This window comes from Streptomyces sp. NPDC059010, assembly GCF_042740355.1.
Taxonomy (GTDB): Bacteria; Actinomycetota; Actinomycetes; order Streptomycetales; family Streptomycetaceae; genus Streptomyces.
Genome location: NZ_JBHYJA010000064.1, coordinates 1 through 51299, shown reverse-complemented (window position 1 = coordinate 51299; position 51299 = coordinate 1). Strand labels below are relative to the sequence as shown.

Genomic DNA, 51299 nt, shown 5'->3' with positions numbered 1-51299 from the left:
ACCTACTGAGACCCAAGCGCTCCCGGCCGGCACGGTCAGCGTGCTGGATCTGTCGGGGCGAGACCTGAGCGAAGTCCCGGCCTCCGTACGCGGCCGCACCTCGCTGCGCTGGCTGGACCTCAGCGGGAACCGGCTGACCGAACTGCCGCCCTGGCTGGGGGAACTCACCTCGCTGCAGCGGCTCGACCTGGACGACAACCGGCTCACCCGGCTCCCCGAGGAGATCGGCCGGCTGCAAGACCTGCGCCATCTCGGGCTGAGGGACAACGCTCTCGACGAGTTGCCGTCGCAACTCGGCCGGGCAGCGGGGCTGCTCCGCCTCGACCTGGCGGGCAACCGGCTCACCCGAGTGCCGGACGTCTGCGCGCGGCTCGGACAGCTGCGGCGGCTGACTCTGGCGCGCAACGCGCTGACCCGGCTGCCCGAGTGGCTGGCGGAGCTCGGCGGCCTGCGGATCCTGGATCTCCAGGGCAACGGCATCACCCGGCTGCCCTCGGCATGCGTACCGCCCGCAGGTCTTCATGTGCTGGGCCTCGGCGGCAACGGGCTGGCCGAGGTACCCGACTGGCTGGGCGGCGCGAGCCGGCTCGGCGTGCTGGACCTCAGCGGCAACCAGGTGCGACGGCTGCCGTCCGCCCTGTCCCGGCTGTCCTCGCTGCGCCGGCTGGACCTGTCGGACAACCGGCTGCCGGAACTGCCGCCCTGGCTGGGCCGGTTGACCGAGCTGACCTGCCTGGATGTCAGCGGCAACGAACTCACCACGCTGCCGGCCGAGTTGGCGGACCTGCGCAAGCTGACCCGGCTCAGCGCGGACCGCAACCGGCTGTCGGCCCTGCCCGACGGACTGGGACGGCTCACCGCCCTGACCTGGCTGAGCCTGACGGACAACCCCCTGTCCGGACCGCCCGCCTGGGTGGCCGGCCTGCCACAGCTGCGCTGGGGGGAGTTCCGCCACCCGCAATGGACACCGGTCCTGGCCTGACGCCGCCGGGGCACGGGACTGCTGCCGCACCGGCCCCACCGTGCCCCGTCGAGCCGGCGTGGGCTCTCGGCCGCCCCCGATCCCCCGCTTCCTCCACCACCGCCCTTCTCCCACTGCCCCGTTCCTTTCATTACCGCCTTTCCGCCACGCCTTTTGGAGACAGACCTTGCGCCTCATACCCCGGTCACCGTGGGCCGCCGCCCTCGCCGGAGCCCTGCTGCTCCCCCTCGGCCTCATGGCCTCCCCGCCCGGAACCGCGTCAGCCGACGGACCGGCCGACCAGACGCGCCGGGCGATCAGGGACACCCCGGCCCGCAACGTGATCCTGCTGATCGGCGACGGCATGGGTGACTCCGAGATCACCCTGGCCCGCGACTACACCGTCGGTGCCGACGGCCGGCTCACCATGGACGGCCTCCCCCTCACCGGCGCCTACACGACCCACTCCGTGACCGCCGACGGGTCGCCGACCTACGTCACGGACTCCGCGGCGGCCGCGTCCGGCTGGGCGACCGGTCGCAAGACGGTGAACGGGAGGGTCTCCCGGACCCCGGACACCAACCAGCCCCTCCCCACGATCCTGGAGCTGGCGAAGCGGGCCGGATACGGCACCGGCAGCGTGACCACCGACGAACTGACCGGCGCCACCCCGGCGGCCCTCGTCACCCATGTCACGGACCGCTCCTGCAAGGGCCCCGCCGACATGGCGCTGTGCCCCGCGGACACCGTCGCGGCGGGTGGCGCCGGCTCCATCGCCGAGCAGACCGCGGCGAGCGGGGCCGACATCCTGCTGGGCGGCGGACGGGGCAGGTTCGAGCAGACGGTCCCGGCCGGGCCGTACACCGGCCGGACGGTCCTGGACCAGGCACGCGGCGCCGGGTACCGCGTGGTGACCGACGCCCGCGGGCTGGCGGCCGCCGACGCTCGTACGCCCGTGCTCGGGCTGTTCTCCGACGGCAGCGCGGCCCCGGAGTGGACCGGCCTGCTCGCCGCGGACGGCGGGACCGAGCCGCAGCGCTGTGTCACGGCCAACCCGGAGCGGCCCGCCGACGCTCCCACGCTCGCGGAACTCACCACTAAGGCCGTCGAGTTCCTGGACCAGCGCCGGCAGGGCCGCAAGCGCGGCTTCTTCCTCCAGGTGGAGGGCGCGCAGATCGACCGGCAGAGCCATGGCGCCGACCCGTGCGGACAGATCGGCGAGACCCTCGGCTTCGACCGCGCCGTCGCGGTCGCCCGCGCCTATGCCCGCACCCACCCGGACACCCTCGTGGTGGTCACCGGCGACCACGGCCACGCCGCGCAGATCCTCCCGCTGGACAGCGAGCCGACCGGGCGGAACACCACGCTGGTCACCGACGAGGGCGCACAGCTGAAGGTCAGTTACTCCACCAATCCGTCCACGAAGGTCCAGGAGCACTCCGGCACCCAGGTCCGCGTCGCCGCGGAAGGGCCGCAGGCCTACCGGGTGCTCGGCACCACCGATCAGACGGACCTGTTCCGGACGATGCGGCTGGCCCTGGGGCTGGGGACGCCGTGAGGTCAGCGGATCCGCTTTCTCATAGAGCGTGTCGCCCAGGACCAGGAAGTCCAGGTCCATCTTCCGGAACGCGGCCATCGCGTCGTACGACGTGTTCACGATCGGTTCGCCCCGGTCGTTGAAGGAGGTGTGTCAGAAGGACTCCCGGCAGGCCCAGCGACGAGAGCCGGTCCAGTACCGCGCCGACCACCGGGGCCTCGTCGGTGGTGCGGGCCGCGCCAGCGGAATCGAAGGCCACCAGGCCGTCGCCCGTCAGCTCGACGCACTCGCCGACTTCATCGCCACCCCCGTCACCGACCGCACCCTGAAGGCATGGCTCGCCAGCGCCCGCAGCCCGACGAAGCAGAACCTCGTCGCGTGTCCCCCGGCAGCGAGTGGCATCGCCCCGGCCGACTGACCTCCCGCACGACATCGATGGCGAACCGGGACGCCGTCGCACTCGACGACCGGGCGGCAAGTCACTGCGCGCAGTCGCCGACATGTTCAACTGCCCGGCGAGGTCGCCGTCGGACTGCACCGCCCCTGGGCACGCGGTGAGGCCACACCCAGGAAACACGGTGCCCTCCAGTGTGAGCGCGTGCTGTCCAGCGCCCAGTCGACGGCACGCAACTCGGCCGCAGCCGGAAGTCCCAGAAAAGTCCCACGGGACTCCCACCACCCCCGGCGTTCATGCGTCCGCCCCCGGCAGTGATCCGACGAGTCGGCGCTCCAGGTCTGCCAGGAACCGGACTATCTGCTGCGACGGGAGGACGGCGGTGTCCATTCTCAAGGACACGACGAACTCGTTCGCCTCCTGGTGAGCGTTGAGGAAGAACTCCCAATCATCCTTCTCCGCGCCGTGCCCTTGGGAGAACCGGGTCTGCGGCATCAGCTTCTCCGCCTGCTCCCTGGTGGTCACTTCCGGGCCGTCGACGCCGCGTGTCATGGTTCCGAGATCGCGGAAGAACAAGTTGACGGCACACGAGAGGTCCGCTCCGTCACCTCCGTCGTCAAAGACGGCCCGCAGCATTGCCGCGATGTCGTCCGGGTTGCCCTCGCATGACAGAGCGGACTTCAGCGCGGCGAAGTGAGTGCGACGGACGCGCTCCTCCATTGAGCCGGTGGCCAGTTCGACGCACAGGGGGAAGCTCTGCACCAAGGTGCCGGAGTACGAGTCGGTTTCCTCCGCGAACCGGTTGTGGGCGAGCATGAGAAACCCGCAGCTCTGCTGACCGGACGCTTTCCCCAGGAGCTCCGCCGCGCACGCGAGGATCACGGAGTCGACGCTCGCCCGCCAGATCCTGGAGAGTCCGATCGCTGCGGCGCACACGGCCTTGGAACGCATGATGTGCTCGGCCAGGCGGGGCTTCTCCGGGGCGTGCACGGCAGGAGGCATGGTGCGTCGCGGGAACTTCCCGACCTCCTGCCGCCAGTGCTCCACCGCGCGCGCGGATCGCTTGAGCCCCTCCGGGCTGGTCTCGATGAGCACGCGTTCCGCGGGGTGGGAGACCGGAGGCAGGTCGGGGCCGGCCGTGCCTGCCGCGCGGGCCCGCATGGTTGCCTGTAGTTCCTCAGTGACCTGCCGCAGCCCCGACGCGTCCGTCGCCATGTGGAACACGCCCAGCACCAGGGACTCGGGGACACCTGCCGCGGTGACCACGGCGGCCCGGACGGATATCTCGGGAATCGTGAACGGCGTGCCGCTGAGTTCTCGCCCGAGTTGTTTCACGGTCTCCGGGACACCCCCGCTCCCGGCTTGCCGCACCTCGACTCTGAGCTCTCCGGCTGCGGGGACAACCTGGCGGGGGACTCCGTGTTCGTCCAGGAAATACCGTGTACGCAGTGTCTCGTGCCGTTCCAGGACGGTCGCCAGAGCCGCGAGAACGTCACCCAGAGAGCAGCCGGTCGGGACGTCGACGCTGACCGGCCAGCCGAGGTACTCGTAGCCCGGCGCGTGCCCGATGAGTCCTTGCCAGATCCAGCGCTGACCCCAGGTGAGGGGGTGAACGCCGGAACGGGTTCCGGCAAAGCTGACGGTGCGGAAGGTGGATGTGCTCATGGTCCGTCCTGGCACAGTGGTGAAATCGTCAGGGCTTCCTGGCTCTTCCACCAGGCTCTGCCGGCCGGCGGAAGAAGGTGGATCGGGTCGTAGTAGGGGAGGCCGGCCTCCCCCCAGGTGGACACCCCTCGCTCACGGTCGTACGACACGGCTTGGTGCACCCACCGCTTCCCCAGCCGTGGGACGTCGCAGACCAGCCGAGGAGTGGAGAAGCCGGGCAGCCAGCCCATGATGTCTTCCTGCAGTGATCGAGCTTCGGCAAGGGGCAGCCGCCAGTGTTCGGAATGCGGGACGATGTCGCACATGTAGAAGTAGTAGGGGGTGATCCCGGGGTCGTCCGCGAGTGCGAAACACAGGTCGAGAAGGGCCGCCGGGGTGTCGTTCACCCCGCGCAAGAGGACGCCCTGATTGCGTACGTCCCGAAGTCCGGCCTCCAGCACGGCGCGTGACGCCTCCGAGACGAGTGGTGTCACCGACTGCGCGGCGTTGATGTGGGTGTGCAGGGCGAGACTGCAGCCGTTGCGTCGGGCGAGCGCGGCAAGGCGCTCAAGACCGCGTCGGACCTCCGGCGACAGCCAGTGCTGTGGTAACCCCATCAGACTCTTGGCGGCCAGCCGGACGTCTCGTACGTGTGCGGTCGTGATCAGCGTGGCGATGAAGTCCTCCAGCTGGCGCCAGGGCACGTTGGCGACGTCCCCGCCGGAGACGACGACGTCACGGATCCGCGGGTTGGCCTGGATGTACTTGAGCATCGCCGACAGCCGCTCGGGGGCATGGGTGCCAAACCTGGCTTTGACGACCTGGGGCACGGACGGCCCGACGAGATCCATCCGCGTGCAGTGTCCGCAGTACTGAGGGCAGGTGGCCGTCAGTTCCGCCAGGACTTTGGTGGGATAGCGGTGCGTCAGGCCCTCGGTGGCCCACATCTCCTGCTCGTACAAGGGGTCACGCCGGGCCGTCGGATGGCTGGACCACTCGCGGAGCCGGTCGGATGCCAGCGGCAGCATGTACCTGCGGACGGGGTCGGCCCGGAAGGCGTCGGTGAGACTCCCCGCGCGTCCAGGGAGAGCCGACGGCGCCATGGTGTTGAGCAGCTGCGGGGTGAGCAGCACCGGCATGGTCGCGTAGCGCTCCTGGTCCTTCTGGAGATCCTCGTACACGCTGTCCGCCAGCCAGTCCCCGACGACGTCGCGCAGCCGGCGGGCGCTGCGCACCGCGTGCCTGCGCTGCCAGGACGCGTCGCGCCATTCGCGTACGGAGACATCACGCCAGCCGGGGAAACGGGTCCAGTCGGGTTCCACCGGCTCCCGCGGCTGGTAGGTGTAGGTCTTGTCGTCCATGACGTCAGCGCTCGCTGCCGTCCTGCGCCTGCCTGTACTTGGCCACCTCCGTGGCGATGCGCAGCGGGGTTCGCTGTTCGAAGACGTCGACGAAGGTCAGCTCGACGTCAAAAGCCTTGTAGATACGGGAGATGAGCCGTGTCGCGAGCAGTGAGTCACCGCCGCCGTCGAAGAAGTCGTCCGCAACATCGAGGGGCGCGTTGAGCAGTCGGCCGGCGATGGCCGCTATCTCCAGTGCGATGGCATCGGTCGGCGCATCCGCTTCGGCGGTGTTGTCCAGCATGGCGTAGTCCGTCTTTCCGTTGGGAAGCATGGGCAGGGCCTCGGTGAAGGTGATCCGGGCCGGACGCATGTGGGCCGGGAGGTGCTGGGTGAGCCATGCGCTCAGCTCGGGCTCGGTCACCCGGGAACCGGCCGCGCGTACGACGGTGGCGACCAGGCGCGTGCCGCCGACGGGCGAGGCGACGCCCCGGACCGCCGCGAGACGCAGGTCCGGGTGACCGAGCAGAGCGCGCTCCACCTCCTCGGGCTCGATCCGGAAGCCCCTGATCTTCAGCTGGCGGTCAGCGCGCCCCACGTACGCGAGCTCTCCGTCGGGGCCGCTCGCGACGAGGTCCCCGGTCCGGTACAGCCGCCCGGCGTCGGCGCCGGCGAAGGTGCCGAACCGCTCCGCGGTCTCGGCCGGGCGCCCCTGGTACCGCAGGGCCAGCGACGGCCCGCCGACATACAACTCGGTGACGACCCGGTCCCCGGCCCCTGGCTCCGGGCTCCCCGCAGGCAGCGCCGTGGGCAGCAGTACCTGACGGATGTGCGGCAGCGGGGCGCCGATGGGCACCGGATCGTCCCCGGTCAGTGAACGCCCCCGGCTGCCGCCGATGTCGGCCGCGTGGGTGACCAGCACGGTCTCCGTCTGGCCGTACGTGTTGACCAACCGGACGTGTTCCGGCACGAGTTCGCACCAGCGGCGGACGGTGCCCGCCCGGACCTCCTCGCCCCCGATGACCACCAGGCGGAGCGAGTCGGGCAGCGCCCGGCCGGTGAGGTCCAGGAAGTCGACGACCTCCGCCCAGAAAGAGGTCGGCAGGTCGACCACCGTGACGGAGTGCGCCTCCAGAGCCGTGAAGACCCCCATGACCGAGCCGTTCGTGGCCCGGTGGTCGATCACCAGCGTTCCGCCGGCCAGCAGGAGGGGGTAGATTTCCTCGCCGCTGGTGTCCCAGTTCATCGACGCGAAGCTGAGCACCCGGTCCTCGGACGAGACGCCGAACACGCCGGTCAGGGACCGTACTGACGCCGCAAGGGCTCCGTGGGACACCACCACTCCCTTGGGCACTCCGGTCGAGCCCGAGGTGTGGAGGATGTAGGCGGGGTTTGCGGCGGCGGGTTCGCGGAAGGCAGGCGGCGTACCGGGCATCGGGGCTGTCCCGTCCGCGGTGTCCGAGTCGATGCGAGAGAGCGCCAGATCGGCGGGTAGGGACCGCAGCGCCGCGGCCGTGCCCACCACGCTCCGGATGCCGCAGACATCGACCATGGCAGCGAGGCGACTGGCGGGATGCCCGCCGTCGAGCGGTACGTACGCCGCGCCGGCCCGCAGAATCGCGAGCAAGCCGACGATTCCGCGGTACGAGCGTTCCACGGCCGCGCCGACGTGATCGCCGGCCCGCACTCCCCGCGCCATGAGCAGGGCGGCCAGGCGGTCGATGTCCGAGGAGAGCGAGGCGTAGTCATGGGCTTCGCCCGCATCGACGACGGCGGTGGCTCGCGGGGTGAGGGCCGCGGTGCGCATGAGGGACGAGATGACAGATCCGGACTTGGTTTCCTTCCTGAGCAAACGTTCCTCCAAGAACTGTCACAAAGAATTCCCGTGCGGCGCATTCCATTGAAGCTTTCGAAATCTCTCGAAAGTTTTTCGCGTCCTGCAAATTGCGGGGCACAACATTTGCATGGCCCCTACGGGATGTCAAGGAAAGAACTTGGAAGGTAAAGCCGACGGACCTGAAAGCCGGAGGAATGGAATCGGCCACCGCGTGATTCCGGGGGAATTGACGATGGCGGGGTCAATAATTTCGTACACATGGGCACCAGTCGGGACGACTCGCTGGCCCGCAGGACGGCTGAAAATGGATGGTGCGACCGCACGCCGGCTGGGGAGGATCTTGAGCGAGTATCGGAATGCGACACCGCATTCCTGTGCGAAAAATTGGGCGGCATTTTCACAAGGGCGGCTACCTATTCGATGAGCACCAGCAAATCAATGCAGCCGGTCATACTGTCGCGCGTGGACGACCATGGACTTCCTGGCGAGGCGTATACGAGTCACTCGGTCTTCGCCTGGGAAAGACACAGACTGTGGCGAGCCGGCTGGGTATGTGTCGGCAGGGAAAGCCGGCTGGCCGAGCCGGGCTCCCAGCGCACCGAGCAGGTGGGCGGCGTCGGAGTCCTGTTGGTGAGGGACGCCACCGGAGAGCCACGGGCCTTCCTCAACTCGTGCCGTCACCGCGGGCACGAGCTCGTCCAACCCGGGTGCGAGGTCCGCAGGAGCACCATCTGGTGCGCCTACCACGCGTGGGTCTACCGTCTCGACGGATCACTGCGCAACGCACCTCGCTTCGGCTCCGCCGACCCGGACGACCTCGGCCTCGTCCCGGTGCGCTGCGCCCGCTGGGGCGGCTGGCTGTTCGTTGACCTCTCAGGCACCGTGCCGGATCTCAAGGACACCGTCGGCAATCTCGACCAGACCCTCGCCCCGTACGAGACCGGCACCCTGCGTACGGTGGCGGCCCGGGAGTACGACGTCGCCGCCAACTGGAAGCTGATCGTCGAGAACTACCTGGAGTGCTACCACTGCCCCAGCACACACCCCGAACTGAGCCGGGTGCAGCGGACGGAGGGCGGCGAGGACTTCCCCTCCACGGGGTTGTGGCTCGGCGGCCTCCTCGACCTGCGCAACTCGGCGACGTCCATGTCGCTGGACGGATCGGGGGCGGACTGGGACTTCCCCCTGCTCGACGCGGACCGGGCCCGTCAGGTCTGCTACCACGCGCTGCTCCCCAGCCTGTTCATCACCGCCCACCACGACTACCTGGTGACCCATCGGCTCGCACCGCTCGATGCCGGCCGGACCCGCGTGGTCTGCGAATGGCTGTTTCCGCCCGCGCTGGTCACCGCCGGAACCGACACCTCCTACGCGGTGGAGTTCTGGGACCACACCAACGCGCAGGACTGGGCCGCGTGCGAGTCGGTGCAACGCGGTGTGTCCGTACCGGGCTACGTTCCCGGCCCTCTCGCACCCGAGGAGAGCGCGCTGCGCGCGTTCCTGCGCCTCTACTGCGATGCCTGTCGCGACGACCGGCCCTTGGGGGCCGGCCCCCAAACCGGCGGCGGGATACGGCCATGACGTTCCGTCCGCCGGTAGTGCAGGCCGATGTCGTGGTCGTAGGGGCGGGGCTCGCCGGTCTCACAGCCGCAGCCGAACTGCAGGCGCGGGGCAGGCGTCCCCTCGTCGTGGAGGCCGGCGACCGGGTCGGGGGGCGAACCGCCGGTCGCCTCGTCGCGGGCCAACTCCTCGACCTCGGCGGCGCCTACACGGGCGGCCTGCACAGCGAGGTGCGGGCACTGGCGGATCGGCTCGGCATCGGCCTGCAGCCCACCGAGGCTCCCGGCAGCGCCCTGTTCGATCTGCGGGGACGCCTGACCCGCGCCGACAGCGGGCATGCGGCGTACAGCGCACTCGCGGTGGGGGACCTGCTCGAACTGCTGGAGGAACTGTCCGCGGACGTGGACCCGGCAGCTCCGGGGGCCCATCCGAACGCGGCGGAACTCGACCGCCTGACGGTCGCCGACTGGGCCGACCAGCGGCTCACCCACCCCGACGCGCGGCTGTTCACCGATCTGCTGGTGGGCGAGATGCTGGCCACCGACACGAGCGAACTCTCCTTGCTCCACCTGCTCTTCTACCTCAGGTCAGGTGGCGGGGCCCATTACCTGACAGCTTTCTCGGGCGGCGCCCAGCATGACCGCTTCGCCGGCGGTGCCCACGCGCTGTGCGAGCGGCTTGCGGCCTCCCTCGCCGAGCCGCCTCGCCTGCGGACGCCCGTCACGCGGATCCGCACGCATCTGCGGGGACGCCTGCTGGTCCAGGGGCCTGGTATCGCCGCGGAGTGCGCACAAGCCGTCATCGCCGTACCGCCCGGCCCCGCGGCCCGGATCGTCATAGGGCCGGCCGGAGCCGGTCCGGACGCGTCCCGCCCGTCGCGGTCCCGGTCGAGTGGGGGCGCCATCAAGCTCCATGTCGTCTACGACCGGCCGTTCTGGGCGGACGCCGGTCTGTCGGGGTGGGTGACCGCGGACGGGGGCCCGGTCAGATACGTGACCGACGATTCGGCGGGCCGTGACGGTCTGGGAGTTCTCGTCGCCTTCCTCACCGGTTCCTGCGCGGCGGCCTACGCCGCACAACCGCCCGCACAGCGCCGCGCAGACGTGCTCAGCAGCCTGAGCCGATGGTTCGGAGCAGCGGCTGACAGGCCCCTGGAGTATGTGGAGACGGACTGGCGGTCCCAGCCGTTCGTGGAGGGCTGCTACGCGGCCGTACCCCCACGCGGCTGGTGGGCTGAGACGGGCCCGATGGCGTTCACCGGCCGGCCCGCCGACGAACGGATCCGATGGGCCGGAACCGAGCGGAGCCCCGCCTTCTACGGCCATCTCGAAGGTGCGGTGCGATCCGGCCTCCACGCCGCCCGTTCACTGCTCGACAACCACCGAGGACACAGATGAGCGGCCACCCCCACGAGCATCCGTTGCGGTTCGGGCTCCTACTGCCGAACGCGGGTTACTACGCGGACGCCCGCCGTCTCGTCGACCTGGCCCGTGCCGCGGAGGAATCCGGCTGGGACGGGGTCTTCCTCTGGGACCACGTGATGCTCGACCGCCGGCTGAGGCTGCCGCTCGCCGACACCTGGACCACGGTGACGGCGATCCTCACCAGCACGCGGCGGATTCGGTGCGGCCCGCTCGTCACCCCCCTCGCGAGCCGTCACCCTTGGAAAGTGGCACGTGAGACGGTGACGCTGGACCATCTGTCGGACGGCAGGCTGGTGCTCGGCGCGGGGATCGGAGCCTCGGCGGACACCGACTTCCTTGCCTTCGGTGACACGGCGTCCGTGGCCGAACGCGCTTCCCGGGTCGATGAGGCGCTGGCGGTCATCCGGCGGTTGTGGACCGGGCAGGAGGTCTCGCACGCCGGGGAGTGGTTCCTCCTCGACCGGGTCACGTTTCTTCCCACTCCGCTGCGACAACCGGGCGTTCCCGTCTGGATCGCGGCCACCTGGCCCGTCCGCGGGCGTGGTGCTCTCGACCGAGCGGCTCGCGGGGACGGTGTGGTGCCCATGGTCCGGGATTCCGCGCGGGGACTGCGAGGACCGACCCCGCAGGAGCTGACCGAGATGCTGGCCGCCGTCGGTTCCACCCCGGCCGGTTGGACGGTCGCCGTCCCCGGACGGACGAGGGTCACGGATCTCGCCGCGGCCCGTGCCCTGATACGTGACCACCACTCCCGGGGAGCCACGTGGTGGCTGGAGTCGTTCGACCCCTGGTCACGAGATCCCCGCGAGGCACTCGACTGGGCGAACCACGGCCCGCCCCGTTGATCCGGAACGTCGGTGCCGCGTCCCAGGACCAGGCCGGTCAGGCCAACTGCCCCTGGTCCGGGTTCCGTTCGGTCGACGCGTGCTCACCGGTCCCGGGTGCCCGCGGGGGAGTTCCCGGCGCTTGTGGCACGGGTCGCAGTCGGCGGCGGCAGAGGAATGCGATGAGCAGTGCGAGGACCGCGGCGCCGCCAGGCAGCGCGAACGCGGTCCGCGCGCCGAAGGAGTCGACCAGCACACCCGCCGCGGAGGCGCCGATCGAGACGCCCAGCGTCAGGCCGGTACTGGTCCACGTCATGCCCTCCGTCAACTGACCGCGCGGCACGAACCGTTCGACGAGCGACATGGCTGTCACCAACGTCGGGGCCACGGCCAGGCTTGAGACGAACAGGGCCACGGCCAGAATCCAGAGGTTGTCGGCCGACAGCGGCAGGAGGGTGGTGACGGCCAGGAAGCCGACACCCAGCAGGAACCGCTGATGAGGAGGGCGCCCGGGGCGCAGTGTCCCGAACACGATGCCGGCCACGCAGGAACCGAGGGCGTACGCCGCCAGTACCAGGCTGGCTGCCGCTTTGTGGCCCCGCTCGTCGGCGAAGGCGACAGTGGTGACGTCCACTGCTCCGAAGACCACACCGATGGCCGCGAACGTGCTGATCAGCACCTTGAGCCCCGGGGAACGCAGGACACCGGGGCCGGACTTGCCCTCCTGCGGGTGCGGCGGCGGTTCGGTGGCGCGCTGAGCCACCAGCAGATATCCGCCGACGGTCAGGAAGACGACCGCGAGCAGCGGACCCGCCGCGGGGAACCAGACAGTGCACAGCCCGATGGACAGAATCGGTCCGACGATGAAGACGACCTCGTCGAAGACGGATTCCAGGGAGAACGCCGTGTGCATGAGCGGGGAATCCCGGTACAGCTCCGACCACCGGGCCCGCGTCATGTTGCCCAGGCTCGGTGTGACTCCGGCCGCGGCCATACAGACGAAGAGTGTCCAGTCCGGTGCGTCCAGGTGCACGAGAACCAGGAACGCGAGGACGGCGAGTACGGTCACGGCGACAGCGGGAGCGAGCACGCGACGTTGACCGTGGCGGTCCACCAGCCGGGATGTGTAGGGCGCCAGCACCGCGCCGGACAGCGCCAGCACGGCGGACAGTGCGCCGGCGATGTCGTACCGCCCGCTGACCTGCGACATCATGGTCACGACGCCGATGCCGAGCATGGACAACGGCATGCGGCCCACCACCCCGGCCAGGAAGAATCCCTTGGTGCCGGGTGCCTGGAATATCGAACGGTAGGGGCTGCTCAAGACGGATTCCGGGGGATGTGTGGGATGGATACGTGTGAGGAGATACGGGGCAATTGGCCTAGAGCAGACGCTCTCGCAGCAGGCGGGCGACAGTGGCGAGGTCCGTCGACAGGGTCGTGGTGCTGGGCCTGGCTGTGTGGATCCCACGCCACAGGGCGCGGCGGGGAGATTCGAAGCGAGGGCGGCCGGTGTGGATCCCCGTGGCGTCGAAGCGGGCGATGCTGACGGGGCGAGCGGAGTCGTGGGCCGGCATGTCAATGTGCCAGCGCTCCTTGGGAGACGCCGTGGTGAGGGTAAGGCCGGCCGGCCCGACGGTGCCGGAGAGGGAGAGGATCGCACCACTCGCCCCCTTTCCCGTGACGACGTAACCCCGTCCGCGAGCGACCGTCACAGGCTCCACGGCGACGTTGCCGAGCAGGGAGCGGGCCATGACGAGCTGGGTCAGAAGGCCGTCGGCGAGTTCGTCGGGATGCGACACGGCGACGATCGACTCGATCAGGGCCGCAGCACTGTCCAGGGAGTCCTGGATGCGAGGGAGAGTGGCGGCCCATGTCGGTGCGTCCGCGTATCCGGTGTCGGCATAGAGTTCGACGTCACTAGGGAGATCGTCGTCGTCAGGACGAGGACGGTCGACCAGGACCGCACGAGCCCCCGTACACGAGGCCGGCCAACCCGGGACCGTTCCGTCGACGACCAGGATCTCGGCGTCGGACCGCACCACACGGAAGTGGTCAGGCAGGCTTGCGAGGACAGGTGCGTGCCGTGCGGCAGTGACCGGGCCGTCGAAGGAGACGGAGACAGGGGTCATGACGCCGCCTTCAAGAGGGCTGTGGCGTCGTCAGCCATGTCAAGGGCGTACAGCATGTCATCGAGGACCGTGGGCACATCCATCATGAGTTCGGTCCTCCCCTCCACCACATCGGCGAGGTGCAACCATTCGGCCTGGTAACCGTTGCTGGGAAACTGCCAGCCGCAGGCGCTGCCCTTCGTGTCGGTGAGGGTCACCCTGGCGGATCCAGCCAAGACGTACGGCGGAGGGTAATCCACTCGGAGCCGGGTATCCGGAGCCCACGCCTCGAAGGTCCAGTCCTGCTCCCAGGCTCCAGGCAGCAGGGCGAACAGTTCGGCGGTACGACCGTACTGGTCTCCTTCTCCTGTGAGCACCAGCCGGTAGCCGAACGGCTCCAGTAGTTCGGCGGAGACCACTCGGGCGCGACCGGGCATGAAATGCCGCAACTGCGGAATGACATGTGTGGCCAGACCCAAGATGCAGCCCCGCAGTAGATCGACAGCGGACGGCTGCTGCTCTGAAGACGTGGGCGGATTCACGGGTGGAGGGCTTCCGGTGGCCAGGTCAGTGGCCAAGTCGACGAATTCTTCGTTGGGCGGGAGGTATACCCGTGAGCGCACCAAGTGGGTGCGGTCAGGCAGATCACCCCACGACTCCTTGGCAGCCGTCCACGCCGGGTCGTACGCGTGCATCGCGCCCACCACAAGAGGGACGCCGCTCGACGAAGCGGCCCTGGCGATCTGTTCAACCTCATCTCTGCTCGTGGCCAGCGGCTTCTCACACAGGACGCCCCTCTTCCCGGCCGACAGGGCCGCGACCACATGCTCTGCGTGGAGTGAGTTCGGGCTGCACACCGCCACTACGTCCACGCTCTCGTCGGCGAGCAACTCCTCTACAGTGCTGCTGTACCGTGCGCCCACCCGGGCTGCGACCGTGGCCACGACGTCAGGGGTGACTCCCATGACGTGCGTGACATGCAAACGCTCGGCCAGGGTGGCCAGCGTCGGCAGGTGCACAGCCTGGGTGACGGGACCGGAGGCCAGCAGACCAACGCCCAGTGGCCTGTTCGTCGACCTCATGCCGGCACCTCGTGTTCGGCAGCGTGCTTGGTGCCCGCAACGCCGGGCCCGTTGCGCTGAGCAGCGCACGGGGACGCCTCGGCAACAGCCGAAGGGGCGGCGGTGCGGAACCATTCGATCGTCCGGCGGAGCCCTTCCTCCAACGACACCGTCGGTGACCAGCCGAGCAGTTCGCCCGCCAGAGAGATGTCCGGCCTGCGCCGGACCGGGTCGTCCTGCATGGCTGGGCAGTAGGTCACTTCGGCGTTCACCCCTGTCAACTCCGCCACTGTGCGGGCGAGTTCCAGGATGGTGACCTCCGTCGGGTTCCCCAGGTTGATGGGGCCCGGGTGCTCCGATTCGAGCATGAGCACGAGGCCGGCGATCAGGTCGTCCACGTAGCAGAAGGACCGTGTCTGTCCGCCCGTGCCGTTGATCGTGAGGCGCTCCCCCCTCAGGGCCTGTGTGACAAAGGCCGGGACAGCTCGGCCGTCGTCCGCGCGCATCCGAGGGCCGTAGGTGTTGAAGATGCGGACGATCGACGTCGACACGCCAAAGTGACGAAGGTAGGTCATGGTGGCGGCTTCACCGAAGCGCTTTCCCTCGTCGTACACGGAGCGCGGGCCTGTTGGATTCACCCGGCCCCAGTATTCCTCCGACTGGGGATGAACCTCCGGATCCCCATACGTCTCGCTCGTCGAGGCATACAAGAGTCGCGCTCCCTTCTCCTGTGCGAGAGCGAGAGCGTTGAGGGTGCCGAGGGACCCCGCCTTCAGCGTTTCCAGCGGAATACGCAGGTAGTCCCGCGGACTTGCCGGACAGGCGAGGTGCGCCACCGCGGTGACCGGGCCTTCACACCAGACCTTCTCCGTGACGTCCATCTCAAGCAGCGTGAAACGCGGGTTCTCAAGGCACAGAGCCAGATTGGCCCGGGAGCCTGTGACGAAATTGTCGATACACGTCACGTGGTATCCGAGGTCCAGAAGCCGCTCGCAGAGGTGAGATCCGAGAAACCCCGCTCCGCCGGTCACCACGACGTGTCGGTTGTCTCCATCAAGTTCAGGCATCGACAAAGGCACAGGACCATCCCGTCCGATAGAAGAATGAGGCAAACGATGAATCACAGTGCAGGTGCGAGGTCTTCCAACCGCTGACCGGCCACCTGAGTCGGGGTGACGTCGAAAAGATTGCCCTCAACCTCCAGCTCGACCAGCCGCGTGAAGCCGTCCAACCATCCGGGCAGGCTGGTCAGGGACGCATGGGCGATCTTCAGCCACACAAGGTCGTTCAGCTCGCGTAGGCACTCGGGCAGCTTGTGCAGCGGATTGGAGCTGAGCCCGAGCCAGGTGAGCCCCCTCAGCTCGGAGAACTCCGGCGGGAGGGTATCCAGGTGGTTGCCGCGCAGGTCGAGTCGTGTGAGGCTGCGCAGTGTCGGCAAGGACCCGGGGATGTCCCGGAGCAGATTGTCGCTGACATCCAGGCAGGTGAGTGAGTGCAGTGAGCCCAGCCGTTCAGGAAGGACCGGGATCCGATTGCCTCCAAGGTCGAGGCGCCGTAGCCTGCTCAGGCCGCACAGCGCTTCCGGGAACGCACGCAATTCGTTTCCGCTGACGACCAATTTGGTCAGACCGTCGAGTTGACCGAGCCACTCCGGCAACTGACGCAGGCGGTTGTCTGCCAGCTGGACGACCGAGAGGCGCGACAGCTCGCGCAAGCTCTCCGGAACCTCGGACAAGCCGTTACCGCCGAAGTCGACAACCGTCAGCTCCACGGCTTCCGCCAGACCGCCGGCGATGCCACTGAGCCGGTTGCCGTGCAGATCGAGTGCGGTCAGACGAGGGAGGCGAAGGGAGTCCTCCGGAATGTCACCGATCTCGTTCGCCGCGAGCTTCAGCTGGAGCAGGGACGGTAGCTCGGTCAACTGCTTCGGAAATTCGGCCAGTTGATTGCCGCTCAGATCCACGAGGGTCAACCGCACCAGATGGCGGGCTGACTCAGGTAGCCGGGTCAGCTGGTTGCCGGCGACCTCCAGCCAGGTCAATGACCCCAACTCGCCCAACCAGTGAGGCAGTTCGGCGATGCGGTTGTCCGCGATGTCCAACCAGGACAGTTCACGCAGAGCGCGAACCTCTTCCGGAAGATCGCTCAGCCCCAGCCCGGACAGGTCGAGAACGCCCGAGTCCGCCGCGCGCTCGATCCGCTCATGGATCAGTACGTGAGAGTCCATGCCCACCCCTCCGCCTCGTCGGCTATCTCGTCCCAGAGCGAGTGATCGGTGTAGTCACGGCCGCATGGTGCGGTCCTCAGTCGCGGATCGTCGACGTCGATCCATCCGCCGTTCCCGTCCAGATGCGCCAGTGCGGCCTTCGCCTCTCTGATCAGGGCGTAGTGCTCCACCGGCCAGCGTCCCCGGCTCAGGGAATCCACCCGGTGCCGCATGCGCCGCACCACCGATTCGGTCCACTTGAAGTGATGGACCTGGATGAAGCCTTCCGCCCGGGGCAGCCCGCGTCCGCCCACCGTTCCGTGATGTCCGACCAACAGTTCGACCCGTCCTCGCACGACCCCCGTCTTGAGCGGGAGCGCCTTGGAGATGCCTGCGCTGACCGCGCCGGCGAGCGGATAGCGCTTCCAGAGCGGTGTCGCGTCCACCTCCAGGAGTTCGCCGCCGGCACCGACCCGGTCCAGGAAGCAGCCGTTCACATGGTCGGCTCCTGAGCGCTCACATTTTTCCAGGAGTTCATGGACGGGATGGCTGTAGACATGGAATTCGTCGACGTCCGCCACGACATACCAATCATCAGGCCGACGGCTCATGGCGTACGCCTTCAGCTTCTGGTTCAACCTGTCGCGCCAGGGCCCGAAATGCGAGTGCAGGGGCTCTACACCGACCGTTCGGCAGGCGTCGCGCAAATGAATGTAGCCTTCGTCCGAAGGGGTCTCGGCGTGGCAGATCAGACGAAAGGAATTCAAGCCGACACTTCGGTAGTGCTCGACGAAGTGCGGCAGGAGGGGCGCGTCCTGGGACCCTACAACACTGACCACGTGCACAGGTGATGTGCCAGCCACGAGAAATCCCCTCATTCTCATCAGTGATTGGGCGAGGACAGGAGTGGAGATAGATCGAGAATAAGTTGGCAGATCTGGCCTGATGTCAGATTCAGGAGGAAACGGCTTCACCAGGATGGCAGCCTGACCGGCCACGAACAGCGTTTAGGCGCCGTTGACCGAAAAAGGGACTGTCGAAGTATCGAAGCGCATCGAATACAGCACGGCGACAGTAGGTCACGAGACAGCTGACGTCAACGTCTCTCCCCGCTGGAGCCGCCGGCAATCATGACGGGCCTGACTGGTGCGCGATGGTGCCGTAAGTCAACTAGGGCGCAAATGCACCATTTACTGTCGGCCTGACATCGGTTCGATGCCCTCCGAGAGGCTCCGACCCTGTGGAACCAGCCATAGATGGCTGGAAAACAACCCTTGGCTCACTTGTGCTGCCTCCAGGTCACGGTCTAGCGTCGAGAAGTCGAAGCGCTTCGACTATGGATAGCAATGGCGACTGGATGCATCATCAATTCACCCGCATGCAGCTGGCGTTCACCGTCTGGTCCCGAGGCTCCTGGTACAGATCTCTTCCTCCAGCCTCCGACCTTCGATCGCCGAGCCCGTGTGCACGGCGCCGATGGGAGTGTGCAATACCTTGGCCAGCGAAATCCGGCGGGCTCTTGTCGTCCGTGGTGGTTGGAACGGGCATCAGGGCGTGACGATCAGCGATAGCTTCGTACCGTTCTCAAGGAGCAGCGCTTCACCGTCGAGCGCTCCGAAGACCTCGCGGTGTACGACGACGCGGAGCGGCTCGCTGCCACCGATCTGGTCGTGCAGTGCTGGACGATGGGGACGATCACCCCGCAGCAGCGCGACAGCCTGGCCACCGCCGTCCGCGGCGGCATCGTGGACTGCTTCCACGACCACGGCTATCACCTTCTGATCGGTGGCAAGTTTCGTGATGCACCCGCCCGGCTCCCTGGACCACACCTACCAACTGCCGCCCGAGCATGCGGATCATCCGATCATCGCGGGCCTGCACGACTTCGCGATGCACAGCGAGCAGTTCTGGGGCCTGACCGATGCGCACATCGACGTCCTGGCCACGACCACGTTCCCCGCTGACGACCTGCACGACCGACCCGCCGTCATGCCCGCGGTGTGGGCCCGGCCCGATGGCTCGGGACGCGTCTTCGTTTCGACCATCGGGCACAAGCCGGACGAGTTCGACGTGCTGCATGTGCGGACGCTGACCGAGAGGGGACTGCTGTGGGCAAGCTGGTGAAGCCTTTGAACATCGGGATCGTGGGCGCGGGCAAGATAAGTGGCGCCTATCTGTCGACCCTGGAGAAGCTGACGTCGGTGCGGCTGACCGCGGTCACCGACCTCGACCGGGCCCGTGCGCACGCCGTCGCCGACCAGGTCGGACCGCAGGTCACGGTGGCGGCCTCGGTCGCGGACCTCGTCGCCCGTGACGAGGTGGACGCGGTTCTGAATCTGACCGTCCCGGCCGCGCACGCCGAGGTGGCCTTGGCCGCACTCGCCGCCGGTAAGCACGTCTACGGCGAGAAGCCTCTCGCCATGAATCGCAAGGAGGCCGATGCCGTCCTGACCTCCGCCCGTGACGCGGGACTTCGGGTGGGCTGTGCCCCCGACACCGTGCTGGGCACCGGCACCCAGACCGCGCGCAAGGCGGTCGATGACGGACTGATAGGTCATCCGGTGGCGGCGACCGCCTTCATGACGACCGCAGGGCACGAGCAGTGGCACCCGGACCCGGAGTTCTACTACCAGCCCGGAGGAGGCCCACTGCTCGACATGGGCCCCTACTACCTATCCGCCCTGGTGCACCTGCTGGGCCCGGTGGTGAAGGTGACCGGTGCCTCCTCGCGGCCGCGTGCCGAGCGGGTCATCGGCAGCGGCCCGCGGGCCGGGCAGTCCTTCCCTGTCGAAGTCGACAGCCACATCACGGGTGTCCTGGAGCACGCGGACGGCTCCCTGTCGACGCTGGTGATGAGCTTCGACATCAAGGCCGCGAACCTGCCCCGCATCGAGGTGCACGGCACGGATGCCTCGCTCTCCGTACCCGACCCGAACAACTTCGACGGGCCCGTCGAGATCCACCGCGGCAACGGCTGGGACGTCCTGCCCGTGTCTGCCGGTCACGCGGACACGGGCCGTGGCGCGGGGCTTGCCGACCTCGCCGAGGCCCTGGACACCGGGCGCCCGCACCGCGCCTCGGCCGAACTCGCCGCGCACGTCCTGGACGTCATGCTCACCCTCATGGACGCCGCCGAACAGGGCCGCGCTTTGCCGGTGACCAGCACCTGCGAGCGGCCCGCCCCGGTCATCGGCCTCTAATACTCCGGTGGCAGTTCGCCATTTCCCCTGTTCAGTGGGGGTCTTTGGAGTGTAGCGAGCTGATGCCCAGTCGGGATGGTGGCGGTTCGTGACTCATCTGATCGGGGCGCGTGCGGTGCCGGTAGTGGCATTTCGGCGAGGGCTTGATGGCGTCGGGCGCGGACCAATTCGGCTTCACACCAGCGCCTTCCACTCATTGCCTCAGGTCAGCAAGGGCCGACCGTGTACCACCAGCAGACGAAGAACCTGCCAGTCACTCTCCGGCGCAGCACCTTTCGGATCGGACGCAAGCGGCGCTGCCGACAGACAGCGATGACATCGGAATCTTATGGAGTCTCCACAAGGCGCCGTGAGAGCGACGCCGTCCCACCGCAACGCCCGAGTCGACCGCCAGCCAGGTCAGCATCGGTCCGGACACCACCGAACCTGCCAACACCTACGCAAGCGCCGAAGCTTGGAAAGAGCCGCTCACCCGAGCCTGACGAGGCATCAGCAAAGTCAGCATTAGGTCAGCAAGACTCCTGCCACAGCCACCCACAGGCAGCCACACCGTGGAATCGCCAACCGCACCGGCCTGAGCCAGCCGGCTGTTCGGACGCCTTCCGGCAGCAAGTGGAAGACAGTGAGAATCACCCGACCACCTTCCACCCTGCGGCCACCAACACTGACGCGTTTCCGCAGCTCAGCGCACCCGTCCTCGCGGCTTCAGCGGCACCGCCGGAAGCACCGGGGCAGGCAACGGCTCCCCGTCATACCCCTTCACCTCACCGAACCGGGTGCCTTCCATCCAGTCCTCACGAGCCTGGACGATCTCCTCCTGGGTCCGCCCGATCCAGTTCCAGAACATGATCAGCTCCTCCTCGAACGGCTCGCCGCCGAGGAGCATCAGGCCCGCGTCCGACTCGGCGCGCAGCGGGAGTTCGGTCCGGCCGCAGCCGAGGTAGAGCATCGAGCCGGAGAGGACCGGTACGCCGTCGACGTTGGCCTCGCCGGACATGGCGAGGACGGCGTACTCGAAGTCCGGGTCCAGTGGGAGGCGTACGTCGGCACCGCGCGTCAGGGCGAGGTCGGCGCCGACGATCGGGGTGTACGTCGTGCCGGGCGAGGTCGCGCCGTCGAGGTCGCCGAGGATCAGCGTGGCCCGCAGGCCCGGTGCCGTGACGACCGGCAGTTCGGCGTGGTGTTCGAAGTGCGGGTCGGTGTGGCGGTGCCCGTCCGGGAGGGCGACCCAGAGCTGGGCGCCGTGCAGGAAACGGGCATGTGACCTGGGGCTCTCCTCCGAGTGGCTGATCGCCCGGCCCGAGGTCATCAGTCCCAGTTCGCGCGGGCGGATGGTCTGAAGGCTCCCCGTGGAGTCACGGTGCAGCACCTCGCCCTCGTGCAGCCAGCTCACCGTCTGCAGCCCCATGTGCGGGTGCGGCGGCACCTGCATGCCGGGCTCGTCGGCGATGTCGTCGGGGCCGTAGTGATCGATGAAGCACCAGGCACCGACCATGCGTCGGCCCAGGTTGGGCAGCAGACGACGGACTTCGGTGGACTCGCCGAGCTTGACGCGGCGAGGGCTGAGTAGTTCGCGTACGGGCTCGGCCACGACAAAACCGCGGCCGCCGCAGATGGCGGGCACCGCCTCGCGATCAAGATTGCTCATGGCGCCCAACCTAGCCCCGCCGGGGCCGCGCCGTCAGTCCGTCGCCCGGCGCTGTCTCGATGCGGTTCAGAAAATAGTAGCCATGGATATAGTAGCCATGTACTGTATCGACATGAGCAAGGGTTCCGAGAAGGCCACGCCCGGTTTCCTGGTGTGGCGCCTGTCCACGAAATGGCGGGTCGCGGTCGACCGGGCCATGACCCCGCTGGGGCTCACCCATGCGCAGTACGCACTGGTGGCCTCGCTGTACGGCATGCAGCACCAAGGGGAACGGCCCAGCCAGCGGCGCCTCGCCGACCACACCGGCCTCGAACCGCTCTACGTCTCCAAGTTGGCACGCTCCCTGGAATCCGCCGGCCTTCTCGAACGCACCCGGGATCCCCGCGATCCGCGCGCAGTGCAGCTGGCACTGACCGAACAGGGCCGGGAGCGGACCCGACAGGCGATCAAGGTCGTCCAGGGACTGCTGGAGCAGTTGCTGGCACCACTCGGCGGCCTGGACAGCGCGCGCACACGGGAGTTCACCCGCGAGCTCACGGCCCTGCTCGACTCACCGCTCGACCCGCTCGCCACGGACAGCGAGTCCGACAAGCCCGACGAGCCAGACGGACAGCCAGACGGACAGCCGGACAAAGAGTCAGACGAAGAGTCAGACAAGGAGCAGTCATGACCACCACCACTCCCCTGGTCAACCCCCGAGTCATAGCCCTGGCCCACTACGCCGGTCGCGCACTGCTGGAGAAGGTACTGGCCCGCCACGGCGCGACCTTCCAGCAGTCCGTCACCCTCCGCCTCGCCGCCGTCGCCGACGGGCCGGTCGACCGGGACGGCCTGGTCGGCGGTGTCGTAGACGCACTGAAGATCGACGCGGCGGAGGCCCACTCCGTCGTCGACGAGCTGGTCGCCGGGGAGCTGCTGACCCCCCAGGGCGCATCCGCAGTGCGGATCACGGACGCCGGTCGGGAGCTGTACGACAGCACGTCCGCCGCGACCGCCCCCATCACCGCCCGCGTCTACGCCGACATCCCGGAGGAGGATCTGGCCGCCGCCGGACGGGCGCTCACCCTCATCACCGAGCGCGCCAACGCCGAGCTCGCCACCATGACCGCCATGACCGACGCGACCCAGTAGTGGAATATTGAACGAACCTTCTTCGTTGACGGCCGCGAAGGAGGTCACGAGTGGACACGACGTACTACGACCACGGGACACCGGCCGAGCGCTGGGAGCGCGCGCAGCTGTTCTTCGACGCCAAGGACTACGCCGCCGCGGCGCGCGTCCTCGGCAAGCTGGTCGAGGAGGTGCCGGAGCAGACCGGACCGCGGCTGCTGCTGGCGCGCGCCTACTACCACTCGGCCCAACTGCGGCGTGCGGAGAGCGAGTTGCACGTCATCATCGAGCGCGACCCCGTCGAGCAGTACGCCCGGCTGCTGCTGGGCCGCACACTGCAGCGGCAGGGGCGGGACGAGGAGGCGGAGCCGCACATGCGCCTCGCGTCGGCGCTGGCGGGCGACTTCGAGCAGCTCTGAGTCACGCGTGGGGCCCGGTTCCCCCCGGAACCGGGCCCCAGCCCTGTGCGCCCCTACCTCACTTACTTCACTTACTTCACTTGCTCCGCCTACTTCGCTTCGGCGGGCGTCCGCCTCCCCCGGCGATGGGCGATCTCCCCGAAGACGACGTCCATGACGATGAACGCGGCCAGCGGGATGCCGAGCAGGGGTACGAAGTAGCCGACCAGGGCGACGACCGCCACCAGCGGGACCAGGATCTGCGGGGGCACCTGCTGCCAGGCGCCGCGCGGGATGGGCCGGCCGAAGGCGGAGCCGCGGCCGCGCTGCCACCACATGCGGTAGCCCCACACGATCAGCAGGATCAGCGAGAGCGCGAGCGCCATCAGGGCGATCTGGTTGACCAGGCCGAAGAGGATCCCGGTGTGCAGGTCGATGCCCCAGCGGGTCAGCTTGGCCAGCACCGGATAGTCGGCGAACCGCAGCACGTCGGTGACCTCGCCACTGGCCGGATCGATCGCCACCGAGTCCTGCTTCGTCGGCCAGCTGCGCTGCACCTGCTTCACCACGTACGCGGACGAGTCGTCGGCGGGCGGCACGATCTCCACGGGATCGCCGAGGCCCTCGGCCCGTGCGGACGCCAGCACCTTGTCGAGGCCGACGCCGTGCTCGCCGCTCCCGCCGGTGCCTGCGGCGGCGCCGTGGCCGCCGTGGTCGCCGCCCGCCGAGGCCGAGATGGACGGCGTGGCCTGGCGGAGCGAGGTGCGCAGTTCGTCGATGTTGGCTCCGGCGTACGTCGACCAGGTCAGGCCGGTCGCCGAGAGGAAGATGAACCCGACGGCCGCCCAGACACCGACGGTGCCATGCAGGCCGAGCGTGCGGCGGCGACCGCTGGTGCCCCGCACCTTGCGCAGGGCGCGGCGGCGGGAGAACCACAGCACCAGGCCGCCGGCCGCGATCACCCACAGCCAGCTGGCCGCAAGCTCGCTGTAGAGGCGGCCGGTCTCGCCGAGGTGGAGGTCGCGGTGGAACTTGTCGATCCAGGTGCGCAGGGGCAGCGCGCCGGTCGAGCCGTACTGTTCGAGGGCGCCGCGTATCTCGGCGGTGTACGGGTCGACGAATACGGCGAGCGTGTAGTCGGCGTCGACGCCCTCGACTCCGGACAGCAGCACCCGGGTGGACTCGTCGTCCGCCGGGGAGGGCCGTACCGCCGAGACCGCGCCCTCGGGGTGAGCCTTGCGTGCGGCGGCGACCTGCTGGGAGAGCGGCAGCTTCGTGTCACCGACCGGGACGGTCATCTCGTGGGAGTACACGAGCCGCTCCGCCTGGAACGCCCCCGCGTACAGGAAGCCGGTGGCGGCGGCGACGAGCAGGAACGGCGCGACGAGCACACCGGCGTAGAAGTGCAGACGCAGGATCAGCGGGCGCAGCGTCGCCCATCTGCGGGGCGGCGACGCCGGGGCGTCGGGCTGCGACGCCTCCTCGGTGGCGGTCGAGGGAGCGATGGACATCGGCGGCATCTCCGGGGAGTGGGGACGTTTCTCGGCAGTAGCGGTCCAGTAGTCGGAGAGAGGGGCCGCCGAGTTCCCGGCATTTCAAGTGACGTGCGCCACAAGGAGGCCCGTAGGTCGCGCCGGTGCCATGGCATGCTGGCGCGATGGCACTTCCGAACCATCGCGCACCCCTGGCCGAACAGGTCGAGCAACTCCTCGCCACCGAGGGCCCGTTGGCCATCGCGGCGGCCGGCGACCCGGTGCTGCGGCGTCCCACCGAGCGCTTCGACGGCCAGCTGGAGCCGGCTCTGCTGGCGCGCTTCATCGAGGCCCTGCGGATCACCATGTACGCGGCGCCGGGCGTCGGCCTCGCGGCGCCGCAGGTCGGTGTGCCGCTGCGGATCGCGGTGATCGAGGACCCGGCGCCGGTGCCGGACGAGGTGCGGGCGGTGCGCGGGCGGGTGCCGCTGCCGTTCCGGGTGCTGGTGAACCCGACGTACGAACCGGTCGGCGCCGGCCGTGCCGCGTTCTTCGAGGGATGTCTGAGCGTCCCGGGCTATCAGGCGGTGGTCGCCCGGCCCACGGAGGTGCGGCTGACCTGCGAGGACGAGCGTGGGCACGTGGTGGACGAGGTGTTCGCGGGGTGGCCCGCCCGGATCGTGCAGCACGAGACCGACCACCTCGACGGGATGCTCTACCTGGACCGGGCCGAGCTGCGCTCGCTCTCCTCGAACCAGGCGGTGGCCGAGTACTGGACCCAGCCGACCCCGGCCGAGGCGGCGCGGGCCCTCGGCTTCGAACTGCCGTGACCCCGACTCGCCTTCGGACCGCCGTGACTCCCCCTTCGAGCCGCCGTGACGAACGTCGCCGCCGATAAATCAGCGGCGCCCGACGCAGCACTCTCGCTACTCTGACGGCATGTCGACGCCCCGAATTTCCTAGCTGAGGACCCGCTTCCACGCCACCCGTGTGTCCTCCCGCTTGTTCGGATCGCTTGTTCGGAGCGTCTTCTCATGATCACCGTCACTGGTGTCGACGTGCGCGTCGGCGCGCGTCTGCTGCTTTCCGGCATCTCCTTCCACATCTCCCCCGGCGACCGCATCGGCCTGGTCGGCCGCAACGGCGCCGGTAAGACAACCCTGTTGAACACCCTGGCGGGCACGCTGCCCCCGGCCGCCGGGACCGTGACCCGCACGGGCGAGGTCGGGCATCTGCCCCAGGACTCCCGCGCCGCGGACCCGACGGTCACCGTCACCGACCGCATCCTGTCCGCGCGGGGCCTCGACAGGGCCGTACGCGCCCTGCGCCGTGCCGAGGAGGCGATGGCCGACGGTACGCAGCGGGCGATGGACGCCTATGCGCGTGCCGAGGCCCGGTTCCAGGCCGCCGGCGGTTACGCCGCGGAGGCCGAGGCGGCCCGGGTCGCCGCGGGACTCGGGCTTCCCGCCGGGCTGATGGACCAGCCGCTGGGCGCGCTGTCGGGCGGGCAGCGCCGCCGCGTGGAGCTGGCCCGCATCCTCTTCGCGGAGCACGGCACCCTGCTGCTGGACGAGCCCACGAACCACCTGGACGCGGACTCGATCGGCTGGCTGCGCGCGTTCCTGGCGAACCACCACGCCGGGCTCGTACTGATCAGCCACGACACGTCCCTGCTCGCCGCCGCGGTGAACCGGGTCTTCCACCTGGACCCGCAGCGCACCACGATCGACGTGCACAACACCGGCTGGGCGGCCTACCTCGCCCAGCGGGAGGCCGACGAGCGGCGGCGGACCCGCGAGCGGGCCAACGCCGAGCGCAAGGCGGCGTCGCTGCGCGCACAGGCCGGGAAGATGCGCGCCCGTGCGTCGACGGCCGTGGCCGCGCGGAACATGGACCGCCGCGCCGACCGCATGCTCGCCGACCTCGAACCGGCCCGGCGCGCCGACAAGGTCGCCAGGATCCGGCTGCCCGAACCGGCGCCGTGCGGCCGGATCCCCCTGGGCACCGTCAGCCTCAGCAAGGGATACGGCGACCACCGCGTCCTTGCGGGCGTCGATCTCGCCGTCGACCGGGGCAGCCGTATGGTCGTGCTCGGGCCCAACGGCGCGGGAAAGACCACGCTGTTGCGCATCCTCGCCGGTCAGGATCGTCCCGACGGCGGCCGGGTGGTCCATGGGCCCGGGCTGCGGCTGGGCTACTTCGCCCAGGAGCACGACACGTTGGACCCGGAGGCGACGGTGGGCGCGCAGCTGGCTTCGGCGGCCCCGCACCTGACCCACCCCGAAGTCCGGCGCGTCCTGGGCTCGTTCCTGTTCACCGGCGGCGACGCCGACAAGCGTGTCGGCGTCCTCTCGGGTGGGGAGAAGACCCGTCTCGCCCTGGCGGGCCTGGTCCACTCCGGCGCCAACGTGCTGCTCCTGGACGAGCCCACCAACAACCTCGACCCCGCCTCCCGGGCCGAGGTCCTGGCCGCCGTGGGCACGTATCCGGGCGCGATCGTCATGGTCACCCACGACGAGGGCGCCATCGAGGCCCTGCGCCCGGACCGGGTGCTGCTGCTGCCGGAGGCGGACGAGGATCTGTGGAGCGAGGAGTATCTGGAGCTGGTCTCCTCGCCGCACATGACCTGATGCCGCCGCCGCGCGCGTAGCCTTGTTCCCTCACTCGGGGAGGGGCAGTTGAGCAAGGTCGTCTTCGTGCACGGCGTCGGCAAGCAGTATCTGAGCGAGGACTCCCTGGGGCGGGACGTGGTGCCCGAACTCCTCGGCGGTGTACGCCTGGCAGGCGGCCCGGTCCCCACGCCCGACGAGGTGGGTGTCGCGTTCTACGGCGACCTGTTCCGCCCCCGGGGCACTCGCGCCGGACTGGAACCGCCGTACGACGAGGGCGACATCGAGACCGACGAGGAGTTCGCCCTCCTCATGGCGTGGTGGGCAAAAGCAGCGCGCATCGACCCCACCGTCCCGGGACCGGACCAGACCGGTACCCGGGGCCAGGTCGGCTGGGTCGCCTCGCGTGCCCTGCGGCTGAACACCGTGCGGGCCGCACTCGACGCCCTCACCGGCGCCCGCTGTCTGCGCGGCGTCCTCGACCGCGCGCTGATCGGCAGCCTCAAGCAGCTCGCCGGGTACCTCACCGACGACACCGTCCGGCGTGCTGCCCGGGCCAGGCTGGCTGCCCGCATCAGCGGCGACACGAGGGTCGTCGTCGCGCACTCGCTGGGTTCCGTCGTCGCCTACGAAACCCTCTGCGACCCCACGTTGAACGGCGATTGGGACATCCGCACGCTCGTCACCCTGGGCTCCCCACTGGGCATGCGCGCGCTCGTCGTGGACCGGCTCGACCCTGCTGCCGAGAACGGGCGGGCGGTGTGGCCGAAGCCCCTCGGGGCGTGGACCAACATCGCCGACGCCACGGACATCGTCGCCGTGGTGCGCGACCTCCGCCCCTCGTTCGGCGACCTGGTGACCGACCTGGCCGTGCACAACGGCAGCCATATGCACGATGCCACGCACTATCTGACGGCGGTGGAGACCGGGCGGGCCATCGGGACAGGGCTGCTGCCTGAGGCCGAGGCCCGATGAAGCGAGAGGCCCGATGAAGCGCTACGTCGTCGCGGCAGGCACACGGCACTACCGGGAGGCCGCCGAACTCCCCCTCGCCCACGAGGACGTCGAACGAGCGGCGGAGCTGTTCACGTCGATGGGCTACGACCGCGTCCTGACCGCCGTGTCCCACGACCCCGACTCCGAGTCCTTCGAGAACGCCCTGGCGGATTGGTGCGGCACCCCCGGACTGAGCGGCGAGGACGTCATCGTCGTGTACTACGCCGGGCACGGGGACCGGTCTCCGGCCGGCCAGTACCGGCTGGCCTGTGCGGACAGCGAACTCGGGCGTCCGCGCTCGTGGTTGTCGCTGCCGAACCTCGCCGAGATCCTGGCCGCCTCACCGGTCCGCAACGTCCTGTTCGTCGTGGACGCCTGTCACGCGGCCGCGGCCACGGCGGAGATCAGCACCGTCACCGACACCATCGTCGCGGGCCGGGGGCGCGCCGACGCCTTCGGTGGCGGCACCTGGCTGCTGGCCTCGGCCCGGCACCGCGATCTGGCGGTGGACGGGGCCTTCGTCAGCCAACTGGCCAAGGCCTACGCTCAGGGTGACGGCCCGTCACAGCGCCATCTGGCGCCCAGCACGCTCGCCGAACGGGTCAACCGTTCCTTCCTGGCGGCGGGGCTGGCCCAGCGTGCCGCGTGCTCGTCCGTCGACCAGTCCGAGCGGCCCCCGTTCTTCGGGAACCCGTTCTTCGAGCCGCATGCCGAGATCACGGGCGACGGCCAGGCCCACGGGGACGCCTCGGACGTCTCCTCGCACTTCGAGCCACGCGGGCGTGGCGTGGAGCATGTGCATGACCCTGGGTCGTACTTCACCGGCCGCGGTCGGGCCCTGAAGGAGGCGCGGGCGCATCTCGACGGCGAGCGTGAGGGGCGCATCCTGGTCGTGACAGCCGACCCGGGCTCGGGCAAGTCCGCCGTGCTCGGCCGACTGGTGCTGGAGGGGTGTGCCGACGCCTCCGTCAACGCGCACCACCAGACGCTTGAGGCGCTGGTGAGCCGGATCGCCGCCGCCGCGGACGTCCGGGCCGCTACGCCGGTGGCCCTGTTCACGACACTTGCGGACCGGAGACAACCTCTCCGCATCGTCGTCGACTCGCTCGACGAGGCGGGCCCGGCCGGCGACAAGGCGGAGGCCCGTCGTATCGCCTGGGAGCTGCTGCGCCCGCTCGCCGCGGTGGCCTGCGTCCGGCTCGTCGTCGGCTCCCGGCGCGAGCTGCTGCCCCATCTCGGGGGCCAGGTGCCCGTCATCGACCTGGACGACAGCGCGTACGCGCAGGACACGGATCCGGCCGAGTACGTGACGAAGATCCTGTGCGACGCCGGGGCGCCGTACGAGCACCACCCCGAGGTCGCCCGCCGGGTTGCGCACGAGGTGGCCCGCCGGGCCGGGCGCTGTTTTCTCGTCGCCCGTATGACCGCGAGCGCGTTGCTGCGCGGCCCGGTCGTCGACACCGCCGCGCCCGGCTGGGCCGAACAGCTGCCCTCGGACGTGGGCGGCGCCTTCGAGGCCTACCTCCAGCGGCTGCCGCAGGAACGGCACACGAAGACCATCGCCCTGCTCACCTCCCTCGCCTTCGGAGAAGGCAACGGCCTGCCGCGCCGGCTGTGGGTTCGGGTGGCGACGCGAGTGTCGGGGATCGCCCTGGTCCAGGCGGACATCGATCTGCTGCTGGACGAGGACGGCTCGTATCTCGCGCAGGCCGAGGTGAACGGGACGAAGTACTTCCGGTTGTACCACCAGGAACTGACGGACCATCTGAAGTGGCGGGCCCTGAACCATCGCGACCTGGCGGACCTTCAGGAGTGCTTCGTCGAGACGCTGCTGGAGCTCGTACCCGACCGGGACTGGTCGCGCGCGCATCCCTATGTGCGTTCCCATCTGGCGACGCACGCCGCGGCCTCGGGTGAGCTGGACGACCTCATCGAGGACGCGTCCTTCGTCGTCCACGCCGAGCCGACCACTCTGCTGCCGGCGGTGCGGTCGGCGCTGCGCCGCCCCATGCTCGCCATGGCGGTCGAGCGCTACGCGTACCTCGTCACCGGCACCGACGCCACGCTGGTCGACCGGCCCTCGCTGCTCGCCTTCGTGACGGAGACGTACGGGGAGCACGCGGTCGCCGGGCAGGCGCAGGAGATGTCGGACGTGCTGGAGGAGATCCGTGTCGAGCCCCGGGAGATCACGCCGCACCAGGTGGTGGGACGGCACGACGGGGACGCCTATATGACGCGTGCGTACAACCCGAACTGGACGATCGAGGACGTCACCCTGCCGGACGGCGGCCGGATCGTGCTGGCGGCCCCGCCGCTGGCCTCTCATGTTCATGTCTGGCGCCTCGACAACCCGTCGCAGTCGACGATCCTGCCGCACCCGTCGAGCGTCGCGGGCCTTGCGCTGCTGATCGACGGCACCGGAGGGGCGCAGGCCGTCACCCTCGACTCCAAGGGCGACATCCGGATCTGGAACGTGGCCGACCAGACGCTGACGCACACGGTCCCGAGCGGAGCGACTGTGCTGTTCGAAGCCGGATTCCGCACGGACGGCACGCTCGTGCTCGTGTGCGGGGACGACGAACGCCTCATGGTGCACTCCCTGCCTCTGTTGGAGCCGCTCGTCGTGGTGGACTGCGAGACGATCGTCACGGACAACCTCGACAAGGTCGGACCGTCCGCCTGCCTCGCCCATTTCGAGGACGGCCAGGTTTGGCTCCTGTTGTGCGATGGCGTTCGCGGCCGTGTCACCCTGCACTCACTCGACGGAGACGGCGATGTCGCCGTGCTGCTCGATGGCCTGACGCAGCCCGTCCTGGTCGACCACATGCGCGGCAGCAGGGGCACCGTGGCCGCGGTGTGCGAGCCCCGCACCCGACTGACGCTGCTTCACCCGGGATCCGGGCGGACCCTGCCCATGCCATTCAGCGGTTTCTCGTGGCAGGAGAACGGCTTCGCGCTGGGCAGCGAGGACTCTCCCGTCTTCGTGGCGCAGGACTACGACGATCTGCTCATCGCGAGTCTCGACGCCCCGCCGCAGCGCGTCGCCGCCCGGGGCAAGCCGGACGGCCGCGCCCGCTTCAAGGCCCCCGTCCTCCTGCCCGACGGGCTGTACGCGGCGATGGTCGGCTATGGAAGCCCCTTACGGGTGGTCAACTGCGCCACTGTGGAGGCCATGGGCTCACCGCTGCACGGCCACGAGGGAGCGGTGTGCAGCCTGCACCTGCTGCCCTCATCGGGGGACTCAGGTCCGGACATCCTCGCCGTGGGCAACGATGGAACGGCACGGCTGTGGCGGTGGGACGAGCACAAGCGGCCAGGAGAGCAGCGGTCTTCGTCCGCGGAGCTGTCCGCACCGGAGATCGAGGCGCTTGTCCCCTGGCCCCAGGACTCCCCCGGCGTCATCGCCGTGTCCGGTCGCGTCTCCCGACACGTCGCTCCCGCCCCTGCGCCGGATCACGGCACGACGTTCTCTCTGGTCGACGGCCTCACGGCGGACGAGATCTCCGAACAGACGTGCTCCGTCGACTCCGGGGGAACACTGCACCTGCTCTCGTGGGAGTACACCGGACATGTGAAGCCCGAGCACACCTCGGACCTGCCGGGCTGGCCCTCGTCCATGCCGTACTCCTACCCGGTCTGGCACCGCGTCGTTCAGGGAACACGTGCCGAGGCCACCAACCTGACCTGGCTGCACGGTACAGCCGACTCCCATGTGCAGGCACATCTCCTGCCGCCGACCGATCACGAGCCGCACACTCGGTTCCTGGGGCTGGACACGATCCGGGGCCGTGTGGGGCTCCTGGCCACCCCCGACGCGGACCCGGACTGGACGGACCTCCCCGGGCCCATCGATCCGGGCCGGGACTGGGTGTGCTCGGCGGCGTTCACCACATCGTCCGGAAGCACCGTACTGATGACGGGCGTCCGCAGGACACTGCTTCTCGAACGCAGCGTGGGCGGACGTTCCACCTCCCCCTCTGGGAAGAGCGAGCCCGGCGCAGAGCAGCCGCCCGGTGCCACGGACGGTCGGCTGTGGGACGTCTCGGCGGGTACGCCCGGTCAGGGCACGCCGGTCGAACTCCTCGACGACGTCTGGCTCCTGCTGCCCCACCACACCGGCGCGGGTACGCGATGGGTGGCACAACAGGGGCGGGACGGCACCACTGAGGTCATCGATCTGCCGACCGGCCACCGACACGTCGTACGGGGCAGCCGAGCCGACGCGGACCTCTCGGCGGGCCGCCATCGCACCCTGGCGTCGGGCACCGACTACTTCATCCGCTGGACCGAGTTGGCCGACGACAGCGCCGTACTGCTCCTCCTCGACCCCAAAGCCTCCGACGACGCGCACGCCGCCCCGGTCACCGTCTGGGACTCCGCGCACCCGGATGCCCCGCGTCGGCTGCCCGTCCCCGCCTGCCGCCTGCTCTGGACGGGCCGCGCCCCGAGCGGCCGGACCCTGGTCGCGGTCAGCGACGAGCACGGAGTGGCCCTGTGCGATCTGCCCAGCGGCGAGAAGATCTGGTCCACCCCCCTGCCCGCACTCGTCACCTCGCTCACCGCCCTGCCCGCGAGCCGGGTGCTCGATCTGGCCGTCGGCACCCAGCAGGGCGTCGTGTTCCTGCGCCCGAGGCTGTCCCGCGCATGGCGGGACAGCCTCGGCGTCGGCTGATCGGACGTCAGTTGTCCCGGTACGACTCCAGCAACCGCAACCACACCTCGCTGATCGTCGGATAGGACGGAACCGCGTGCCACAGCCTGCTGATCGGTACCTGGCCGGCGACGGCGACGGTCGCCGAGTGGATGAGTTCGCCGACGCCGGGGCCGACGAAGGTGACGCCGAGGAGGATCTCGCGTTCCAGGTCGACGATCATGCGGGCGCGGCCGCGGTAGCCGTCGCCGTAGAGGGACGCTCCTGAGACAGAGGCGAGGTCGTAGTCGACGGCGCGGACCCGGTGGCCCGCCTGTTCCGCTTCCGCCAGGGACAGGCCCACCGCGGCGGCCTCGGGGTCGGTGAAGACGACCTGGGGGACGGCGGAGTGGTCGGCGGTCGCGGCGTGGGCGCCCCAGGGGTCGGATTCGAGGAGGGGGACGCCGGAGGCGCGGGCGGCGATGGCCGCGCCCGCGATGCGGGCCTGGTACTTGCCCTGGTGGGTGAGGAGGGCGCGGTGGTTGACGTCGCCGACCGCGTACAGCCACTCGTTGCCGGTGACGCGCAGGCTGTCGTCGACCTCCAGCCAGGAGCCCGGCGTCAGGCCGACGGTGTCCAGGCCTATGTCGTCGGTGCGCGGGGCACGCCCGGTGGCGAAGAGGATCTCGTCGGCCTCGATCCGGTCGCCTTGGTCGGTGACGACCACGACGGTGCCGTTCGCCCTGGTCACCGACTCCACCGAGGTCCCGGTGCGAACATCGGTACCGGCCTCGCTGAGGGCGTCGGCGACGAGTTCGCCGGCGAACGGCTCCATGCGGTTCAGCAGGCCCTTGCCGCGGACGAGGAGGGTGACCCGCGAGCCGAGGGCCTGATAGGCCGTGGCCATCTCGGTGGCGACCACTCCCCCGCCGACCACGATCAGCCGGCCCGGCACGGCCTGCGCGCCGGTGGCCTCGCGGCTGGTCCAGGGCTTGACGTCGGCGAGCGCGGGAAGGTCGGGCAGGACGGCCCGGCTGCCGGTGCAGACGACGACGGCGTGCCGGGCGGTCAGGACGTGCCGTACGCCGTCGGGGCCGGTCACCTCCAGGGTGCGGGGCCCGGTGAGGCGGCCGTGGCCGCGGTAGAGCTCGGCGCCGATGCCGGTCAGCCACCCGACCTGGCCGTCGTCGTGCCAGTTCGAGGTGTACTCGTTGCGCCGGGCGAGGACAGCTGCCGCGTCGAGGGGGCCCTGTACGGACTGGCTGAGGCCGGGCAGGCGGCGGGCGTCGGCCTGGGCGATGACCGGGCGCAGCAGCGCCTTGCTGGGCATGCACGCCCAGTACGAGCACTCGCCGCCGACCAGCTCGCTCTCCACGACCGCGGTGGAGAGGCCGGCCGCACGGGTGCGGTCGGCCACGTTCTCCCCCACGGGCCCGGCCCCGAGCACCACGACGTCGTACGCGATGGAATCCGTTTCCGTCATGGGGTCAGTCTTACGGGTGGTGTGCGCCGTGGCCACACGGGTACGCGCGCGGAGATACGAAGGAATACGCGGTCGTACGGTCGTGTTGTCGCCGACGGCTTCGCCGCATACCAGGAAGAGGGATAACGCCATGAGCAGCACCGTGGAGCTCACCAAGGAGAACTTCGACCAGACGGTCACGGACAACGAGTTCGTCCTGATCGACTTCTGGGCGTCCTGGTGCGGGCCGTGCCGTCAGTTCGCCCCCGTCTACGAGAAGGCGGCGGACGACAACCCGGACCTGGTGTTCGGCAAGGTCGACACCGAGGCGCAGCCGGAGCTGGCCGCCGCCTTCGGTATCCAGTCGATCCCGACGCTGATGATCGTCCGTGACCGTGTCGCCGTGTTCGCGCAGCCGGGTGCCCTGCCCGAGTCCGCCCTCACGGACGTCATCGGGCAGGCCCGTGGACTCGATATGGACGAGGTCCACAAGGCCGTGGCCGCCCAGCAGGAGCAGGCCGAGCAGAACGGCCAGTGAGGGCCTCGGGGACCGTGAGGTCCTGGTCTAGAAGGGGTACGGCGCCACGTCGCCGCGCACCGTCGTCCAGCGCACGTCGGTGAACGCCTCCAGGTTGGCCTCGCCGCCGAACCGGGCACCCGTGCCGGAGGCGGCGATGCCTCCGAAGGGGGCGACGGCCTCGTCGTTCACGGTCTGGTCGTTGATGTGCACGATGCCGGTCGGAATGCGCTCGGCCAGGTCGAGGCCCCGGGCGGCGTCCCGGGTGACGATGCCGAGGGAGAGACCGTAGGAGCTCGCCGCGGCGAGGGCGGCGGCCTCGTCGGCGGTGCCGAAGGGGCGGACGGGCGCGACCGGGCCGAAGACCTCCTCGGCGTACGCGGGGGTGTCGTCGTCGACGCCGGCGAGCACGGTCGGCCGGTAGAAGAGCTGCTCGTGGGTGCCGCCCGCGGCCAGCTTGGCGCCCCTGGACGTGCTGGCCTCCACCAGCCCGTGCACCTTGCCGAGCTGGCCGGCGTCGATGAGCGGGCCGAGGTGGACCTGGGCGCGGTGCGGGTCGCCGACGGCGAGGGAGTCGGCCTTGGCGGCGAGGCGCTCCACGTACTCCTCGTACAGGGACCGGTGGACGAGATGGCGGCCGGTCGTCATGCAGATCTGGCCCTGATGGAAGAAGGAGCCCCAGGCGGCGGTGGAGATCACCGCGTCGAGGTCGGCGTCCTCCAGCACGATCAGGGCGGAGTTGCCGCCCAGCTCCAGGTGCGCGCGCTTCAGATGGCGTCCGGCGGCCTCGCCGACGGCCCGGCCCGCGGCCGTGGACCCGGTGAAGGAGATGACCGGCACGCGCGGGTCGGCGACCAGCGCCTGGCCCACGTCCGGACCGCCGGGCAGGACATGGAACAGCTCCTCGGGCAGACCGGCTTCGGCGAAGACCGCGGCCAGCGAGAGCCCGCCGCAGACCGCCGTGCGCGGGTCCGGCTTCAGCACGACCGCGTTGCCGAGCGCGAGCGCCGGGGCGACGGAGCGGATGGAGAGGATCAGCGGGGCGTTGAACGGCGCGATCACGCCGACGACGCCGACGGGGACCCGGCGCGTGTACGACAGCCGGGGTGCCTCGCTGGGCAGGATCTGTCCGGCCGGGCGGGAGGCAAGGGTCGCGGCCTCGTAGCACTCCTGGGCGGCGACGTGCAGCTCGAAGTCGGCCTTGCCGGCGATGGAGCCGGACTCGCGGACCAGCCAGTCGCGCAGTTCGTCGGCGTGCGCGGCGAAGAGGTCACCGGCCTTGCGCAGGACTCCGGCGCGTACGAAGTGCGGGACGCGGGCCCACTCCGCCTGGGCGGCGCGGGCGGCTTCGGCGGCCGTACCGACGTCCTCGGCAGCGGCCAGAGTGACGGTGCCGAGGGGGTCGCCGGTGGCGGGCTCGGTGACGGCGTACTCGCCTCCCGACAGGGAGCTGGACTGCCAGGCCTTGGGGTCGAGCAACGGCATTGCGACTCTCCGTTCGATCACCGGCGGGACTCACACGGGGAGCGGAAGTCCCGAGTAGTTCGCCGCCAGTTCGGCGGCCGCGTGACGGGACGCGGTGATCCGGCGCAGACGTGCCAGCTGCATCCGGGCCTCGAACGCGTCCCCATTTGGTTGAGTGTGCAACATCCTAGTCATGTCGTCGGAGAAACGGGTGGCCTGCCACACGCGTTGCAGGCACAACTCCGAGTACCTGTCGAGCAGTTGCGTGTCCCCGGTGCGGTACAGCGCGCTGAGGGCGCGGGCCAGGACCCGTACGTCCGACACCGCGAGGTTGAGGCCCTTGGCGCCGGTCGGCGGGACGATGTGGGCGGCGTCCCCGGCGAGCAGCAGCCGGCCGTGGCGCATGGGTTCGTGGACGTAACTGCGCATGGGGGTCACGGACTTGGCGGTGACGGGTCCGCGGTGCAGGGTCCAGTCGCCGTCGATAGCGAAGCGGGCGGCGAGTTCGTCCCAGATGCGGTCGTCGGGCCAGTCGTCGGGGTCGGTGTCGTTCGGGACCTGGAGGTAGAGCCGGGAGACGGTCGGTGAGCGCATGCTGTGCAGGGCGAAGCCGTGGTCGCCGCGCGCGTAGATCAACTCGGCGGCGGACGGCGGCACTTCGGCGAGGATGCCGAGCCAGGAGTACGGGTAGTCGTGCGCGTACGAGCGGCTCGCCTCGGCCGGGAAGGCGTCGCGGGAGATCCCGTGAAAGCCGTCGCAGCCGACCACCCAGTCGCAGGTCAGCGTCTGCTCGCGGCCCTCGTGCAGGAACCGTACGACGGGTGTCTCGCTGTCCGGCTTCTCGACGGCGAGCGCCTCGGCCTCGAACAACAGCGGTGGCCCGTCGGCGAGTTGGAGGGAGACGAGGTCCTTCACGATCTCGGTCTGGGCGTAGATCGTCACCGTGCGGCCGCCGGTGAGGGCCGGGAAGTCGATGTGGTGGCGTTCCCGGGCGAAGCGCAGCTCGATGCCCTGGTGCACCAGGCCCTCGGCCTGCAGTCGCTCGGCGGCGCCGGCCTCGTGCAGCGCGTGGACCGTGCCCTGCTCCAGCATCCCGGCCCGCTGGCGCTGCTCGACGTACTCGCGGGTCCGGCTCTCCAGGACCACGCAGTCGACGCCCGCGCGGTGCAGCAGACGGGCGAGCAGGAGCCCGGCGGGCCCGCCGCCGATGATGCCGACCCTCGTGCGCATCCCACGCCTCCCTGGCTCCGACGGTACGTGAAGTACGCCGGTCCGCCGGCCGGACCCGCTCGCGACGCCTCAGCTGGACTCGCGGTGCACCACCGCCGCTCCCAGCACCTTGTGGGTCTCGGGCGTGGCCGCGGGGTCGCGTACCGCGCGGTCGACCAGTTCCGCGAGGTCGCGGCCGGACGGCAGCTCTATGTGGACGGTGCTCAGCCTAGGCCGCAGGAGCCGTCCGAGCATCAGGTCGTCGGCGCCGATGACGGCCACGTCGACGGGAATGCGCAGGCCCTCGTCCTGCAGGGCGCGCATCAGCAGCATCGCGTACTCGTCGTTGTAGGCGAACACCGCGTCGAGGCCGAGGGCGCGCCAGCGGGCGGCCAGCCGTGCGGCGGACTCCTCGTCGTAGGCGAGGGGCAGCGCGGTCACGGTGGCGTCCGTGCCGTGCAGGGCGCGGCGCACGCCTTCGAGACGGGGCGCGGAGAAGGACTCCAGGCCGTCCTCCTCGGGCACGACGACGCCGATACGGCGCCGGCCGCGGGCGTGGAGATGGCCGCCGGCGCAGTGGCCGACGGCCTCGTGGTCCATGAGCAGGGCGTGTGCGCCGTCGACGGACTCGGGGCCGAGCGTGACCACGGCGCGGGCGCCGGAGCGCTTGAGCACCATGACGCCCTTCGGGCCGAGGCCGGAGCCCGGCACCAGGACGGCGACCGGGCGCAGTTCGGCCCAGGCGCGGGCGGCCTCGTCGCTGTGCAGGCCGACGCTGCCGTGCTGTACGACGGTGTAGTCGAGGCGGCCGAGAGCAGCTTGGAGGTCGCCGAGGAACTGGCTGTAGAGCGGGCCGACGGGGAAGCTCGGTGCGGGCATCAGGACCATGCGGCTGTGCCCGGCGCGCAGGCTGCGGGCGGCTGCGTGCGGGACGTATCCCAGTTCCTTCGCGGCCTCGTGGACGCGGCGGCGGGTTGGTTCGCTGATCCGGACGGCGCTGGTGTTGTTGAGGACGTAGGAGACGGTCGCGCGCGAGACGCCGGCCAGGCGGGCCACATCGGCGCTCGTGGGTACCGAGCGCAGTGCGGGGGAAGCGGGCGCGGGCGTTTTCGGTATCTGCACCATGACGTACCGCATCCTTGCAGAACCGGTGAGCGGGGTTCGGCGCAGGGTGGCCGCCCGCTCACGCCCCGGTGCGCGTCACGCGGGCGACCAGGTCGGTCCAGGCCTGCTCCAGCCGCTCCATGGGCATGCCGCACTGCCTGGTCAGGTGGTTGATCAGGGCGGGGTCGAGCGAGGCCATCAGGGTCTGGGCGAGGAGATCGCAGTCGGCGTCCGGCACGATCTGCCGGAGCAGCATCGTGACGTGGGTGTGCAGTGCCTGGACCGAGGGGTGGGAGAAGCGGCGGGCCGGGTCCGGCTGGGCGGCCAGCCGCAGCTCCAGCTGCTCGGCCGTGCGGTAGAGCACCGCGACGCCGAACGCCCGCAGCCGCTCGACCGGCGGCGCTCCGGGGCCGAGCGGCGGCGGCCCGCCGAGGAAGTCGGCCTGCAGCGTGCGGGCGGAGTGGTCCAGCAGTGCCGTGAGCAGGCCGGTGCGGTCGCCGAAGCGGCGGAAGACCGTGCCCTTGCCCACCCCGGCCGCCGCCGCGACCGCCTCCATGGTGACCCCGGCCACGCCGTGCTCCGCGATCAGCCGGGTGGCGGCCTCCAGCAGCCGGGCGCGGTTGCGGGCCGCGTCCGCACGCAGGCAGGGCTCGTCGGCCGCGGAGCCGACCTCCAGCAACTGGGGTGCTCCGACGGGTTCCTGAGACTCGGGGAAGGGCGGCAGGTCGGCGGACATGAAGCCAGCGTAAAGCATCGGGAATGAAACTGGACCGCGGTCCGTTTGGGATGCTAGAAAAGTAAACGGACCTCGGTCCGGATCGTAACGGCAGTGTTTCAGCACCCTTGGAGTTCGCATGTCTGTTCGCATCCTCGCGCTCGTCGGCAGCCTTCGTGCCGGTTCGCACAACCGTCAGCTGGCCGAGGCGGCCGTCAAGCTCGCTCCCGAGGGCGCCGAGGTCGTGCTCTTCGAGGGCCTGGCCGAGATCCCCTTCTACAACGAGGACATCGACGTCGAGGGCAGCGTCCCCGCCGCCGCCACCGAGCTGCGCGAGGCCGCGCAGGCCGCCGACGGGTTCCTCTTCTTCTCCCCCGAGTACAACGGCACCATCCCGGCCGTGCTGAAGAACGCCATCGACTGGCTGTCCCGCCCGTACGGCGCCGGCGCCTTCGGCGGCAAGCCGGTGGCCGTCGTCGGTACGGCCTTCGGCCAGTACGGCGGCGTGTGGGCGCAGGACGAGACCCGCAAGGCCGTCGGCATCGCGGGCGGCAAGGTGCTGGAGGACGTCAAGCTGTCCATCCCCGGCTCGGTGACCCGCTTCGCCGAGACCCACCCGGCCGACGACGCCGAGGTCGCCGCCCAGCTGACCGAGGTCATCGCGCGCGTCCACGGCCACGCGGGCGAGGCCGTCGCCGCCTGATCGACGGCACCAAGGGCAGACCCCGAAGGGGGCCGGAGCAGACCTGCTCCGGCCCCCTTCGCCTGCTCCGCCCGCTCCGCCTGCTTCGAGCCCTTCACCTGCTTCGCCCGCTTCACCCGCGTCTTCCCTGTCACGCCACCGCCGTCGGCGCCAGTTCGCGCAGCTCCCGCAGTGCCGCCGCCACCGCCGGGCGCTCCCGGCAGCCACGGCGCGTGCAGGTCAGCAGCTTGCGGTGCGGGTTGCCCGCACAGCGGACGCGGGTGAGGGGCAGGTGCGGGGGCAGCTGGGCCAACCGTGGGACCAGGGCGACGCCCAGCCGGTGGGCGACGAGGTGGGCGGTGACGTTCCAGTCCACCGCGTGGTGGATCACACCGGGCGTGAAGCCGGCGGCCCCGCAGGCCGACATCACATGCGTACGGCACGGGTTGTCCGGCACCGGCGCGATCCAGTCCTCGTGCGCCGTCTCGGCCAGGTCGACGCTCCCGCGCCCGGCCAGCGGATGATCCTCGGGGACGACGAGGTCGTACGGGTCGTCCAGCAGCGGCTGCTGGTCGAAGCGCGCGTCACCGAGCGGCGGGTTGTGCGGGGTGACGTCGACGACGGCCAGGTCGGCCTCCCCCTCGAAGAGCAGGTCGAAGCTCTCCTTCACCGCGGCCTCCAGGATCCGCACGGTCAGCTGCGGATGCCGCTCCCGCAGCCCTACGGCCATCGGCGCCAGCAGCACCGACACGGCCGTCGGGAAACCGGTGACGCGCAGTGGCCCGGCGGGGGCGCTGTACTCGGCGCGCAGATCGAGTTCCGCCTCCTCCCAGCGGGCCGCGATCGCGTCGGCGTGCGCGAGGAGACTCTCGGCGGCGGCGGTCAGGCGCACCCCGCGGCCCTGCGGTTCCAGCAGGTCGACGTCCAGATCGCGGGCCAGCTGGCGGATCTGCTGCGAGGCGGCGGACGGGGTGAAGTGCAGGGCGTTGGCGGCGGCGGTGACCGTGCCGTAGTGGGCGACGGCCCTGAGGACGTGCAGTCGGCGCAGGTCAATCATGAAGCCTACGCTTCAAGGTCGGCTCCAGAAAGTCAACCTGGACGTGTAAGGAGATGGGGACGCACCCTGGATCGTGTCGCGACGGCCAACCAGCCACGAGGTACGAGGAGTCGCCATGACCAGCACGACCGCCACCGTCTGCCCGCACTGCGGGTGGCCCGACGGCGCCGAGCCCTTCCAGGTGCTCTCCCGGCACAGCACCACGACCGGCCACACGGTGTGGACGCGTTGCAGCTGCGGTTCGCTGCAGATGCGGGTCGTCGACGGCTGCGGGGTACGTGTCGTCTCCCGCAGCCGTCCCGCCGAGGCTCAGTCGAGTTCGGCCAGCCGCTGAACGGCCCGGGACACGAAGCTCTCCATCCATCCGGAGGTCTCGCCCAGACGCGGGGAGAGGATCACGGTGTCGATGCCGAGCTTCGTGTAGCCCGCGATGTCCCGGGTGAACGCGTCCAGGTCGCCCTCGGTGGCGGGGTCCGCGCCGTAGGCGACGGTCTTGCGGATCGTGTCGTAGTCGCGGCCCTCGGTGTCGCAGTGGCGGCGCAGCACGTCGAGCTTGTGCGCGACCTGCTCCGGCGAGGTGGTGAACAGGTTGCACGCGTCGCCGTACCGGGCCACCAGCCGGAGCGTCTTCTTCTCCCCGCCCCCGCCGATCATGATCTCGGGGTGCGGGGAGCTGAGGGGCGCCGGCACGCAGCGGGTCTCGGTCAGCCGGTAGTGCCGGCCCTCGAAGGGGCCGTTGGCCTCCGGGTCCCACATCTGCAGGCAGATCCGCAGAGTTTCCTCCAGCCGCTCGAAACGCTCGGCGACCGGCGGGAACGGCACGCCGAGCCCCTCGTGCTCCCGGTCATACCAGGCGGCGCCGATGCCGAGGGTGGCCCGGCCGCCGGACAGTACGTCGAGAGTGGTGGCGATCTTTGCGAGCAGGCCGGGGTGGCGGTAGGTCACGCCGGTCACCAGGGCGCCGAGGCGGAGCGTGGAGGTGTGGGCGGCGAGATAGCCGAGGGTGGTGTAGGCCTCCAGCATCGGGTCCTCGGCCCGGTCGTTGAACTCCATCTGGAAGTAGTGGTCCATCACCGACAGCCAGCTCACGCCGGCCGCCTCGGCGGCGGTGCCCGCGGCGGCGAGTTCGGCGCCGAGCGCGGGACCCCCTCCGGAGTGGTCGAACCGGTTGATGTGCACTCCGACGCGCATGGCTGTCTCCGTTCGCCCGGATCGCCAGGACCTGTCCCGGCCGACCTTTTCGACGCTAGTTCTTGGAGCGCTCTCGAAGTCAAGCCTGTGTCTGAGGTGCTGATGTGGATCTTTCGGCAGGTCTATCCCGGCGGTGCGTCCGGGTTTGTCGGGCCGCTGCTTCAGCGGTGTTGTCCGGTGTGCGATGCCCCGTTGGAGGCGGGGTCCGCGCCGCGAGCGAAGGTGACATCGCCCCGCCGCCGGGTGCGCACAGCCCCGCCTGATGACCCGTCGGCTCACCCGTCGCAAGGCCCGTCCCGCCGAACGGCGCGACGTCGCCCACGGCTACGTGGTCCCGGAAGCCGCCTGATCACACCGCCGGATTCGTGGCGGGGTTCGTAAGAGCATCGAGCTGGGCAGCGAGGTCGGGGTGGTCCGGGGTGAGGTGGGGGCGGGTGGCGTTGAGGGGGTGGATGAGGTCGGCGGGGTCGTCGTGGGCGAGGGCCGCGTGGAGCTGGCTGAGCGGGTTGCGGGCTGCTGTTGGCAGGTCGGTGAGGGCGGTGATCTGGCCGGCGATGCGGCGTAGGTCGGCTGCGTTGTGGCGGGCCCAGGCGGCGGTGGTGCGTTCGGCGGCGCGGCGTTCGCGGGTGGCCTGGACGCGTTGTTCGCCGGTGGTCCCTTCGGGTCCGGGGCGGCCGCGCAGGTAGCGGCGCTCGGCGGCCTGACGGCTGGCGACGCCGAGGGGGTGGGCGAGGTCGGCCCAGCTGGCACCCGCGTCGCGGGCGGTTTCGATCAGGCCGGTCTCCCATCCGGCGAGCCGCTCGCGGACCTGCCGCAGCAGCAGAAGCGAGGCCAGGGCCTGCTCGGGGCCGACGTCGTCGGTCTCGGCAGTCCCTGGGACCTCATGCCGGGCAGCATGCAGGGCGTCGTCTATGGCGTGCAGGGCGGCCGCGGCGGCGAGGAACGACGCCGGGCTGTGTGGTTGGGCGCTGGACGATGACGGCTGGTCGGCCGGGGTCATAGGCACCTCCTTCAATGGGTCATCGTTTGGACGACTCCACGTTTGTCATCCATCCGATGACATGTTACAACGGATTCAGTGAAGCGCATTGGCAGCAACTGCCGAAACTTCCTGGAGGTGTTTTCCGATGTTGATGCGCACCGACCCCTTCCGTGAGCTGGACCGGCTCGCCCAGCAGCTGATGGGCCCGGGCACCTGGTCCAGGCCGTCCCCGATGCCGATGGACGCCTACCGCGAGGGCGACCAGTACGTGGTGGCCTTCGACATCCCCGGCGTCAGCGCGGACGCGATCGACATCGACGTCGAACGCAACATGCTGACCGTCAAGGCCGAGCGCCGGCCCGCGACGAAGGCCGACGACGTGCAGATGGAACTGTCGGAACGGCCACTGGGCGCCTTCTCCCGCCAGATCGTCCTCGCCGACACGCTGGACACCGAGCACATCCATGCCGACTACGACGCGGGCGTGCTCACCCTGCGTATCCCGATCGCCGAGCGCGCCAAGCCCCGCAAGATCGCCATCGGTGTCGGATCGGGCCGCAAGGAGATCTCCGGCTGAGCCGGACCCGATGAGGGCTGAACAACGGCGGAGGACGGGTACCTGATCTCCCCCCAGGCCTGTCCTCCGCGCCCCCGTGGACCGAGGAAGGATGGCGGCCGTCATGACGGTGCGACGGGATGTGTTCCTCGACCGTGTGACGGAACGCGGCGAGTACGACACCCTGCAGGAAGCCGACCGTGCGGCCCGCGGGCGCTCGCCCTGCTGGGCGCACACCTGGTCGGCGAGGTACGCGCCCAGCCGGCGGCGCGTCTGCCGGGAGACTTCGCCCTGATCCTGCTCAACCCGCTGCAGAGCGCCGAGCCGCTGCCCCCTGAGCGGTTCGTGCGCGCGACCGCGGCTCCCCGCGGGCTACGGCCTCCTCTTCGGCCGCCCCCAGCCCACCTGACCACCCGCCCCCGGTGACCGCTCACCGGCCACCACGACCTGGTGACAGAAAGGCAACCATCGCAGTGATGTCCGACCACAGCGCACCGATCCAGCAGCCCTACGGGAGCGCGTATGAGCACATGCTGGAAAAGGTTCGCTACGAAGGCGCCTACCCCACCCGGGAGAAGGCCGAGGAAGCCGTCCGCCGCGTCCTCGCCGGACTGGGACGCCAGCTGACCGGCGACGAACGCGTCGAACTGGCCGCCCGCCTCCCCGTCGAAGCCGCGCGCATCCTCACCGCCCAGATCCCCGACACCCGGCCGCTGGGCGGCTGGGCCTTCGTCAAGGACCTCGCCGCCCGCACCGGCGCCTCCCTGGCCACCACCCGCTGGGACACCGGATCCGTCTTCTCCGCCGTGGCGGCCTACGCCGGACCCGACCTCGTCACCCGCATCCTGCGCCGGCTCCCCTCCGGCTACGCGCTGCTGTTCGGCCGCGCCGAACTCACCCGAGCCGCATAGGCGGGCCGCGCCTTTCCGGCGCCGCAGTATGCCGGTGACCGTGATGCGTGCACGCACAGCAAAGAGTGCGCAGCGCGTCATGGTCACCGGCATCACGCTGACGCGGCCAGGGCCTTCACGTAGTCCGACACCGATGCTGGAAGCACCGCTCATACGCGCTCCGAGGATCACGAATAGGCACTCAAGCTGCCCGGGTCAAGCCGGTCCGGCGAGCTGGTCGCCCAGCCGGGTGCGGCGGTACAGGACCCGCCGTCCCTCGCGTGCCCGGGTGACGAGCCCCGTCGCGTGCAGCACCTTGAGGTGCTGGGAGACGGCACTGGGCGTGACACCGAGACGGCGGGCGAGCTCGACCGTGGGAAGCGGTTCGGCGAGCAGTCGCAGGACCGTGGTGCGGGGCGCGCCCAGCAGTGCGGTGAGGGCGGAGGCGTCGGGCTCGGGGCACGGTTCCCACAGGGTGGCCACGCCTCTGCTGGGATAGGCGAGCATCGGCGGTTCGTCGGCGCTGACCGGGGGCGCCGGCTTGTGTGCGAACAGGGACGGCACCAGACGCAGCCCGCGCCCGGATCCGTCCACCTCGTGCCGGCCGATCATCCGGTCGACGCGCAGGACGCCGTCGCGCCAGCGCACGTTGCGGTGCAGGTCGGAGAAGAGCAGGTGGGCGCCGCCCGTGGCGAGCTGCCGGGCGCGGTGGGTGATGTCGGCCTCCAGCACGAGGCGCATCCGGGGCCAGTCCGGGAGAAGGGCCGACTCCCAGTAGCGCAGGAGGAGTTCGCACAGCTCCTCCAGCAGCTCCGCGACGGGTGCGTCGCCGGGTGCGGTGATCCGGCGCAACGCATCCGGGAGGGGGTGGGGGACATGGGTCGCGTGCAGGTCGCGTCGTACGAGTTCCGGGGGCGTCGCCGCCACGACGGCGAGCTGGTCCTCCAGCAGGGGTGCGAAGGTCGACGGGCGCGGGGTCAGGAAGTCGGGCAGGGTCAGGTTCTGTCCGACCAGGGCACGCAGCAGCCGGGCGTCGGCGGGGTCGAGCCGGTCGAGCACCGAGCGGCGCCACGAGGCGTGCAGGGGGTAGAGGCCGGGCGCGCGCAGGGCCCGCAGGCTGCCCATGACCTCCCGCAAGGGGGAGATCGCGAACCGGGTGTCCGCGAGGTCGTCGACGTCGAGCAGGAAGCTGATCATTAAGCCCCGGCCTACATCCTTTGGCAACTGGCCGTCGCCGCCGTGGACTTCGGCGTATGACGGATCACAACCACCGGCAGACTACCGCCGCGATCACGCTGCTCGCCTTCGCGTGCGGAGTCGCCGTGGGCAATGTGTACTTCCCGCAGGCGATCGGCCCGTTGGTGGCGGCAGGCCTCGGCGTCTCCCCCGATGCGGCCACCACGGTGGTGACCGCGACCCAGTTCGGCTACGCGGCCGGCATCTTCCTGCTCGTCCCGCTCGGCGACCGTATGCGGCCCCGCCGGCTGCTCGTCACCCTGCTCACGCTGACCGGCCTCGGCCTGCTCGCCGCGAGCACGGCGCGGACACTGCTGCCGCTGGCCGCCGCGAGCATCCTCGTCGGCGCCGCGACGGTGATCGCCCCGCTCGCCGGTCCGCTGGCGGCCTCTCTGGTGCCGGCCGAGCTGAGCGGCGTGGTCAGCGGCACCCTGCTCAGCGGCTGCCTCGCCGGCATGCTGCTGTCCCGCGCCGTGGGCGGCGCCCTCGGCGACTGGCTGGGCTGGCGGGCGCCGTACGTCCTGGCCGCCGCGCTCTCCCTGACGGTCGCCGCCCTGCTAGCCCGTCTGCTGCCGTCGTCTCCCCCGGCCGCCGCGGCGTCCTACCCGGCGCTGCTCGCCGCACCGCTGCGCCTGCTGCGCACCGAGCCCGAGCTGCGCCGCTCATGCCTGTACCAGGCCACGGTGTTCGCCGGGTTCTCCGCGGTGTGGACCGCCGTGGCGCTGCTGCTCACGGGCCCGGCGTACGGCATGAGCGCGCGGGCGGCCGGGCTGCTGGCCCTGGTCAACGCGGCGACGATGCTGTGCACGCCGGTCGCGGGCCGGCTGGTGGACCGCCGGGGACCGGACCGGGTCAACCTCGTGTGCTTCCTGGTGGTCGGCGTGTCCGCGCCCGTCCTGGCGTTCGGCGGCCTCGGCGGCGTACCCGGACTGACCGCGCTGGTCGCCGGCACGCTGCTGCTGGACGTCGGCATGCAGTCCGGGATGGTCGCCAACCAGGTGCGGATCTACGGCATCGACGCGCAGGCCCGCAGCCGTCTCAACACGGCGTACATGACCTGCGCCTACCTCGGTGGCACCGTCGGCTCCTGGCTGGGTGCCCACGCCTACGGCCGCTTCGGGTGGACCGGGGTGTGCGTGCTGGTCGCGGCGCTCACCGGCGTGGCACCGGCCCGCCATCTGTTGGGCGGCTTCAGGCGCTTTCCAGCGCCGCCCGCTCCTGCTTCTTCGAAGCGCGCAGGCTGGTCACCGTCGTGACCGCTAGGACGAGCACGATGAAGCCGAGCGAGAAGGGGATGCTGATCTCGGGGACGTGGACGCCGGACTCGTGCAGCGCGTGCAGCACCAGCTTGACGCCGATGAAGCCGAGGATGATCGACAGCCCGTAGGTGAGGTGGACGAGCTTCTTCAGCAGTCCGCCGATGAGGAAGTACAGCTGCCTGAGGCCCATCAGCGCGAAGGCGTTGGCGGTGAAGACGATGTACGGGTCCTGGGTCAGGCCGTAGATCGCGGGGATGGAGTCGAGGGCGAAGAGCACGTCCGTGGAGCCGATCGCCAGCATCACGACCAGCATCGGGGTCATGACCCGCTTGCCGTTCTCCTGGATCCACAGCTTGGTGCCGTGGTAGCGGTCGGCCACGCCGAAGCGCTGCTCCACCATCTTCAGGAGCTTGTTCTCCTGGTACTCCTCCTCGTGCTCCCCCTTGCGGGCGTCCTGGACGAGCTTCCACGCGGTCCAGATCAGGAAGGCGCCGAAGAGGTAGAACACCCACGAGAACGTGGAGATGATCGCCGCACCGGCCGCGATGAAGCCGGCGCGCAGCACCAAGGCCATGATCACGCCGACCATAAGGACGCGCTGCTGGTACTGGGTCGGGACCGCGAACTTCCCCATGATCAGGACGAAGACGAAGAGGTTGTCGACGCTGAGTGACTTCTCCGTGATGTACCCGGCGAAGAACTCGCCCGTGGGCCGGGCGCCACCGTAGTAGAACAGGCCGAGGCCGAACAGACAGGCCAGGACGACCCAGACGATCGTCCACGTTCCCGCTTCCCGGATGGAAACGTCGTGTGGTTTGCGACCGATGAAGAAGTCCACGGCGACCAGCGCGCACAGGGCCACGACGGTCAGCAGCCAGACGGCGAGGGAAACGTTCACGGGTGTTACTCCTGGTGCAGGTGGGGCTATGACAGCTTCACCGCCGCACGATGGTTCCTTCCACCCGCAGCGGGTGAACAGAGAGTCATGTCCTGGCAATCTCCCTGACCCTGGGGAGCCACCCGCCGTACGGCGGGCAGGTTCCGCCGAACGGCGGCCCTCCGGCGGGGAACGGTGCGCAGATCATGGCCGCAGAGCCGCCCAGGGCACGCGTGCCCCCCGTGTGAGGAGAAGCCATGACCCAGGTCCCGCCCCCGTTCGACCCCGAGCTCGCCGCCGCCCTGGAGCTCATCAGGGAGGTGATCTCGCCCGGCCTCACGATGGACGAGATAGCCGACGTCCGCCAGGGTGCGGGGATCCAGATGCTGGCCGATCTGGATCTGACCCTGGGCGGTTTCTTCGAGGTCGAGGACCGGACGGTGCCCGGTCCCGAGGGCGCGCCGGAGATCTCGCTGCTGATCTGCCGGCCGGCCGCCCCGGCGGACGCGGGCGAACGGCCCGTGATCTACCACGTCCACGGCGGCGGCATGGTGCTCGGCAACAACCGGGTCGGCGTGGACGCGGCCCTGACCTGGGCGAAGGAACTGGACGCGGTCGTGGTGTCGGTGGAGTACCGCCTCGCGCCCGAGCATCCGTATCCGGCGCAGATCGAGGACGTGTACGCCGGTCTGGAGTGGACGGCGAAGCATGCCGCCGACTTCGGCGGGGATCCGCGGCGGATCGTGGCCGCCGGTGCGAGCGCCGGTGGCGGCCTTTCGGCGGCGTTGGCGTTGCTCGTCCGGGATCGCAAGGGGCCGGAGCTGATCGGGCAGATGCTGATGTGCCCGATGCTCGACGATCGCAACGACAGCCCGTCCACCCGGCAGATGGCGGGGCTGGGGGTCTGGGACCGTACGGCGAACGAGACCGGGTGGACGGCGCTGCTCGGGGAGCGGCGCGGTGGTGCCGACGTTCCCGCCTACGCGGCGCCGGCCCGTGCGGAGGACCTGTCCGGGCTGCCCCCGGCGTTCCTGGACGTGGGCTCCGCGGAGACCTTCCGGGACGAGGTCGTCGCCTATGCGTCCCGGCTCTGGCAGGCGGGTGGGGCGGCCGAGCTGCATGTGTGGCCCGGCGGGTTCCACGGGTTCGACGGGTTCGCCCCCCAGGCGGCGCTGTCGCAGGCTTGCCGGGAGGCGCATCTGGCGTGGCTGCGGAGGCTGCTCAGCCAGTGAGAGTGAGCCGCGCCCCATCGTCTGCCGGGTGCTGTCGTCTGCCGGGTTCTGTGGCTGTGCGGGCGCGGATGGTCTGTGGCTTCTCGCGCTCACACGGCCGAGCCGCATACCGACAGCACCCCGCGCCCCTTCGGGCCGGCCGCGCGCCCCGACGCATCGAGCACAGGTGACCCGACCGTCCCGGCCGCTTGACCGCATGGCGCACCATTGGCCTATGAAAGAGCTGGCCGGGCGCCTGACCGCGCTCGATCCGGACGCCGGTGCCGCCGTCCGGGTCATCGCCTACTTCGATCGGCTCGCCGAGTCCCGCGCGGGGCTGGAGACGCTGGTGCGTGGGGCCGCCGTGCTGGCCGGGGTGCCGGCGCGGCTGGTGGACGCGGACCGGCGGGTGCATGTCCGGGTCGAGCCCGACGGGACGCGCCGGGAGAGCGAGATGCCGCCGGACCCGGCCTGGCCGTCCGCCGCGCTCACGCCGGGCGGTGCTCCGGCGCTGTGGCTGGAGCGGGCCGCGGCGGCGGAGCCCAGCGTCGTCGACGCGGTGATCCTGGAGCGGGCCGCCGGTGCCGTACGGCTCGTGCTGGACCGGACGCGCGGGCGGGCGCCGGCCGATGATCCGGCGCTGGTCGAGACCGTCCTCGACGCCACGGCCCCGGAGGCGGCGCGACTGCACGCGGCCCGTCGGCTGGGGCTCGACCCCACCGCACCGGCCCGGGCCCTCGCCCCGCTGGACGGCCGCCCCCGCATCGTCGCCGCGCACGCCGAGGCCGGGCCGCCCGACGGCCGCGTGGGTGTGGGTCCCGCCGTCCCGGTGCTCGACCTGCCGCGCTCCTGGTCGCAGGCGCTGGTCGCGCTGCGGTTCACGGCCGAGGGCACCGCGCAGGACCCCGGTCCCGGCGTCGTGCACGCCGACGACCTGGGCGGCATCGCGCTCCTCGCCGACCTCGTCGTACCGGGCGCCGAGCCGCCGCCCGACGTACAGGCCCTGGAGGCGGCAGCGGCGGCGGCGCCCTGGCTGCTCGCCACGCTGCACGCCGTCGCCTCGACGGTGAGCCTGCGGGCGGCGGCGGCCGAGATCAACGTCCACCACTCCACGCTCCAGGAGCGGCTGGCCCACGCCGAGCACCTGCTGGGCTGGCCGCTGCGGACGCCGCAGGGCAGGTTCAGGCTGGGGCTTGCGCTGACGATGCGGCATCTGACGCGGCCGTGACGGCGGCGCCGAGGGCTGGAGTGGCCGCGCGGACGGTAGTCGCTGTGGCCGGCGTCAGCGCAAGGCGTCAGCGGAACTCGTGCACGACCTCGATCATGCCGACGATGTGGGCGTTGAACTCGTCCAGCTCCTCGGCGGGCACCCACAGTTCGAGAATGGTCTCGCCGCCCGCCTGCTGGACGGGGTACCGGCTCAGGAAGTCCGAGTCGACCTCGAACCGGGTCACGAACCCGGCGCCGTCGTGCTTGACGTTCCAGTCCCGGGCGATCCGCACCGCGTAGTCCTCGTTGAGCACCGGGTAGAAGATCGGCTGCTCGGGCAGCCGCGGGGGCCAGGCACGCCAGTCGAGCTCGCGGACCAGGTCCAGTTCCTTGGGGCCGGTGGGTCGCCAGAGAGTGGTGGTCGGGGGTCTGCTGATCATGGGGGCCGACGATATCCAGGCCCCGGCGCGACGGCCACGGAGTTTCCCGTACTCCTTGCACGCGCGCTCTACACGCATTCGCTGGAAATTTCACACATGCCCTATCCTGGAGGTCATTCACCTCGGGACGGAGGACACCGGCGCCATGACCGCCACGGACCCCGCGCTCACCGCCCTCGCCCAGGGCTGGTGCGCCCTCTCCCTGCTGCACGGGAGGATCGAGGCGCACATCGAGCGCGCCCTGCAGGCCGGGCACGACCTGAGCGTGCGCGAGTA

Annotated in this window: 45 protein-coding genes and 2 pseudogenes; 24 read left to right on the top strand and 23 right to left on the bottom strand. The window is 70.4% G+C overall.

Annotated elements, in window-relative coordinates; all coding sequences use genetic code 11:
- Both ACFWYS_RS42510 and ACFWYS_RS42505 read left to right on the top strand, forming a co-directional pair.
- Nucleotides 1–982 (top strand): leucine-rich repeat domain-containing protein (locus ACFWYS_RS42510; protein WP_384781649.1); only part of this gene is annotated, 982 nt, incomplete at its 5' end.
- A gap of 235 nt (nt 983–1217) precedes the next feature.
- Nucleotides 1218–2519 (top strand): alkaline phosphatase, encoded by a 1302-nt coding sequence (locus ACFWYS_RS42505; protein WP_384781651.1) that lies wholly within the window; start codon nt 1218–1220, stop codon nt 2517–2519.
- A gap of 667 nt (nt 2520–3186) precedes the next feature.
- On the opposite strand, the gene ACFWYS_RS42500 is transcribed toward ACFWYS_RS42505, so the two are convergent.
- The 3 genes from ACFWYS_RS42500 to ACFWYS_RS42490 are packed head-to-tail and all read right to left on the bottom strand — an operon-like array spanning nt 3187 to nt 7728.
- Nucleotides 3187–4557 (bottom strand): condensation domain-containing protein, encoded by a 1371-nt coding sequence (locus tag ACFWYS_RS42500; protein WP_384781647.1) that lies wholly within the window; start codon nt 4555–4557, stop codon nt 3187–3189.
- Nucleotides 4554–5897, bottom strand: a complete 1344-nt coding sequence (locus tag ACFWYS_RS42495; RefSeq protein ID WP_384781645.1) for a KamA family radical SAM protein — start codon at nt 5895–5897, stop codon at nt 4554–4556. The genes ACFWYS_RS42500 and ACFWYS_RS42495 overlap by 4 nt, the downstream gene beginning before the upstream one ends.
- A gap of 4 nt (nt 5898–5901) precedes the next feature.
- Nucleotides 5902–7728 carry a non-ribosomal peptide synthetase gene (locus ACFWYS_RS42490; RefSeq protein ID WP_384781643.1) on the bottom strand — a complete coding sequence of 609 codons (1827 nt, stop codon included), beginning with the start codon at nt 7726–7728 and terminating at the stop codon, nt 5902–5904.
- A gap of 243 nt (nt 7729–7971) precedes the next feature.
- Here ACFWYS_RS42490 and ACFWYS_RS42485 point away from each other — a divergent pair, with 243 nt between their 5' ends.
- From ACFWYS_RS42485 to ACFWYS_RS42475, 3 genes are read left to right on the top strand one after another with little or no spacing between them, the layout of a single operon-like run.
- Nucleotides 7972–9294: an aromatic ring-hydroxylating dioxygenase subunit alpha gene (locus ACFWYS_RS42485; protein ID WP_384781641.1), complete on the top strand. Its 1323-nt coding sequence runs from the start codon at nt 7972–7974 to the stop codon at nt 9292–9294.
- Entirely contained in the window at nt 9291–10670 is a 1380-nt protein-coding gene (locus ACFWYS_RS42480) for a flavin monoamine oxidase family protein (protein WP_384781639.1), read from the top strand. The genes ACFWYS_RS42485 and ACFWYS_RS42480 overlap by 4 nt, the downstream gene beginning before the upstream one ends.
- Nucleotides 10667–11542, top strand: a complete 876-nt coding sequence (locus tag ACFWYS_RS42475) for an LLM class flavin-dependent oxidoreductase (protein ID WP_384781637.1) — start codon at nt 10667–10669, stop codon at nt 11540–11542. The genes ACFWYS_RS42480 and ACFWYS_RS42475 overlap by 4 nt, the downstream gene beginning before the upstream one ends.
- Nucleotides 11543–11579: 37 nt before the next feature.
- On the opposite strand, the gene ACFWYS_RS42470 is transcribed toward ACFWYS_RS42475, so the two are convergent.
- The 7 genes from ACFWYS_RS42470 to ACFWYS_RS42440 form a co-directional block, all read right to left on the bottom strand.
- The gene (locus ACFWYS_RS42470) at nt 11580–12845 is read right to left on the bottom strand and encodes an MFS transporter (protein WP_384781635.1); all 1266 of its coding nucleotides are present in this window, start codon (nt 12843–12845) and stop codon (nt 11580–11582) included.
- Between the two features lie 58 nt (nt 12846–12903).
- On the bottom strand, nt 12904–13653 hold the full coding sequence (locus ACFWYS_RS42465) for a hypothetical protein (RefSeq protein WP_384781633.1): 750 nt from the start codon (nt 13651–13653) through the stop codon (nt 12904–12906).
- Complete coding sequence (locus ACFWYS_RS42460) at nt 13650–14714, bottom strand: Gfo/Idh/MocA family protein (protein ID WP_384781630.1); 1065 nt, start codon at nt 14712–14714, stop codon at nt 13650–13652. The genes ACFWYS_RS42465 and ACFWYS_RS42460 overlap by 4 nt, the downstream gene beginning before the upstream one ends.
- On the bottom strand, nt 14711–15760 hold the full coding sequence (locus ACFWYS_RS42455) for a UDP-glucuronic acid decarboxylase family protein (RefSeq protein ID WP_384781628.1): 1050 nt from the start codon (nt 15758–15760) through the stop codon (nt 14711–14713). Before ACFWYS_RS42455 ends, ACFWYS_RS42460 begins: the two co-directional genes overlap by 4 nt.
- 53 nt (nt 15761–15813) lie before the next feature.
- On the bottom strand, nt 15814–16920 hold the full coding sequence (locus ACFWYS_RS42450; RefSeq protein ID WP_384781626.1) for a leucine-rich repeat domain-containing protein: 1107 nt from the start codon (nt 16918–16920) through the stop codon (nt 15814–15816).
- Nucleotides 16902–17762, bottom strand: a complete 861-nt coding sequence (locus ACFWYS_RS42445) for a glycosyltransferase family 2 protein (protein ID WP_384781624.1) — start codon at nt 17760–17762, stop codon at nt 16902–16904. The genes ACFWYS_RS42450 and ACFWYS_RS42445 overlap by 19 nt, the downstream gene beginning before the upstream one ends.
- A 684-nt stretch (nt 17763–18446) precedes the next feature.
- Entirely contained in the window at nt 18447–18665 is a 219-nt protein-coding gene (locus tag ACFWYS_RS42440) for a hypothetical protein (RefSeq protein ID WP_384781622.1), read from the bottom strand.
- Nucleotides 18666–18684: 19 nt separating this feature from the next.
- On the opposite strand from ACFWYS_RS42440, the gene ACFWYS_RS42435 reads away from it, so the two are divergent.
- Together ACFWYS_RS42435 and ACFWYS_RS42430 are read left to right on the top strand one after the other, a co-directional pair.
- Nucleotides 18685–19023: a ThuA domain-containing protein gene (locus tag ACFWYS_RS42435; RefSeq protein WP_384781620.1), complete on the top strand. Its 339-nt coding sequence runs from the start codon at nt 18685–18687 to the stop codon at nt 19021–19023.
- Nucleotides 19008–20099 carry a Gfo/Idh/MocA family protein gene (locus ACFWYS_RS42430; RefSeq protein WP_384781618.1) on the top strand — a complete coding sequence of 364 codons (1092 nt, stop codon included), beginning with the start codon at nt 19008–19010 and terminating at the stop codon, nt 20097–20099. Before ACFWYS_RS42435 ends, ACFWYS_RS42430 begins: the two co-directional genes overlap by 16 nt.
- Nucleotides 20100–20781: 682 nt before the next feature.
- Here ACFWYS_RS42430 and ACFWYS_RS42425 read toward each other — a convergent pair.
- On the bottom strand, nt 20782–21747 hold the full coding sequence (locus ACFWYS_RS42425; RefSeq protein WP_384781616.1) for a pirin family protein: 966 nt from the start codon (nt 21745–21747) through the stop codon (nt 20782–20784).
- 112 nt (nt 21748–21859) lie between these two features.
- On the opposite strand from ACFWYS_RS42425, the gene ACFWYS_RS42420 reads away from it, so the two are divergent.
- From ACFWYS_RS42420 to ACFWYS_RS42410, 3 genes are read left to right on the top strand one after another with little or no spacing between them, the layout of a single operon-like run.
- Nucleotides 21860–22417 carry a MarR family winged helix-turn-helix transcriptional regulator gene (locus ACFWYS_RS42420; RefSeq protein WP_384781614.1) on the top strand — a complete coding sequence of 186 codons (558 nt, stop codon included), beginning with the start codon at nt 21860–21862 and terminating at the stop codon, nt 22415–22417.
- Nucleotides 22414–22878: a MarR family transcriptional regulator gene (locus ACFWYS_RS42415; RefSeq protein ID WP_384781612.1), complete on the top strand. Its 465-nt coding sequence runs from the start codon at nt 22414–22416 to the stop codon at nt 22876–22878. Before ACFWYS_RS42420 ends, ACFWYS_RS42415 begins: the two co-directional genes overlap by 4 nt.
- Before the next feature lie 50 nt (nt 22879–22928).
- Nucleotides 22929–23276 (top strand): tetratricopeptide repeat protein, encoded by a 348-nt coding sequence (locus ACFWYS_RS42410; RefSeq protein WP_384781610.1) that lies wholly within the window; start codon nt 22929–22931, stop codon nt 23274–23276.
- An 89-nt stretch (nt 23277–23365) separates the two neighbouring features.
- Here the strand turns inward: ACFWYS_RS42410 and ACFWYS_RS42405 are convergent, their stop codons facing one another.
- Nucleotides 23366–24766: a PepSY-associated TM helix domain-containing protein gene (locus ACFWYS_RS42405; protein WP_384781608.1), complete on the bottom strand. Its 1401-nt coding sequence runs from the start codon at nt 24764–24766 to the stop codon at nt 23366–23368.
- A 146-nt stretch (nt 24767–24912) separates the two neighbouring features.
- On the opposite strand from ACFWYS_RS42405, the gene ACFWYS_RS42400 reads away from it, so the two are divergent.
- The 4 genes from ACFWYS_RS42400 (at nt 24913) to ACFWYS_RS42385 (ending at nt 33004) form a co-directional block, all read left to right on the top strand.
- Nucleotides 24913–25557 carry a peptide deformylase gene (locus ACFWYS_RS42400; protein ID WP_384781606.1) on the top strand — a complete coding sequence of 215 codons (645 nt, stop codon included), beginning with the start codon at nt 24913–24915 and terminating at the stop codon, nt 25555–25557.
- 204 nt (nt 25558–25761) lie between these two features.
- Complete coding sequence (locus ACFWYS_RS42395; RefSeq protein ID WP_384781604.1) at nt 25762–27357, top strand: ABC-F family ATP-binding cassette domain-containing protein; 1596 nt, start codon at nt 25762–25764, stop codon at nt 27355–27357.
- A 48-nt stretch (nt 27358–27405) separates the two neighbouring features.
- Nucleotides 27406–28311, top strand: a complete 906-nt coding sequence (locus tag ACFWYS_RS42390) for an antibiotic ABC transporter ATP-binding protein (RefSeq protein ID WP_384781602.1) — start codon at nt 27406–27408, stop codon at nt 28309–28311.
- A 13-nt stretch (nt 28312–28324) separates the two neighbouring features.
- Nucleotides 28325–33004 carry a caspase family protein gene (locus ACFWYS_RS42385; RefSeq protein WP_384781600.1) on the top strand — a complete coding sequence of 1560 codons (4680 nt, stop codon included), beginning with the start codon at nt 28325–28327 and terminating at the stop codon, nt 33002–33004.
- 7 nt (nt 33005–33011) lie between these two features.
- Here ACFWYS_RS42385 and ACFWYS_RS42380 read toward each other — a convergent pair whose 3' ends face one another.
- The gene (locus ACFWYS_RS42380; RefSeq protein ID WP_384781598.1) at nt 33012–34445 is read right to left on the bottom strand and encodes a dihydrolipoyl dehydrogenase family protein; all 1434 of its coding nucleotides are present in this window, start codon (nt 34443–34445) and stop codon (nt 33012–33014) included.
- Nucleotides 34446–34575: 130 nt separating this feature from the next.
- On the opposite strand from ACFWYS_RS42380, the gene trxA reads away from it, so the two are divergent.
- A complete protein-coding gene (trxA, locus tag ACFWYS_RS42375) occupies nt 34576–34962 on the top strand; it encodes a thioredoxin (RefSeq protein WP_384781596.1) in 387 nt (128 codons plus the stop codon).
- 27 nt (nt 34963–34989) lie between these two features.
- On the opposite strand, the gene ACFWYS_RS42370 is transcribed toward trxA, so the two are convergent.
- From ACFWYS_RS42370 to ACFWYS_RS42355, 4 genes are all read right to left on the bottom strand, one after another.
- On the bottom strand, nt 34990–36426 hold the full coding sequence (locus tag ACFWYS_RS42370) for an aldehyde dehydrogenase family protein (RefSeq protein WP_384781594.1): 1437 nt from the start codon (nt 36424–36426) through the stop codon (nt 34990–34992).
- A 30-nt stretch (nt 36427–36456) separates the two neighbouring features.
- Nucleotides 36457–37635 (bottom strand): 4-hydroxybenzoate 3-monooxygenase, encoded by a 1179-nt coding sequence (locus ACFWYS_RS42365; RefSeq protein ID WP_384781592.1) that lies wholly within the window; start codon nt 37633–37635, stop codon nt 36457–36459.
- Nucleotides 37636–37704: 69 nt separating this feature from the next.
- Nucleotides 37705–38739 carry a LacI family DNA-binding transcriptional regulator gene (locus tag ACFWYS_RS42360; RefSeq protein ID WP_384781590.1) on the bottom strand — a complete coding sequence of 345 codons (1035 nt, stop codon included), beginning with the start codon at nt 38737–38739 and terminating at the stop codon, nt 37705–37707.
- Nucleotides 38740–38797: 58 nt separating this feature from the next.
- Nucleotides 38798–39472 carry a TetR/AcrR family transcriptional regulator gene (locus ACFWYS_RS42355; protein WP_384781588.1) on the bottom strand — a complete coding sequence of 225 codons (675 nt, stop codon included), beginning with the start codon at nt 39470–39472 and terminating at the stop codon, nt 38798–38800.
- Nucleotides 39473–39572: 100 nt separating this feature from the next.
- Here ACFWYS_RS42355 and ACFWYS_RS42350 point away from each other — a divergent pair, with 100 nt between their 5' ends.
- Complete coding sequence (locus ACFWYS_RS42350) at nt 39573–40136, top strand: NADPH-dependent FMN reductase (RefSeq protein WP_384781586.1); 564 nt, start codon at nt 39573–39575, stop codon at nt 40134–40136.
- Between the two features lie 130 nt (nt 40137–40266).
- Here the strand turns inward: ACFWYS_RS42350 and ACFWYS_RS42345 are convergent, their stop codons facing one another.
- Nucleotides 40267–41172 (bottom strand): LysR family transcriptional regulator, encoded by a 906-nt coding sequence (locus ACFWYS_RS42345; RefSeq protein WP_384781584.1) that lies wholly within the window; start codon nt 41170–41172, stop codon nt 40267–40269.
- Nucleotides 41173–41287: 115 nt separating this feature from the next.
- On the opposite strand from ACFWYS_RS42345, the gene ACFWYS_RS42340 reads away from it, so the two are divergent.
- Nucleotides 41288–41506, top strand: coding sequence for a hypothetical protein (locus tag ACFWYS_RS42340; protein ID WP_384781582.1), 219 nt, complete (start codon nt 41288–41290; stop codon nt 41504–41506).
- On the opposite strand, the gene ACFWYS_RS42335 is transcribed toward ACFWYS_RS42340, so the two are convergent.
- Nucleotides 41482–42363 (bottom strand): LLM class F420-dependent oxidoreductase, encoded by an 882-nt coding sequence (locus ACFWYS_RS42335; RefSeq protein ID WP_384781580.1) that lies wholly within the window; start codon nt 42361–42363, stop codon nt 41482–41484. The genes ACFWYS_RS42340 and ACFWYS_RS42335 overlap by 25 nt on opposite strands.
- Nucleotides 42364–42712: 349 nt before the next feature.
- Complete coding sequence (locus tag ACFWYS_RS42330) at nt 42713–43363, bottom strand: type III effector protein (protein WP_384781578.1); 651 nt, start codon at nt 43361–43363, stop codon at nt 42713–42715.
- Between the two features lie 127 nt (nt 43364–43490).
- Between ACFWYS_RS42330 and ACFWYS_RS42325 the strand changes: the two genes are divergently transcribed.
- The 3 genes and pseudogenes from ACFWYS_RS42325 to ACFWYS_RS42315 all read left to right on the top strand — a co-directional run bounded on the left by ACFWYS_RS42325 (nt 43491) and on the right by ACFWYS_RS42315 (nt 44812).
- Entirely contained in the window at nt 43491–43922 is a 432-nt protein-coding gene (locus tag ACFWYS_RS42325) for an Hsp20/alpha crystallin family protein (RefSeq protein ID WP_384781576.1), read from the top strand.
- Nucleotides 43923–44025: 103 nt separating this feature from the next.
- Nucleotides 44026–44264 (top strand): annotated as a pseudogene (locus tag ACFWYS_RS42320) (DUF2267 domain-containing protein); the annotation flags it as partial.
- 113 nt (nt 44265–44377) lie between these two features.
- A complete protein-coding gene (locus ACFWYS_RS42315; protein WP_384781574.1) occupies nt 44378–44812 on the top strand; it encodes a DUF2267 domain-containing protein in 435 nt (144 codons plus the stop codon).
- Nucleotides 44813–45007: 195 nt separating this feature from the next.
- On the opposite strand, the gene ACFWYS_RS42310 is transcribed toward ACFWYS_RS42315, so the two are convergent.
- Nucleotides 45008–45988 carry a metalloregulator ArsR/SmtB family transcription factor gene (locus ACFWYS_RS42310; RefSeq protein ID WP_384781572.1) on the bottom strand — a complete coding sequence of 327 codons (981 nt, stop codon included), beginning with the start codon at nt 45986–45988 and terminating at the stop codon, nt 45008–45010.
- Nucleotides 45989–46044: 56 nt separating this feature from the next.
- Here ACFWYS_RS42310 and ACFWYS_RS42305 point away from each other — a divergent pair, with 56 nt between their 5' ends.
- Nucleotides 46045–47283: an MFS transporter gene (locus tag ACFWYS_RS42305; protein ID WP_384781570.1), complete on the top strand. Its 1239-nt coding sequence runs from the start codon at nt 46045–46047 to the stop codon at nt 47281–47283.
- On the opposite strand, the gene ACFWYS_RS42300 is transcribed toward ACFWYS_RS42305, so the two are convergent.
- Nucleotides 47219–48184 (bottom strand): TerC family protein, encoded by a 966-nt coding sequence (locus ACFWYS_RS42300; protein WP_384781568.1) that lies wholly within the window; start codon nt 48182–48184, stop codon nt 47219–47221. The genes ACFWYS_RS42305 and ACFWYS_RS42300 overlap by 65 nt on opposite strands.
- 236 nt (nt 48185–48420) lie before the next feature.
- On the opposite strand from ACFWYS_RS42300, the gene ACFWYS_RS42295 reads away from it, so the two are divergent.
- Both ACFWYS_RS42295 and ACFWYS_RS42290 read left to right on the top strand, forming a co-directional pair.
- A complete protein-coding gene (locus ACFWYS_RS42295) occupies nt 48421–49395 on the top strand; it encodes an alpha/beta hydrolase (protein ID WP_384781566.1) in 975 nt (324 codons plus the stop codon).
- A gap of 214 nt (nt 49396–49609) precedes the next feature.
- The gene (locus tag ACFWYS_RS42290) at nt 49610–50602 is read left to right on the top strand and encodes a helix-turn-helix domain-containing protein (protein ID WP_384781564.1); all 993 of its coding nucleotides are present in this window, start codon (nt 49610–49612) and stop codon (nt 50600–50602) included.
- A gap of 67 nt (nt 50603–50669) precedes the next feature.
- Here ACFWYS_RS42290 and ACFWYS_RS42285 read toward each other — a convergent pair whose 3' ends face one another.
- Entirely contained in the window at nt 50670–51023 is a 354-nt protein-coding gene (locus ACFWYS_RS42285) for a hypothetical protein (protein ID WP_384781562.1), read from the bottom strand.
- A 145-nt stretch (nt 51024–51168) separates the two neighbouring features.
- On the opposite strand from ACFWYS_RS42285, the pseudogene ACFWYS_RS42280 reads away from it, so the two are divergent.
- Nucleotides 51169–51299 (top strand): annotated as a pseudogene (locus ACFWYS_RS42280) (MarR family transcriptional regulator); the annotation flags it as partial.

What these genes read in the sequence shown, in the direction of transcription:
- ACFWYS_RS42480 (WP_384781639.1), top strand. Translation starts at nt 9,291, where the DNA reads ATGACGTTCCGTCCGCCGGTAGTGCAGGCCGATGTCGTGGTCGTAGGG.
- ACFWYS_RS42395 (WP_384781604.1), top strand. Translation starts at nt 25,762, where the DNA reads ATGATCACCGTCACTGGTGTCGACGTGCGCGTCGGCGCGCGTCTGCTG.
- ACFWYS_RS42450 (WP_384781626.1), bottom strand. Translation starts at nt 16,920, where the DNA reads ATGGACTCTCACGTACTGATCCATGAGCGGATCGAGCGCGCGGCGGAC.
- ACFWYS_RS42285 (WP_384781562.1), bottom strand. Translation starts at nt 51,023, where the DNA reads ATGATCAGCAGACCCCCGACCACCACTCTCTGGCGACCCACCGGCCCC.
- ACFWYS_RS42415 (WP_384781612.1), top strand. Translation starts at nt 22,414, where the DNA reads ATGACCACCACCACTCCCCTGGTCAACCCCCGAGTCATAGCCCTGGCC.
- ACFWYS_RS42475 (WP_384781637.1), top strand. Translation starts at nt 10,667, where the DNA reads ATGAGCGGCCACCCCCACGAGCATCCGTTGCGGTTCGGGCTCCTACTG.
- ACFWYS_RS42315 (WP_384781574.1), top strand. Translation starts at nt 44,378, where the DNA reads ATGTCCGACCACAGCGCACCGATCCAGCAGCCCTACGGGAGCGCGTAT.
- ACFWYS_RS42335 (WP_384781580.1), bottom strand. Translation starts at nt 42,363, where the DNA reads ATGCGCGTCGGAGTGCACATCAACCGGTTCGACCACTCCGGAGGGGGT.
- ACFWYS_RS42345 (WP_384781584.1), bottom strand. Translation starts at nt 41,172, where the DNA reads ATGATTGACCTGCGCCGACTGCACGTCCTCAGGGCCGTCGCCCACTAC.
- ACFWYS_RS42360 (WP_384781590.1), bottom strand. Translation starts at nt 38,739, where the DNA reads ATGGTGCAGATACCGAAAACGCCCGCGCCCGCTTCCCCCGCACTGCGC.
- ACFWYS_RS42495 (WP_384781645.1), bottom strand. Translation starts at nt 5,897, where the DNA reads ATGGACGACAAGACCTACACCTACCAGCCGCGGGAGCCGGTGGAACCC.
- ACFWYS_RS42370 (WP_384781594.1), bottom strand. Translation starts at nt 36,426, where the DNA reads ATGCCGTTGCTCGACCCCAAGGCCTGGCAGTCCAGCTCCCTGTCGGGA.
- ACFWYS_RS42380 (WP_384781598.1), bottom strand. Translation starts at nt 34,445, where the DNA reads ATGACGGAAACGGATTCCATCGCGTACGACGTCGTGGTGCTCGGGGCC.
- ACFWYS_RS42400 (WP_384781606.1), top strand. Translation starts at nt 24,913, where the DNA reads ATGGCACTTCCGAACCATCGCGCACCCCTGGCCGAACAGGTCGAGCAA.
- ACFWYS_RS42505 (WP_384781651.1), top strand. Translation starts at nt 1,218, where the DNA reads ATGGCCTCCCCGCCCGGAACCGCGTCAGCCGACGGACCGGCCGACCAG.
- ACFWYS_RS42350 (WP_384781586.1), top strand. Translation starts at nt 39,573, where the DNA reads ATGTCTGTTCGCATCCTCGCGCTCGTCGGCAGCCTTCGTGCCGGTTCG.
- ACFWYS_RS42305 (WP_384781570.1), top strand. Translation starts at nt 46,045, where the DNA reads ATGACGGATCACAACCACCGGCAGACTACCGCCGCGATCACGCTGCTC.
- ACFWYS_RS42405 (WP_384781608.1), bottom strand. Translation starts at nt 24,766, where the DNA reads ATGTCCATCGCTCCCTCGACCGCCACCGAGGAGGCGTCGCAGCCCGAC.
- ACFWYS_RS42310 (WP_384781572.1), bottom strand. Translation starts at nt 45,988, where the DNA reads ATGATCAGCTTCCTGCTCGACGTCGACGACCTCGCGGACACCCGGTTC.
- ACFWYS_RS42485 (WP_384781641.1), top strand. Translation starts at nt 7,972, where the DNA reads ATGGGCACCAGTCGGGACGACTCGCTGGCCCGCAGGACGGCTGAAAAT.
- ACFWYS_RS42385 (WP_384781600.1), top strand. Translation starts at nt 28,325, where the DNA reads ATGAAGCGCTACGTCGTCGCGGCAGGCACACGGCACTACCGGGAGGCC.
- ACFWYS_RS42455 (WP_384781628.1), bottom strand. Translation starts at nt 15,760, where the DNA reads ATGCCTGAACTTGATGGAGACAACCGACACGTCGTGGTGACCGGCGGA.
- ACFWYS_RS42325 (WP_384781576.1), top strand. Translation starts at nt 43,491, where the DNA reads ATGTTGATGCGCACCGACCCCTTCCGTGAGCTGGACCGGCTCGCCCAG.
- ACFWYS_RS42420 (WP_384781614.1), top strand. Translation starts at nt 21,860, where the DNA reads ATGAGCAAGGGTTCCGAGAAGGCCACGCCCGGTTTCCTGGTGTGGCGC.
- ACFWYS_RS42365 (WP_384781592.1), bottom strand. Translation starts at nt 37,635, where the DNA reads ATGCGCACGAGGGTCGGCATCATCGGCGGCGGGCCCGCCGGGCTCCTG.
- ACFWYS_RS42500 (WP_384781647.1), bottom strand. Translation starts at nt 4,557, where the DNA reads ATGAGCACATCCACCTTCCGCACCGTCAGCTTTGCCGGAACCCGTTCC.
- ACFWYS_RS42425 (WP_384781616.1), bottom strand. Translation starts at nt 21,747, where the DNA reads ATGAGCAATCTTGATCGCGAGGCGGTGCCCGCCATCTGCGGCGGCCGC.
- ACFWYS_RS42355 (WP_384781588.1), bottom strand. Translation starts at nt 39,472, where the DNA reads ATGCTTTACGCTGGCTTCATGTCCGCCGACCTGCCGCCCTTCCCCGAG.
- ACFWYS_RS42460 (WP_384781630.1), bottom strand. Translation starts at nt 14,714, where the DNA reads ATGAGGTCGACGAACAGGCCACTGGGCGTTGGTCTGCTGGCCTCCGGT.
- ACFWYS_RS42290 (WP_384781564.1), top strand. Translation starts at nt 49,610, where the DNA reads ATGAAAGAGCTGGCCGGGCGCCTGACCGCGCTCGATCCGGACGCCGGT.
- ACFWYS_RS42340 (WP_384781582.1), top strand. Translation starts at nt 41,288, where the DNA reads ATGACCAGCACGACCGCCACCGTCTGCCCGCACTGCGGGTGGCCCGAC.
- ACFWYS_RS42330 (WP_384781578.1), bottom strand. Translation starts at nt 43,363, where the DNA reads ATGACCCCGGCCGACCAGCCGTCATCGTCCAGCGCCCAACCACACAGC.
- ACFWYS_RS42465 (WP_384781633.1), bottom strand. Translation starts at nt 13,653, where the DNA reads ATGACCCCTGTCTCCGTCTCCTTCGACGGCCCGGTCACTGCCGCACGG.
- trxA (WP_384781596.1), top strand. Translation starts at nt 34,576, where the DNA reads ATGAGCAGCACCGTGGAGCTCACCAAGGAGAACTTCGACCAGACGGTC.
- ACFWYS_RS42295 (WP_384781566.1), top strand. Translation starts at nt 48,421, where the DNA reads ATGACCCAGGTCCCGCCCCCGTTCGACCCCGAGCTCGCCGCCGCCCTG.